Here is a 53,276-nt window from a genome sequence, read left to right as displayed (position 1 = left end):
CCGCGTAGCCAAAACCGTAAAAGGCGGCCGTATCTTCACTTTCACCGCGTTGACCGTGGTTGGTGATGGTAAAGGTCGCGTTGGCTTCGGCCGTGGCAAGTCGCGTGAAGTGCCTGCTGCGATCCAGAAGGCAATGGAAGCTGCTCGCCGCAACATGATCCAAGTTGATCTGAACGGCACCACTCTGCAGTACGCAATGAAGTCCGCTCACGGCGCTTCGAAGGTGTACATGCAGCCTGCTTCTGAAGGTACCGGTATCATCGCTGGCGGCGCTATGCGTGCTGTCCTCGAAGTTGCTGGTGTTCAGAACGTTCTGGCCAAGTGCTACGGCTCGACTAACCCAGTAAACGTGGTTCACGCCACTTTCAAGGGTTTGAAGGCAATGCAGTCCCCTGAATCCATTGCCGCCAAGCGTGGCAAAAGCGTCCAGGAGATCATCTGATCATGGCTACCGTTAAAGTAACGCTGATCAAAAGCATGACCGGCCGTATCCCTAACCACAAACTGTGCGTTAAGGGTCTGGGTCTGCGTCGCATCGGTCACACTGTAGAAGTCCAGGATACTCCCGAGAACCGCGGGATGATCAACAAGGCTTACTACATGTTGCGTGTCGAGGGTTAATCGATGAAACTCAATGATCTGAGTCCAGCGCCGGGTTCCCGTCGCGAAAAGCATCGTCCGGGCCGTGGTATCGGTAGTGGTTTGGGTAAGACTGGTGGCCGTGGTCACAAAGGTCAGACTTCCCGCTCCGGTGGCACCATTGCTCCAGGCTTTGAAGGCGGTCAACAGCCGCTGCATCGTCGCCTGCCGAAGTTCGGTTTCGTATCCCTGAAAGCCATGGATCGCGCAGAAGTGCGTCTGTCCGAGCTGGCTAAAGTGGAAGGCGACATCGTCACCGTGCAGTCCCTGAAAGATGCCAACGTGATTAACCAAAACGTACAGCGTGTGAAAATCATGCTGTCCGGCGAAGTTACTCGCGCTGTGACTATCAAGGGCATCGCAGCCACCAAAGGTGCGCGTGCGGCTATCGAAGCAGCTGGCGGCAAGTTCGAGGAATAAATGGCTAAGCAAGGTGCTCTCTCTGCGCTCGGCAAAGGCGGTATGTCTGAACTCTGGGCTCGTCTGCGTTTTCTGTTCTTGGCGATTATCGTCTACCGAATAGGCGCACACATCCCGGTTCCAGGTATCAACCCTGACCGACTCGCAGACCTGTTTCGACAGAATGAGGGGACCATTCTTAGCTTGTTCAACATGTTTTCCGGCGGCGCGCTGGAGCGGATGAGCATCTTTGCACTGGGGATCATGCCGTACATCTCGGCATCGATCATCATGCAGCTGATGACCGCCGTCAGCCCGCAGCTGGAGCAGTTGAAGAAGGAAGGTGAAGCTGGCCGTCGCAAGATCAGCCAGTACACCCGCTACGGCACTGTCGTCCTAGCTCTTGTTCAGGCCATCGGCATGTCCGTTGGTCTGGCGGGGCAGGGCGTTGCGTTCACTGGTGACTTTGGCTTCCATTTCGTCGCGGTATCCACTTTTGTGGCTGGTGCGATGTTCATGATGTGGCTGGGTGAGCAGATTACTGAGCGTGGTGTTGGCAACGGTATCTCGATGTTGATTTTCGCAGGTATCGTCGCCGGTCTTCCGAGAGCGATCGGGCAGTCTTTCGAGTCTGCGCGTCAGGGTGATATCAACATTTTTGCCCTGGTTGCCATCGGTTTGCTGGCAGTAGCGATTATCGGTTTTGTGGTGTTCATTGAGCGTGGCCAGCGTCGTATTGCTGTTCACTATGCCAAGCGTCAGCAGGGCCGCAAGGTGTTTGCTGCGCAGACTAGCCACTTGCCGCTGAAAGTGAATATGGCAGGCGTTATTCCTGCTATTTTCGCGAGCAGCATTTTGCTGTTCCCGGCTTCGTTGGGTGCCTGGTTCGGTCAGTCTGAAGGTATGGGCTGGTTGCAGGACATCTCGCAGTCGATCGCTCCTGGTCAGCCGTTGAATATTCTGCTGTTTAGTGCAGGGATTATTTTCTTCTGCTTCTTCTATACGGCGTTGATGTTCAATCCGAAAGACGTAGCGGAAAACCTGAAGAAGTCCGGTGCCTTTATTCCGGGCATCCGTCCAGGTGAGCAGTCTGCGCGCTACATTGATGGCGTTCTGACCCGCTTGACCATGTTCGGTGCTCTATATATGACGGCCGTCTGCCTGTTGCCCCAGTTCCTGGTGGTTGCAGCAAACGTTCCGTTCTACCTTGGCGGGACCTCGTTGCTGATCGTGGTCGTGGTTGTTATGGACTTTATGTCGCAAGTACAATCGCACCTCGTTTCGCACCAGTACGAATCCCTGATGAAGAAAGCCAACCTGAAGGGTTACGGCAGCGGCATGCTGCGCTGACCCATAAGGTTCGAGGAGTTGGTGATGAAAGTTCGTGCATCGGTGAAAAAGCTGTGCCGTAACTGCAAGATTATTCGCCGCGAAGGTGTTGTTCGAGTAATTTGCAGCGCGGAACCGCGTCACAAACAGCGCCAAGGCTGAGTGTGATTGTGCTTCAAGCCCAGCAGCTAGTGCGCTGCTGGGTTGATTATTTGTTATTACAGCGATATTATCTCGCGCCCTATTTCTTGGCTTCCGGGGCGTAGGTAGCTGTCAATTGGAGTCCCACTGAATGGCCCGTATTGCAGGCGTTAACATTCCAGATAACAAGCATACTGTTATCTCGCTGACCTACATCTATGGTGTTGGTCGCACGACTGCGCAGAAAATCTGTGCAGAGACTGGGGTCAACCCAGCCGCAAAGATCAAGGATCTGAGCGACGAGCAAATTGAACAGCTGCGTGGCGAAGTGGCGAAGTTCACCACTGAAGGTGACCTGCGTCGCGAAATCAACATGAAAATCAAACGCTTGATGGATCTGGGCTGCTACCGCGGTCTGCGCCATCGTCGTGGTCTGCCAGTACGCGGTCAGCGTACCAAGACCAACGCGCGTACTCGCAAAGGTCCGCGTAAGCCGATCCGCAAGTAATCGCACCAGCGAATCGACAGGAATTTAGTCATGGCAAAACCTGCTGCTCGTCCTCGTAAAAAGATTAAAAAGACAGTGGTTGATGGCATCGCCCACATCCACGCGTCTTTCAACAACACCATCGTGACCATCACCGACCGTCAAGGTAACGCTCTTTCCTGGGCAACCTCCGGTGGTTCGGGTTTCCGCGGTTCCCGCAAGTCCACCCCGTTCGCTGCTCAAGTAGCTGCTGAGCGTGCTGGTCAAGCTGCGCTGGAATATGGCCTGAAAAACCTCGACGTTAACGTCAAGGGCCCAGGTCCAGGTCGTGAATCCGCAGTCCGCGCTTTGAACGGCTGTGGCTACAAGATCGCCAGCATCACCGACGTGACGCCAATCCCGCATAACGGGTGCCGTCCGCCGAAGAAGCGCCGCGTGTAATCCAGGAGATTGTAAAGAATGGCTCGTTACATTGGTCCAAAATGCAAACTGGCTCGTCGCGAAGGCACCGATCTCTTCCTGAAGAGCGGCGTGCGCGCTATCGAATCCAAGTGCAACATCGAAGCAGCACCTGGTATCCACGGCCAGCGCCGCGGTCGCCAGTCCGACTACGGCACCCAGCTGCGTGAAAAGCAGAAGGTCCGTCGTATCTACGGCGTTCTCGAGCGTCAATTCAGCGGCTACTACAAAGAAGCTGCTGGCAAGAAAGGTGCAACCGGTGAAAACCTGCTGCAACTGCTCGAATGCCGTCTGGACAACGTTGTATACCGTATGGGCTTCGGTTCGACTCGTGCCGAATCCCGTCAGCTGGTATCGCACAAGTCGATCAGCGTAAACGGTCAGACCGTTAACGTTCCGTCCTACCAGGTTCGTGCTGGTGACGTGGTTGCTGTTCGCGAGAAAGCAAAAAACCAACTTCGCATTGTCCAAGCTCTCGATCTGTGTGCCCAACGTGGCCGCGTAGAATGGGTAGAAGTAGACACTGAGAAGAAGTCGGGCGTTTTCAAGAACGTTCCAGCTCGCAGTGATCTGTCCGCCGACATCAACGAAAGCCTGATTGTCGAGCTCTACTCCAAGTAAGGGCTAGAAAATAGGTGCATCCATGCAGATTTCGGTAAATGAGTTCCTGACACCCCGCCATATTGATGTGCAGGTTGTCAGTCCAACCCGCGCCAAGATCACCCTCGAGCCTCTCGAGCGTGGTTTTGGCCACACCCTGGGCAACGCGCTGCGCCGCATCCTGTTGTCCTCAATGCCCGGCTGTGCAGTAGTCGAGGCCGAGATTGACGGTGTGCTCCACGAGTACAGCGCCATCGAAGGTGTACAGGAAGACGTAATTGAAATCCTGTTGAACCTTAAAGGTCTGGCTATCAAGCTGCACGGCCGTGACGAAGTTACGCTGACCTTGTCGAAGAAGGGTTCGGGGGTGGTTACCGCTGCCGATATTCAGCTGGATCATGATGTCGAGATCGTTAACCCCGATCACGTAATCGCTAACCTGGCGTCTAACGGCGCCCTGAACATGAAGCTCGTAGTAGCTCGTGGTCGTGGTTATGAACCGGCAGACTCGCGTCAGAGCGATGAAGACGAAAGCCGCAGCATCGGTCGCTTGCAGCTCGACTCTTCGTTCAGCCCGGTTCGCCGCATCGCATACGTGGTGGAAAACGCCCGTGTCGAGCAGCGTACCAACCTGGACAAGCTGGTTATTGATCTGGAAACCAACGGTACTCTGGATCCTGAAGAGGCTATCCGTCGTGCTGCAACCATCCTGCAACAGCAGTTGGCTGCGTTCGTCGACCTCAAGGGTGACAGTGAGCCAGTGGTAATCGAGCAGGAAGACGAGATCGATCCGATCCTGCTTCGCCCGGTTGACGATCTGGAACTGACTGTACGTTCGGCTAACTGCCTTAAGGCGGAAAACATTTACTACATCGGCGACCTGATTCAGCGTACCGAAGTAGAACTGTTGAAGACTCCGAACCTTGGCAAGAAATCCTTGACCGAAATCAAGGACGTTCTGGCCTCCCGCGGTCTGTCCCTCGGCATGCGCCTCGACAACTGGCCGCCTGCAAGTCTTAAGAAGGACGACAAGGCGACTGCCTGATCGTCGTAATCACCGAACGTTGTGTTTGGTAAGGAATGAACCATGCGTCATCGTAAAAGTGGTCGTCACCTGAGCCGCACCAGCTCGCACCGCAAGGCCATGTTCCAAAACATGGCGGTGTCGCTGTTCGAGCACGAGCTGATCAAAACTACACTGCCGAAAGCTAAAGAACTGCGCCGCGTTGCTGAGCCGCTGATCACTTTGGCCAAGACAGACAGCCTGGCTAACCGCCGTCTGGCTTTCGACCGTACTCGTTCGAAAGCTATCGTTGGTAAGCTCTTCAACGACCTGGGCAAGCGTTACGCTACCCGTGAGGGTGGCTACCTGCGCATCCTCAAGTGCGGTTTCCGCGCTGGCGACAACGCGCCTATGGCGTACGTCGAGTTGGTTGATCGTGCTGTCGGCGGTGAAGCTGTATCCGCTGAGTAAGACGTCAAATACAAAGAACCGGGCCTAGTGCCCGGTTTTTTGTGTCTGCTGTATTAGAAATTTTCTATCGATAGTAATCATTTAATGCATTTGATGCTGTCATCTTGATGGTCGATACTCCTCGTCAGCCGATTAGCCGGCAGTTCCAAGACTGATAGAGGAAGATTGAGCATGAGCCAAAACAAAACGCTTACCACCGCAAGTGGCGCTCCAGTCGCCGATAACCAGAATTCCCGTTCTGCTGGCCCTCGTGGTCCGCTGCTGCTCGATGATTTTCATCTGATCGAGAAGCTGGCCCACTTCAACCGTGAAAACATTCCTGAGCGTCGCGTACACGCCAAGGGCTCGGGTGCTTACGGTACCTTCACCGTGACCCGTGACATCACCCAATACACTAGCGCCAAGCTTTTCGAGTCCGTAGGTAAGCAAACCCCTACCTTCCTGCGTTTCTCGACTGTGGGAGGCGAACGTGGTTCGGCCGATACCGAGCGCGACCCGCGCGGTTTTGCCCTGAAGTTCTATACCGAAGAAGGCAACTGGGACATCGTCGGCAACAACACGCCTGTGTTCTTCATTCGTGACCCGTTGAAGTTTCCCGACTTTATCCACACCCAGAAACGTCTGCCGCAGAGCAACCTGAAGAGCGGCCAGGCCATGTGGGACTTCTGGTCGCATTCTCCCGAGGCGCTGCACCAGGTCACCATCCTGTTCTCGGATCGCGGGATTCCGGACGGCTATCGTCATATGCACGGTTTCGGTAGCCACACCTACAGCCTGATCAACGCCAAGGGCGAGCGGCACTGGGTGAAATGGCACTACAAGACCAAGCAGGGCATCAAGAACCTGGCCCCGGCCGAGGCTGCTCGCCTGGCGGGTACCGATCCGGATTACGCCCAGCGTGACCTGTTCAACGCGATCGAGCGCGGCGACTTCCCGAAATGGAGCGTGTGCATTCAGATCATGACCGAAGCCGAAGCGGCCGCTCACTACGAGAACCCGTTCGACGTGACCAAGACCTGGTCGCAGAAAGAGTTTCCGCTGATCGAGGTCGGTGAGCTGGAGTTGAACCGCAACCCGCTGAACTACTTCGCTGAAGTCGAGCAGGCTGCCTTTGGTCCTAGCAACATGGTTCCAGGCGTCGGCCTGTCGCCGGACCGCATGCTGCAAGGCCGCGTATTCGCTTACGCCGACGCTCATCGCTATCGTGTTGGCACCAACCACCAGCAGCTGCCGGTCAACGCCCCGCGCAGCCCGGTGCACAGCTACCAGCGTGATGGCTCCATGGCCTTTGGCAGCAATGGTGGTGCAGCGCCGAACTACGAGCCGAACAGCTATGCCGACGCGCCTAAGCAGGCTCCTCGCTACGCGGAGCCGGCCCTGGCACTCAGCGGTGCGGCAGATCGTTACGATCACCGTGAGGACACCGACTACTACAGCCATGCAGGCGCTCTGTTCCGCCTGATGAATGATCAGCAGCAAACCCTGTTGATCAACAACATCGCCGGAGCGATGGTGGGGGTCAGTTCGGATGTGGTCCAGCGTCAGCTGCAGCATTTCTTCAAAGCCGACCCGGCTTATGGAGAAGGCATCGCAAAGGCGTTGGGCGTACAGCTTAACTAAGTCTAAACGAGAAGCAGAACCGCCCTCATTTGGGCGGTTTTTGCGTTTTTTCGGCTACTTTTCTCTGAAAATCTTCACTTTGTTAGCGTTTTTACAGTGACCTGCAAGTCAGCTTGGTTCAAAATACAGACTTTCAAGCAGGGAGATGTAGGGCGATGCAAGGTCACCCGGACGTAATCGATTACCTCAACACGCTGCTGACGGGCGAGCTGGCAGCACGTGACCAATATTTCATCCACTCGCGTATGTATGAAGACTGGGGCTTCAGCAAGCTCTACGAGCGCATCAATCACGAGATGGAAGAAGAGACTCAACACGCCGACGCATTGATGCGTCGCATCCTGATGCTCGAGGGCACGCCACGCATGCGCCCTGACGATCTGGATATCGGCACCACCGTGCCGGACATGTTCGCCGCCGACCTGCGCCTGGAGTACAAGGTCCGCGCTGCGCTGTGCAAGGGCATCGAGCTGTGCGAGAAGCACAAGGACTATGTCAGCCGCGACATCCTGCGGGTGCAGTTGGCCGATACCGAAGAAGACCACACCTACTGGCTGGAAAAGCAGTTGGGCCTGATCAAGTCGATCGGTCTGGAAAACTACCTGCAATCGCAGTTCTGATGCGTTAGTCATTCCCGGCAGCCAGCTGTAGGGTTCTGACAGACCAAAAAAGCCCCTGCCATTTCACAATGGCAGGGGCTTTCTCATTGGGCTCAGGCCCGGTCTCGGGTCAGCAGTGGCTTGAGGTAGTAGCCGGTGTGGGATTGCGGCATCTCCGCCAATTGTTCCGGTGTACCCACGGCAATGATCTGTCCGCCCTTGGAGCCGCCTTCCGGCCCCAGGTCCACCAGCCAGTCGGCGGTCTTGATCACGTCCAGGTTGTGCTCGATCACCACCACAGTGTTGCCGTGGTCACGCAGGCGATGCAGAACGTCCAGCAACTGCTGGATATCGGCGAAGTGCAGACCGGTGGTCGGTTCGTCAAGGATGTAGAGGGTCTTGCCGGTGTCGCGCTTGGACAGCTCGCGAGACAGCTTGACCCGCTGCGCTTCACCGCCGGACAAGGTCGTCGCTGACTGCCCCAGCTTGATATAGGACAGCCCCACGTCCATCAGCGTCTGCAGCTTGCGCGCCAGCGCTGGCACCGGGTCGAAGAACTCTCGCGCTTCCTCGATGGTCATTTCCAGGACCTCGTGGATGCTCTTGCCCTTGTATTTGATCTCAAGGGTTTCGCGGTTGTAGCGCTTGCTCTTGCACACATCGCACGGCACGTAGATGTCCGGCAGGAAGTGCATTTCCACCTTGATCAGGCCGTCGCCCTGGCAGGCTTCGCAGCGTCCACCCTTGACGTTGAAGGAGAAGCGGCCCGGGCCGTAGCCGCGCGAGCGCGATTCGGGAACCCCGGCAAACAGTTCGCGGATCGGCGTGAACAGCCCGGTGTAGGTCGCCGGGTTGGAGCGCGGTGTACGACCGATCGGGCTCTGATCGATATCCACCACCTTGTCCAAGTGCTGCAGGCCGTTGATGCTGTCGTGCGTGGCGGCTTCCAGCGTGGTCGCGCCGTTCAGCGCCGTGGCGCTGAGGGGGAACAGGGTGTTGTTGATCAGGGTCGACTTGCCCGAGCCGGAGACACCGGTCACGCAGGTCAGTAGGCCGATTGGGATCTCCAGGTCGACGTTGCGCAAGTTGTTGCCGCGGGCGCCCTTGAGGGACAGCGAAAGCTTCTTGTTGCGCGGCGTACGCTTGGCCGGCACAGCAATCTTCACCCGCCCGGAGAGGTACTTGCCGGTCAGCGAGTCGGGATGGGACATCACCTCGTCAGGTGTACCTTCGGCGACGATCTGCCCGCCATGCACGCCGGCGCCCGGGCCGATGTCTACCACATAGTCGGCCAGGCGAATGGCGTCCTCGTCGTGTTCGACCACGATCACCGTGTTGCCGATATCCCGCAGGTGTTTCAGGGTGCCGAGCAGGCGGTCGTTGTCGCGCTGGTGCAGGCCGATGGAGGGTTCGTCGAGGATGTACATGACACCCACCAGGCCAGCACCGATCTGGCTGGCCAGGCGAATCCGCTGGGCCTCGCCGCCGGACAGGGTGTCGGCGCTGCGATCCAGGGTCAGGTAGTCCAGGCCGACGTTGACCAGGAACTGCAGGCGCTCGCGGATCTCCTTGAGGATCTTGTCGGCGATCTCGCCACGGCGTCCGGTCAGCGACAAGGTGCCGAAGTAATCGGTGGCATCGCCGATCGGCAGGCTGGTGACGGCCGGCAAAGTCTTCTCGCCGACCCACACGTGGCGCGCTTCGCGACGCAGGCGGGTGCCGCGGCAGTCCGGGCACGGCTGGGTGCTGAGGAACTTGGCCAGCTCCTCGCGCACGGTGGCCGACTCGGTCTCACGGTAGCGACGCTCCAGGTTCGGCACTATGCCTTCGAACGGGTGGGAGCGTTTGACAATATCGCCACGATCGTTGAGGTACTTGAAGTCGACGTTCTGCGTGCCGCTGCCGTTGAGGATGACTTTCTGCTGGTCGGCCGGCAGCTGGTTGAACGGCACTTCCAGACTGAAGCCGTAATGCGACGCCAGCGAGCCGAGCATCTGGAAGTAATAGACGTTGCGCCTGTCCCAGCCGCGAATCGCCCCTTCGGCCAGGGTCAGCTCGCCATTGACCAGGCGCTTGATGTCGAAGAACTGCTTGACCCCCAGACCGTCGCAGGTCGGGCAGGCACCGGCCGGGTTATTGAAGGAGAACAGCTTGGGTTCCAGTTCGCTGATGGCGTGGCCACAGATCGGGCAGGCGAAGCGCGCGGAGAAGATGATTTCTTCGCCGGGTTCGTCGTCCATCGGCGCCACCAGGGCAATACCGTCGGCCAGCTTCAGCGCGGTCTCGAACGACTCGGCCAGGCGCTGCTGCAGGTCGGCACGGACCTTGAAGCGGTCGACCACCACATCGATCGAGTGCTTCTTCTGTTTATCCAGCTTCGGCAGCTCATCCAGCTCGTAGAGCTTGCCGTTGACCCGGGCGCGGACGAAGCCTTGGGCACGCAGTTCCTCGAAGACCGACAGGTGCTCGCCCTTGCGCTCGCGAATCACCGGCGCCAGCAGCATCAGCTTGCTGCCTTCCGGCTGGGCCAGCACCAGGTCGACCATCTGGCTGACGGTCTGGGCTTCCAGCGGGATGTCGTGATCCGGGCAGCGTGGCGTACCCACGCGTGCATACAGCAGGCGCAGGTAGTCGTAGATCTCGGTGATGGTGCCGACGGTGGAACGCGGGTTGTGCGAGGTGGATTTCTGTTCGATGGAAATCGCCGGCGACAAACCTTCGATGGTGTCGACGTCGGGTTTTTCCATCATCGACAGGAATTGCCGGGCATAGGCCGACAGCGACTCGACATAACGGCGCTGGCCTTCGGCGTACAACGTGTCGAACGCCAGAGACGATTTGCCGGATCCGGACAAGCCGGTGATGACGATCAGTTTGTCCCGTGGCAGGGTCAGGTCGATGTTCTTCAGGTTGTGGGTTCGGGCCCCACGAATCAGGATCTTGTCCAAAGTGGCCTCGCTCGGCGGGCGTCGAAAACGTAGGAGTATAAGGGCAAATACTGGATGGATGCACACTATCAAATGAGGTCTGTGCAGCCGTAGATGAAACCTGCGCGGCAAAGCGTCGCCATATACCCCGTCAATCGATCGGACTGGTAGAATCGCCGCCGGTTCACACGAGGTTTTTCCATGCATGATCCCCACAGCGAGCGCATGAGTGGCGCCGAGACCCGCGCGGCAAGCGGTCTGGCCCTGGTGTTCGCCTTCCGTATGCTTGGCATGTTCATGGTGTTGCCGGTCCTGGCGACCTATGGGATGGATCTGGCAGGAGCGACCCCGGCCCTGATCGGGTTGGCGATCGGCGCTTACGGCCTGACCCAGGCGATTTTCCAGATCCCGTTCGGGATCATTTCCGATCGTATCGGTCGTCGTCCGGTGATTTACCTGGGGTTGATCGTCTTTGCCCTGGGCAGTGTGCTGGCGGCCAACGCCGATTCGATCTGGGGCGTGATCGCCGGGCGCATCCTGCAGGGCGCCGGGGCGATTTCCGCAGCGGTCATGGCGCTGTTGTCGGACCTGACCCGCGAGCAGCACCGCACCAAGGCCATGGCCATGATCGGCATGACCATCGGCCTGTCCTTTGCCGTGGCCATGGTGGCCGGCCCGCTGCTGACCCGCGCTTTTGGTTTGTCCGGGCTGTTCTTCGCCACCGGCGGCATGGCGCTGCTGGGTATTTTCATCGTTGCCTTCATGGTGCCGCACTCGACCGGCCCGTTGCAGCACCGTGAGTCCGGGGTCGCGCGCCAGGCCCTGTTGCCGACGCTCAAGCATTCGGACCTGCTGCGCCTGGATCTTGGTATCTTCGTGTTGCACGCGATGCTGATGTCGAGCTTCGTCGCCTTGCCGCTGGCCCTGGTGGAAAAAGCCGGCCTGCCCAAGGAACAGCACTGGTGGGTCTACCTCACCGCGCTGTTGATCTCCTTCTTCGCCATGATCCCGTTCATCATCTACGGCGAGAAGAAACGCAAAATGAAACGAGTTCTGCTGGGCGCGGTCAGTACGCTGCTGCTCACCGAGCTATTCTTCTGGGAGTTCGGCGACAGCCTGCAGGCGCTGGTGATCGGCACGGTGGTGTTCTTCACCGCGTTCAACCTGCTGGAAGCTTCGCTGCCGTCGCTGATCAGCAAGGTTTCACCGGCCGGCGGCAAGGGCACGGCCATGGGGGTCTATTCCACCAGCCAGTTCCTCGGTTCGGCGCTGGGCGGCATTCTCGGCGGCTGGTTGTTCCAGCATGGCGGTTTGTCGGTTGTATTCCTGGGGTGTGCAGGACTTGCTGCCCTGTGGTTGGCCTTTGCTGTTACCATGCGCGAACCACCTTACGTGACGAGCCTGCGCTTGCCGTTATCGCCCGAAGCGATCCGCGAAGCCGGTCTGGTCGAGCGCCTGAAGGCCGTTGTTGGGGTAACAGATGCAGTGATGGTGGCCGAAGAAGCCGCCATTTACATCAAATTGGACACCGAATTATTGGATCGCGCGACCCTCGAGCAGCTGGTCAACCCAGCCCGATCGGCGTGCGAAGCCTAGGAGAACGTTATGGCCCGTGGGGTTAACAAAGTCATATTGGTCGGCACTTGCGGCCAGGATCCTGAAGTTCGCTACCTGCCTAACGGTAACGCCGTGACCAACCTGAGTCTGGCCACCAGCGAACAGTGGACCGACAAGCAGACCGGTCAGAAGGTCGAGAAGACCGAATGGCACCGTGTGTCGATGTTCGGCAAGGTCGCGGAAATCGCCGGCGAGTACCTGCGCAAAGGTTCGCAGGTCTACATCGAAGGCAAGCTGCAGACCCGCGAGTGGGAAAAAGACGGCATCAAGCGTTACACCACTGAAATCATCGTCGACATGCAGGGCACCATGCAGCTGCTGGGCGGCCGTCCACAGGGCGACCAGGGCCAGGGCATGGGCAACTCCGCGCCACGTCCACAGCAGTCGCGTCCACAGCCTTCGCAGGCGCCACAACGCGAATCGCGTCCAGCACCTCAGCAGTCCTCGCCGCAGCCGGCGCAGAACTTCGACGACAGCTTCGATGACGATATTCCGTTCTAAGAGAGCCCTCTCGGCAACGGCATGAAGAAAGCCCATAGCGTGCAAACGCTACGGGCTTTTTGCTTTCTATCTATTGCGAGTTCGCTGCTGGGGACGTTCAGTTGTTCCAGAGCCTCCAGCAAGGAGCGGCCCGACAGAATCAGCGGCTGCCCGCCAGAAACTCATCGGTGGACACCACGCTGGCGTAGGCAAACCCAAGGGACGATATGAACGCGGCGTGCACCTGGGCAGCCGGCACCACCACGCCGTTGAATTCGAGGTCGCGGGTGGCGCAGGCGTCATGGATCACCGTGACGTCGTAACCCAGGTCGGCGGCGGCGCGGGTGACGCCGTCGATGCACATATGGCTCATGCTGCCGACCACCACCAGTTGCTCGATACCCTGCTGGTCGAGAATGGTTTCGAGCTCGGTTTCGCGGAATGAGTTGACGAAATGCTTGAGCACCACCGGCTCGTCGGCCCGGTTGGTGACCTTGGCGTGCAGTTGCGCGCCGCTGGAGCCGGGGGTGAAGAACGGTGCGCTGTCGGAGGTGAATTCGTGGCGGATATGCACCACCTGCTGGCCGCTGTCACGGAAGGCCTGGATCAGCCGCGCGGCGTTGTCGGCGGCGGCTTCGACCCCGACCAGGGGCCACTTGCCGTTGGGGAAGTAGTCGTTCTGGATATCGACTACGATGAGCGCTTGCTTGGCCATGGGTGTTTCCTCTGAAGTAGTGGTTGGCTGTGGAGTCCAGTATTGGCTCCGGCAGGCCGGTCGAGGATTGGCCGCACCGACAATAGCAGGGGGAAAACTGACAATGGGTATGGAAAGCGCAGTCGCCGAACTGGGCGTGCTGATCTATCCCGGCGCACAGATGGCGGCGGTGCATGGCTTGACCGACCTGTTCGGGGTCGCCAACCGCATCGCCGCCGAACAATGCAGCGCGCAATTGCCGCTGTTGCGCATCAGCCACTGGCAGGCACAGGCCGACCAGGCGCCCGTGCGGGTGTACGACAGCCATCCTGGGGCTGACGGTCCGTTGCTGGCGGTGCTGATTCCACCTTCGGTAGCCGGTTTCTCCCAGGCGCAGGCACCGCTGGCGCTGACCCAATGGCTGCGCCAGCAACATGCCAAGGGCGCGACCCTGGGCGGGGTCTGTGTCGGCTCGATCCTGCTGGCCGAAAGTGGCCTGCTCGACGGCCGCAGCGCCACCACTCATTGGACCTCGGCGAAGCAGTTCGCCGAGCGCTACCCGAACATCCGTCTGAACGCCGACAAGCTGATCGTCGACGATGGCGACCTGATCACCACCGCCGGCCTGATGGCCTGGTCCGAACTGGGGTTGCGCATGGTCGACCGCCTGCTAGGCCCGAGCATCGCCAGCGGCACCGCGCGTTTCCTGGTGATCGAACACAGTGACAGCGCCAGCCAGTGCGGCAGCAACTTCGCGCCGATCCTCGGCCACGGCGATGCGGCGATCCTCAAGGTGCAGCACTGGCTGCAGGCCAATGGCGCGGTGGACGTTTCCCTTGCCATCATGGCGCAGCAGGCCGGGCTGGAGGAGCGCACCTTCCTGCGGCGCTTCCGGGCCGCCACCGGGCTCAAGCCCACCGAGTATTGCCAGCACCTGCGGGTGGGCAAGGCACGGGAAATGCTCGAATTCACCAACGGCACCATCGACCATATTGCCTGGACAGTCGGTTACCAGGACCCGGGGGCGTTCCGCGCCACCTTCAAGAAGATCACTGGGCTTGCGCCCAGCGAATATCGCGCGCGTTTCGGCGTGACGCCGCCAACACCGTTGGCGCGGGCGGAGCAGGACTGACCCCGCGGGTCGTGCAAGGTAAAACAGGCTCATTGCCAGCAGCTGTGCCACGGGCCGCTTATCCATGGGGGCATTGGCCCGCCCATACCCTGATCCAGTGTCGCAGCAGGCCTGTATCTCGATCCTGGTGGAGTGGGAGAGCGATTGGATAGGAGGACGGTGCACGGACTTTTGTCGCACTAGCCTCAACTGCCTTTGCGTGGCTTCTTCACGCGTAATGCCTTGGCCTTGGCTTCCACCAGCAGGTACATCAGCAACGCGATCAACAGCGGCAGGATGAAGTAGATCGCCCGGTAGGCGATCAACCCGGCCAGCAGGCTGCCGCGAGACACCTCATGTTGCAGCAGGGCGATAAACACCGCTTCCAGCACCCCGAGCCCCGCCGGAATATGGGTGATGACCCCGGCGATGCTGCTGATCAGCAACACCCCGAGCACCACCGGGTAATCGAGCTTGCTGGGCAGCAGGGTAAAGATCACCGCCGCCATCAGCGACCAGTTGAGCGCGCCCAGGGCCAGTTGCAACAGGGCCATGGGCAGCGAGGGCAGGTCGATCTCGACCCCGCGTATCGACCATTCGCGGCGTCGGGAAAACCGGCAGGCCGCCAGGTAAGCCACGCCCAGCGCCAGTAGCAGGACTCCCACGCCTTGCAAGGCATCGTTGCTGAGTTGCCAGCTGGGCGGCAGTTTCATCAGGCCGCTGGCGAACACCACGCCGGCCAGGGCCATGTAGCCGAACCAGTTGGTGGCCAGGCTCAGGCCGAGGATCTTGGCGATGTTGCCGGCGCTCACCCCGAGCCTGGAGTACAGCCGGTAGCGCATGGCGATCCCGCCGACCCAGGCGCTGAGGTTGAGGTTGAAGGCGTAGCTGATGAACCCCACCGGCAGGATCTGCCGCCAGCCGAGGTTCTGCCGGATGTAGGTGCGGCCGATCAGGTCGAAGCAGGCGTAGACCAGGAAGCTGGCCAGGGTCAGGCCCGCGGCGATGATCAGGGTGCGCACCTTGAAGTCGGCCAGGGTGCCGAGCACTTCGCTCCAGTCGATGCGCCGGGCCAGCAGGGTGAACAGCAGGATCAGCAGCAGGAAGAAGGCGGCGGTCAGTGGTTTCTTCAGGCGTTGCCAGCGCGACCGGGAGTGCGAGGCGGCGGGCGTCGAGCCATGGGCGTCAGTGCGGCTCATGACGCGAGTCCTGCCGGGTGTCGGCCTGGCCGAAGGGCTTCAATTGCGGCTTGTGCGCGGGCAGCCAGCCGGCCCAGGCCGGGAAATGACGCAGGACGTGGAACACCAGGAAACCCACGGTCAGGCGCCATAAGCGGCCACGCCCGGAGCCCTTGGCCGGCATGGCCTGGCAGTGGTCGCGGCTGAGCCGGTCGAGGCGCTCGAACAGGTCGCGATTGAACGCCCGGTCGCGGATCAGCACATTGGCTTCCAGGTTCAGCGACAGGCTCAGCGGGTCGAGATTGCTCGAGCCCACGGTGCTCCAGTCGTCGTCCACCAGCGCCACCTTACCGTGCAGCGGCCGCTCGCAATATTCGTAGATGGTCACGCCATCCTTGATCAGGTAGTCGTAGAGCATGCGTGCCGCCAGCCTGGCCACCAGCATGTCCGGTTCGCCTTGCAGGATCAGCCGCACCTCGACGCCACGGCGCGCGGCGTTGCGGATCTCGCGCAGCAGCCGATAGCCGGGGAAGAAGTAGGCATTGGCGATCACCACCCGCTGCCGGGCCCCGCGCAGCACCAGGCGATAGACCTCTTCGATATCGCTGCGGTGCTGGCGGTTGTCGCGATAGACCAGTCGTACCTGGCCGTCATGGTCGGTCAGGGCCAGCTCCGCGCGACGCTGCCGGCGGCGTTGCCACCAGTAGCGGGCGCGGGCCGGGCGGTCGCCTTGCAGCAGGGCGAAATGGTGGATATCCACCACCGCCGGCCCCTGGATCTCTACCGAGTAATCCTGTTTGGCCTGGGGACCGAAATCGGCCAGGTGATCGGCGGAGAAGTTGATCCCGCCGACAAAGGCGATGGCGCCGTCGACCACCACTATCTTGCGATGCAGGCGGCGGAACCAGTTGGTGCGCACCCCGAAAATCGGCTGCGCCGGATCGAATATCTGCAAGCGCACCCCGGCGTTGCTCATGGCGGCAAGGAACTCGGTGCTCAATTCGCCGCAACCGAAGCCGTCCAGGCTGACGGTGACCCGCACCCCGCGCTGTGCTGCCTCGATCAGGATGCGGTGCAGCTCATGGCCGACCTTGTCCTCGAAGAGGATGAAGGTCTCCAGCAGGATCTCGTTCTGCGCTTGGCGCAGGACTTCGAACACCCGGGGGAAATACGCCTCGCCATTTTCCAGCAGCACCACCCGGTTGTTGCTGTGCCAGCCGTATTCGAGGTCCATCCGTGGCGGTTCGTGGGCCAGTCCCGCATCGGGCAGGCTGTCCACCGTGGTTTTTTCCAAGGGCATGTCGTTCATAGCTCGACCTCGACCGACAGCGGTGCGTGATCGGAGAGATGGGACCAGGGATGGGTGTCCAGTACCTGGGGGCGGTGGACCTTCAGGTGACGCACGTAGATCCGGTCCAGCCGCAGCAGGGGCAGGCGCGCGGGGAAGCTGCGCGCCGGTTTGCCGTGCTGGCTGACAAAGGCCTCCCGCAAGCCGCTGGGCGCGAGCCGCGCATCGGCGCGTAGCCGCCAGTCGTTGAAGTCGCCGGCGACGATCAAGGGCGCGTCGGCGGGCAGCTCGGCGATCAGTTGCAGTAGCAGGTCCAGCTGTTGCTGGCGATGGCTTTCGCGCAACCCCAGATGCACGCAGATGGCATGCACTTCCAGGGCATCGCCGGGCAGGCGCAGCACGCAATGCAGCAGGCCGCGGCTCTCGTGCCCGGACAGGGAGATGTCGAGGTTGTCGTAGCGAATGATCTGGAATTTCGACAGCAGCGCATTGCCGTGGTCGCCCGCCGGGTACACCGCGTTGCGTCCATAGGCGAACTGCGGCCAGATGCTGTCGGCGAGGAACTCGTATTGCGGCATGCTCGGCCAGTTGTTGTAGCGCTGTGGATGCTGGTCGTGGGCGCCGTGAACCTCCTGCAGGAACACCACATCGGCTTCCACGCTGCGCACGGCTTCGCGCAGTTCGGGCAGGATGAAGCGCCGGTTCAGGGCGGTGAACCCCTTGTGGGTATTGACCGTCAGTGCGGTGAAGCGGCGCGCGGTGACAAGCTCCAGCGCGGACGGCGGGCTGTTGGCCGACTCGTCATGGCTCATGGCAGCACCCCTGGCGGGGCGGGTTCGCCGGGCGCTGTCGCCAGCGTCTTGTCGAGCCCGAAGCGTTGCAGCAACCGACGGGCGTCGAAGGGCGCGCGGACCTTGAGGTCATTGTCGAAATAGCAGAACACCTCTCGGCTCTTGCGCGCCCTGGGGGTGTGCCGGGCGTCGATCAGCCGGGCATCGGCGGGTTGCTTGCCGCTGTGCCAGGCCTCGATCCGGTCGCCCCAGCGCTTCAGGGCCTGGGGCGTGTAGCCGCTGGCGTACAGCTCCTTGTCACCATGCAACCGCAGGTAGACGAAATCGCCGGTCAGGTCCTCGCAACAGGGCCACTTGCCGGCGGTGTCGGCTACCACCAGCGCCACACCGTGCTGGCGCAGCAGGTGGGTGAATTCGGGCACGGCAAAGCTCTCATGACGGATTTCCACGGCATGGCGCATGGCCTTTTTGCCGTAGACCTTGGTGCTGGCCTGGCCGTTCAGGCGTGGTTCGTGCTGACGGGCGAGGGCGGCGGCCTGTTCGGTATCGGCAGGCAATTGCTGAAGAAAGGCGCCGAACAGCTCGGCGTCGAACTGGAAGCTCGGCGGAAACTGCCAGAGGATCGGTCCGAGCTTGCTCTTGAGCTCCAGCACCCCCGAGGCGAAGAAGTTGGCGATCGGCTGGTGCACATCCCGCAGCCGCAGGATATGGGTGATGTAGCGCGGCGCCTTGACGCTGAACACGAAGTCCTTGGGGGTATCGGCATACCAGTCGGCATAACGGTCGGGGGTCTGCAGCGCGTAGAACGAACCGTTGATTTCGATGCTGTTGACCGCGCGCGAAGCGAATTGCAGCTCGCGCTTGTGCGTCAGCCCCTCGGGGTAGAAGTCTCCGCGCCAGGGCTTGTAGCGCCAGCCGGAAATACCGATATGAATCGCCGCCATGTCCGCTCCCGTCTCAGGGGCTTCGAACCGCCTCTGTCTTTTGATGACTGCCCGGCTGACAGGAAAGTTTCGGTCTTCCTACGGACGGCACTTTCCATCCTGTAGGAGCGAGCTTGCTCGCGAGCAGCCGCCAAACCAGCCTCCGCGCTGGTTCAGGCCAACCGCTATCTACCACTCCCCAAGTAAACGCGACCCTTTACGACCGGACATAAAAAAACGCAGCCGGTCAGGGCTGCGTTTTTCTGGTTGGGCGCTGCTGGCGGGCTCAGTGCCCGACCACCATCCGTCTCGAACCCTCGGCCGGCTCGGCGTACACCGGGCCGAGGCGATCCAGGCGACCACTCCAGGCGGTCAGGGCCAGGGCGCCCAGCACCACCAGGCCACCTATCCAGGCGGTGTGGATCAGCCCCAGGTGGGCGACGATCAGGCCGCCACCCCAGGCGCCGCCGGCGATGCCGAGGTTGAAGGCCGCGATGTTCAGGCCCGAGGCCACGTCTACCGCTTGCGGAGTGTGGTGTTCGGCCTGGCGTACCACGTAGACCTGCAGGCCCGGTACGTTGCCGAAGGCCACGGCGCCCCACACCAGCACGGTGGCCAGTGCCAGCCACGGGTTGCCGGCGGTGAAGGTGAGCAGCAACAGCACGCCGGCCAGCAGGGCGAAGATGAGCTTCAAGGCGCTGATCGGGCCGCGCTTGTCCGCCAGCTTGCCGCCCCAGATGTTGCCCACGGCGACCGAGATCCCGTAGACCAGCAGCACCAGGCTGACGGTGCTGGCGCTGAAGCCGGAAATGTCCTGGAGAATCGGCGCGAGGAAGGTGAAGGCGATGAACGAGCCGCCGTAGCCCACCGCGGTCATGGCGTACACCAGCAACAGGCGTGGTTGTTTCAGCACTTGCAGTTGCTGCAGCAAGGACGCCGGTTTGCTGTGGGCGATGTTTTTCGGCACGTAGATCAGGCTGCCGATAAAGGCGATCACACCCAGGGCGGATACCGCGAGGAAGGTTTCGCGCCAGCCGAAATGCTGGCCGATAAAGGTCCCCAGCGGCACGCCGGTGACCAGGGCCACGGTCAGCCCGGTGAACATGATGGCAATCGCGCTGGCGGCTTTTTCCTTGGGCACCAGGCTGGTGGCGATGGTCGAGCCGATGGAGAAGAACACGCCGTGGGCCAGGCCGGTGACGATGCGCGCCAGGACCAGGGACTCATAGCTGGGCGCTTGCCAGGCCAGCAGGTTGCCGAGGGTGAACAGCACCATCAGCGACAGCAGCAACAGTTTGCGCGGGACCTTGCCGGTCAGCGCGGTGAGCACCGGCGCGCCGACGGCGACTCCCAGGGCGTACAGACTGACCAACAGCCCGGCGGACGGCAGGCTGACGCCGAGATCGGCGCCGATGGTAGGTAACAGGCCAACGATGACGAACTCGGTCGTCCCGATGGCGAAGGCGCTGAGGGTCAGCGCGAGCAAGGCAATGGGCATGGCTGCAACTCCAGTGGATTCGATAATGGAGCGCAGTGTCCGGATTCGACTCGTGCGGAAAAATGGCGGTTTCGGTATTTGATATTTGACCTGCGAGCAAATATCGAATGACGGCAGGCTTCTGCAGAAGCGAAGCTTGCTCGCGATAAGTCCGGCGCGATGTACCAGGCAGCCCGCGGCCCGATGTCAGTGGCGAATCAACCGGGTCCGCAACTCAAGGCTGGCCTGCGGCTCAAGCTCCAGCCAGAAATGCTGTTTGCCGGCGATCTCGGCGGCCGCGGGCAGGCCGTCGCGGTACACCAGCCGGTTGCCGGCCAAGGCCGGGACCTTCTGCCCAGGCAGCAGGGTGCCGGCGAGGTTCAGTGGGTCGACGCCACACACCGCGATCAGGCTGCCATCCAGCGGGCGTCGGCGAACTTCACGCAACAGGGCGATGGCCTCGGGCAGAGCGAATTGCTCGCCGGCCAGGCCGCTGACAAAACGCCCGCCGCGGATTTCGCCGCGGGCCTCCAGCCGATGGAAAGTGCGTAGCAGTTCGCGCCAGCTCGGCAGCCAGTCGGCCTCGCGCTCCAGCAGGCGCCAGAACACCACGCCATAACGCCGCAACAGGGTCATGGCGATGTGTTCCAGGGTGTCCGGCGGGATTGCCTGCGCATGGCTGCCGACGCTCTCCAACACCCGCGACGGGCGCCGCAGCAGGGCCCAACGCCCCGCATCGTCCATGCCGCCGACCAGGGCTCCGCGCCCGCGCCGGCTGCTGCGGGCCTGGCGCTTGCTGGCCGGGGTGATCAAGGCGCGCAGGCCGGCAAAGCTGTCGGCATTCACCAGCCCGGCGGCCACCAGTTCCTGCAGGGCGATTTCCAGTTCGGTGCGCAGAACATGGGCTTCGTGCTGTAACTCATCGAAGAACAAGGCGCCGTGCTGGCTCAGGGCTTCATGGACCTTTTGCGCCTTGGGCGACAGCTCGCTGCTGTCGGGCTGCGCGCCGAGCCCGCTCCACAGCGCGACCTGGCTGCGGGGCAGCAACACGATCGGCGTGTTGCGCAAGGTTGTACCAGCGGTTTTATGCGGCGCGCTGAGGCGGCTCCAGACCACCTTGCCGTTGCGGCACAGCTCATCCAGCCAGGTGGCGGAGTAATCCTTGACCCGCGCCGGCAGCAGGTCGCTGTCCCAGGCGCCGGCCGCGGCGGCATAGCCCTCGAACTGGACGACCGTCTGCGCCAGCATGGCGCTGCCCTGGCCCTGGGTGGCGCTGGACAGGTGCTGCCAGTCGAACAGAAAACGCATCAAGTCCTGCAGCGACACCGGTTCGATTTCCCGGCGCAGGCGTTTGACGGTGTAGCGATGAATCCGCGCCAGCAGATGCCGTTCGCACCATTCCTCCCGGGCTTCGCCGGGGCTGAAGCGGCCGCGCAGCACATAACCTTCACGCTCCAGTTTTGCCAGGGCCTGGGCGACCTCGTTGGCGCTCAGGCCCAGGGGCGTGGCGATGCTCTCCAGCGGCAAGGGGCCGAAGCCACTGAGTCGGGCTCGAATCACCTCCACCACCGCCTCATCCCGCTGCCATCGCTCATCGAAGCCGGGCGGAGCTTCCAGGACCGGTTGCAGCGGCGCCTGTGGATAAACCGCCCGCAGGCAGCCCAGGCGCTCGACGGCCAGCCACAGGGCCTGTTCGCCGCCGATCTGCAACCGGCCGGCGCGGCCGCTGTCCGCCAGGGCTTGCAGCCAGTCGGTCCACCGCGGGTTGGCCTGGGCCTCGTGTTCGCCGATGCAGGCCAGGCTCATCAGCGCTTCATGCATTTCATCCGGGTTGCCGGGGGCGGGCCAGGCCTCTTCGCGTACCGACTCGATGGCCTCGGCATCCAGGGCGCCAAGGTCGTCGCTGGATTCTGGGTCGCTCCAGCGGCGGCTGAGCACGGCCTGGGTCCGGCGTTCCTCCAAAGGTGCATCGTCAAGGAAGGTGTATGGCTTGGCGCTGAGAATTTCCGCGGCCAGGGGCGAGGGCGCCGGCAGGTCGCGGCTGATCAGGCGCAACTCGCCGCGTTCCATGCGCCGCAACAGCTTCAGCCAGCCCTCGCTGTCCATGGCTTCGTGCAGGCAGTCGTCCAGGGTCTGCTCCACTAGCGGGTGGTCGGGGATCTGCCGTTCGCCGGCGAGGTTCTCCAGGCAGGCGATCTGGTCGGGAAACACGCTGGCGATCAGGTCTTCGCTTTTCATCCGCTGGATCTGCGGCGCCACCTTGCGCCCGCCGACAAAGCGCGGCAGCGCCAGGGCCACCCCGGCGTTCCAGCGCCAGCGCACGCCGAATAGCGGCGCATCCAGCACGGCCTGGATCAGGATGTGTTCGGCGCTGTTGCTGTGCAGGTAACGCCAGACCTCGTCCAGCTCGAAACTGTGGCTGGTGGACAGCGACAGCACGATGGCGTCTTCGCTGGCGGCGGCCTGCAATTCGAAGTTGAAGGTGCGGCAGAAGCGCTTGCGCAGCGCCAGGCCCCAGGCGCGATTGATCCGGCTGCCGAACGGCGTGTGGATCACCAACTGGGTGCCGCCGGACTCATCGAAAAAACGCTCCATGATCAGCGTGTCCTGGGACGGCAGCGCGCCCAGGGCCTGGCGCGCGCGGGCCAGGTAGTCGACCAGTTGTTCGGCGCTGGCGGTGTCCAGGCCAAGGCTGTCGCCCAGCCAGTCGAGGGCCGGCTGCAATTGGCCGGGGGTGGCGCCGAGCAGTTCGTCGAGCCGGGCCAGCAGGCGCGCCACGGCAAACGACAGTTCGGCGCTGCGCCCGGGGGCTTCGCCGAGCCAGAACGGAATGGTCGGCGGTTGGCCGTGGGCGTCCTCGACCCGCACCCGGCCGGTTTCCACCCGCAGAATGCGGTACGAGGTGTTACCCAGCTGAAACACATCGCCGGCGATGCTTTCCACCGCGAAGTCTTCGTTGACGCTACCGATATTCAGCGCCTGGGGCTCTAGCAGCACGGCGTAGTCGGCGTTGTCGGGGATGGTGCCGCCGCTGGTCACCGCCGTCAGTTGGCTGCCCCGGCGGCCGCGCAGGCTGCGATTGACGGCATCGCGATGGAGATAGGCGCTGCGAATGCCCTGGCGACCGTTGTAGCCCTCGGCGAGCATGCGCAGCAGCGCCTGGAAATGCCCTTCGTCGAGGTCGCTGTAGGGCGAGGCGCGGCGGATCATTTCCAGCAGCGGCTGCTCCTGCCATTCCTGGTTGCTGACTTCGGCGACGATCTGCTGCGCCAGCACATCCAGCGGCGCCCTGGGGATCTGCAGGGTGTCGAGTTCGCCGCGGTGCACGCAGTCGAGCAGGGCGGCGCATTCGATCAGGTCGTCGCGGGTCAGGGCGAACAGCCGGCCCTTGGGCGTGCCGCCGACCTGGTGCCCGGAGCGCCCGACCCTTTGCAGGAAAGCCGAGATCGAGCGCGGCGAGCCGATCTGGCACACCAGGTCGACATCGCCGATATCGATGCCAAGCTCCAGCGAGGCGGTGGCGATCAGCACCTGCAGGTCGCCGCGCTTGAGGCGCTGTTCGGCGTCCAGGCGAAACTCCTTGGCCAGGCTGCCATGGTGGGCGGCCACCGCATCCTTGCCCAGACGCTCGCTCAGATGGCGACTCAGACGTTCCGCCAGACGCCGGGTGTTGACGAACACCAGGGTGGTACGGTGTTCCCGCGCCAGCTCGGCGATACGTTCGTAGACCAGCTCCCAGGCGTCGTTGGCCATGACCGCCGACAGCGGCACGGGCGGCACTTCGATGGCCAGGTCCCGGGGCCGGGCGTGGCCGATGTCGACGATCTCGCAGGGGCGTTCATGACCCACCAGAAAGCGCGATACCGCTTCGATGGGCTTCTGCGTGGCCGACAGGCCGATGCGCGTCAGCGGCTCGCCGCACAGCGCTTGCAGGCGCTCCAGGCTCAACGCCAGGTGGCTGCCGCGCTTGCTGGCGGCGATGGCGTGGATCTCGTCGACTATCACCGTGCGGGTGCTGGCGAGCATCTGCCGGCCAGAGCCTGAGCCCAGCAGCACATACAGCGATTCGGGGGTGGTCACCAGGATATGCGGCGCGCTCTTGCGCATGGCGCTGCGGTCTTTTTGCGGGGTGTCGCCGGTGCGCACCGCGGTGCTGATGCGCAATTGCGGCAGGCCCATGCGTTCGAGCTGTTGGGTAATCCCGGCCAGCGGGTCCTGCAGGTTGATCTGGATATCGTTGCTCAGGGCCTTGAGCGGCGAGACGTACACCACCAGGGTCTGATCCGGCAGCGTGCCGCCGTTTTCCAGGCCGCGATGAACCAGCTCGTCGATCACCGCGAGGAAGGCGGTCAGGGTCTTGCCCGAGCCGGTGGGCGCGGCGATCAGCGTCGAGCGGTGCTGGCGGATCAGCGGCCAGGCCCGGGCCTGGGCGACGGTCGCCGCGGGGAAGCAGCTGTTGAACCAGGCGCTGACCGCGGGGTGGAAACCCGGCAGGGCGTTGGCGGGGATCTGGGGAAGGTTCATGCACAACGTTATGCGACCGCCGGGGCGAAGTTGCAAGTCTGCCTTGTAGCCGCTGCCGCGGCCTGCAACCGGTTATGTAGCCCCGCAAACCCGTGAGTGCGGGACTCCAGGCAGCCCTGGCACGGGCAGCGCGTTCAATCGCCGCTGGCGCCAGCAGCTATAAAGAACGGTGTGGTTTGCCGCGTTGCACTTTCTCAGTGACGGTTGCGCCGGAAACCCGCAAAATGCAACGATTCTGAGCAATATTCATGGCCAAGCCCGCGGGGCTGGCCGATTCAAACCATCGTTCCGAACAGATTGGGCCTGCTGACTCTATGCGAATGCGCCTTATGTTACTGGGCGGCGGAAATGCCCTTGGGCAGGCGCTGATTCGCCTCGGTGCAGAGGAAGACATCGGTTTCCTCGCCCCCCGTCCGCCGCAAGACGGCTGGGATGCCGCGAGCCTGACGCAACTGCTCGACGACACCCGTCCGGATGCCTTGATCAACCTTGCCTACTACTTCGACTGGTTCCAGGCGGAGAGTGTCCCCGAGGCCCGTCTGGCCGGCCAGGAACGGGCGGTCGAGCGGCTTTCCGAGCTGTGTCAGCATCACAACATCATTCTTCTGCAGCCTTCCAGCTACCGCGTGTTCGACGGTTCGCGGGCCACCGCCTACAGCGAAAAAGACGAACCTGTACCGCTGGGCTTGCGTGGCCAGGCCTTGTGGCGGATCGAGCAGAATGTGCGCGCCACCTGCCCGCAGCATGTGCTGCTGCGTTTCGGCTGGCTGCTGGATGACAGCGCCGACGGCACCCTGGGGCGTTTCCTGGCGCGTGCCGAGCAACCTGAAGAACTGCTGCTGGCCGATGACCGCCGGGGCAACCCGACACCGGTGGACGACGCCGCCCGGGTGATCATCTCCGTGCTCAAGCAACTCGATTGCGCCGCGCCGCTGTGGGGCACTTACCACTACGCCGGCCATGAGGCGACCACGCCGCTGGCGCTGGGCCAGGCGATCCTCACCGAGGCCCGCAGCTTGCATCCGTTGGCCATCGAGGCGCCAACCGCCCAGGCTCACGCCGCCCGGCCGGACGCCGCCGAAGAACCGCAACACGCGGTGCTGGCCTGCAAAAAAATTCTGCACACCTTCGGGATCAAGCCACGTGCCTGGCGCGCGGCACTCCCGGCTCTACTGGATAGGTTTTATCGTCATGGCTGATGGCCCAATTCTGATCACCGGCGGTGCCGGTTTCATCGGTTCGCACCTGACCGACGCTTTGCTCGCCAAGGGCTACTCGGTGCGGATCCTCGACGATCTGTCCACTGGTAAACCAGGCAACCTGCCGCTGGATAACCCGCGGGTCGAACTGATCGAAGGCGATGTCGCCGATGCGGCCCTGGTGGCACAGGCCATGAGCGGTTGCCGTGCAGTGGCGCATCTGGCGGCGGTCGCTTCGGTGCAGGCATCGGTTGATGACCCGGTGCGTACCCACCAGAGCAACTTCATCGGCACCCTCAACGTCTGCGAAGCCATGCGCCAGGCCGGGGTCAAGCGTGTGCTGTTCGCCTCCAGCGCGGCGGTCTATGGCAACAACGGCGAGGGCGAGTCGATCGACGAAGACACGCCCAAGGCGCCACTGACGCCTTATGCGTCGGACAAGCTGGCCAGCGAGTACTACCTTGATTTCTATCGCCGCCAGCATGGCCTGGAGCCGGCGATCTTTCGCTTCTTCAACATCTTCGGGCCGCGCCAGGATCCGTCCTCGCCGTACTCCGGGGTCATCAGCATCTTTTGCGAGCGCGCGCAGAAAGGCCTGCCGATCACCGTATTCGGCGATGGCGAGCAGACCCGCGATTTCATGTATGTCGAAGACCTGGTGGACGTGCTGGTGCAGTCCCTGGAGATGCCGCAGCTGGAAGTCGGCGCGGTGAATATCGGCCTGAACCAGGCCACCACCCTCAAGCAATTGCTCGAGGCCCTGGGCGAGGTGGTGGGGCAGTTGCCTCCGATCAGCTACGGCCCGGCGCGTTCGGGGGACATTCGCCATTCGCGGGCGAACAACCAGCGCCTGTTGCAGCGCTTCAAGTTCCCCGAGCCGACTCCGATGAGCGTCGGGCTGGCACGTTTGCTGGGCCTCTGAGCTTTCCCCCAGCCATGAAAAAAGGCGCCTTTGCAGGCGCCTTTTTTTATCTGGCCGATTTAGAACTTGTAGCCCAGGCCGACCATGTAGACCCATGGATCGACGTCCACATCGACCTTGGCCCGGGTGCCGCCGGCGACTGCGTTGTTGTCCACGTAGGCGGTGGTGTCGATGTCGACGTAGCGCACCTGGGCGTTGATCATCACGTTGTCGGTCAGCATGTAGTCGGCACCGACCTGCCAGGCCAGGCCCCAGGAGTTCTTCGCCCGGAAATTGTCGAAACCGGCGGCGCTGGCGCGGCTGCCGACGTGCTCGTCATAGATCCAGGTGTAGTTGATACCGGCACCCACGTAAGGCTGGAAGGCAGCCTTGTGGTCGAACGGGTAGTAGACCAGGCTCAGGGTCGGCGGCAGGTGCTTGAGGGTGCCGAGCTTGCCGTTGGCGGCGTCCAGCGCGGTGCCCTTGAGCTTCACATCATGCTCGAACGGAGTGGCCGCGAGCAGTTCGATGCCGAGGTTGTTGGTCAGCATGTAGGCGAAGTTCAGGCCCAGTTGGGTGTCGCTGCTCATGGTCGCCTTGCCGCCGAGGTTGGCGCCGGCCAACGGGCCGCGGTCGACCTTGACGTCGCCGCTGTCGGCTTTCGGATTGACGGTGATGGCACCGGCGCGAACGATGATGTCGCCCGCTTCGTGGGCGTGGGCGATCGGGGCGGCGAGCGCGAGCGCGAACAGGGAGGCGCTGAGCAGGGACTTGTGCATGGGAGCTCCAAAGGACGATTCGAGTTGGCTAGGTCCAATGGTAAGGATCGTCAAGGAACAGGCTTTGACTCAGCTCAATGAAAACCGGATCAGCGTGGGAGCGAGGCGCTCGGGGGGCGCTCCGGGCGCTTTGGAATCGATCGCGAGCAAGCTCGCTCCTACATGAACAATGCAGTTCCCTGTAGGAGCGAGCTTGCTCGCGATGAGGTCATGTACGGCACTGCAGAACCGGTGGTTTCACTCCTGCAATTCGTACACGTAGATCTTCTGCGCCTCCATCTGGTAACCCGCGTCGGCGATTTCGCTGGTGGATGCCTTGACCTGCATCGGCCCTTCGATCCAGTACGGCTGATACAGCTCGTCGAGCTTCACGCCGACCTCGCTTTTCACGTGCACGATCTGGTTCGACGGCGGTGGCGGCACGTGGATGCAGGCGCCGAAATACGGCACCAGCAGAAACTCTGTAGTGCGGCCTTCCTCACTGACTTCCAGCGGCACTATGTAGCCGGGCAGGCGCACTGACAGGCCGTCCAGGCTCTGCACCACCGGGGCGTTGGGCATGTCCTGCTTGGCCGCCGGGGCGGACTCGGCGGCCAGGGCGTCGCCCATCTGCGACAGGTCGTGCAGCGGCTTCATGTTCGGCACTTCCGCCGGCGCGTCCGGCGGGATCATTTCCGACCAGGCCAGGTCCCGGGGTTCGGCGGCCCATAGCGGCAGGGCGACCAGCATCAACAGCGCAAGCAGGGCACGGGGCATGCCGGAGCTCCTCATAACCAGAGTTCCTCATAAACGGATGGACAGGCCATCGGCCAGCGATTGTCGGTAGGCGCGCCAGGCCGGCACGCTGCCCATCAGCAGGGCGGCGATCAGGATACCGCCGAGCAGCGTCCACTCATACTCGCTCGGCCAGGACAGCGGCAGGTACAGGCCGTAGGTCGACTGCACATAACCCTGGGCCAGGGCTATGCCCAGGTACAGCAGGCCCAGCCCGGCAAGCACGCCGAACAGCGCCAGGGCGAAGGCTTCCAGCACCAGCAAGGTCGCGATATGCCAGGGGCGGGCGCCGACCGAACGCAGGATCGCCATTTCCCGGCGGCGCTCGTTGAGGCTGGTGAGGATCGCCGTGAGCATGCCGATCAGTCCGGTCAGCACCACGAACAACGACACCACGAACAAGGCCTTTTCCGCAGTGCCCATCAGGCTCCACAGCTCCTGCAGGGCGACCCCGGGCAGGATCGCCAGCATCGGTTCGCCGCGGTATTCGTTGATCTCGCGCTGCACGGCGAAGGTGGCGATCTTGCTGTTCAGGCCGAGCATGAAGGCGGTGATCGCTTGCGGCGTCAGGTCCATGTTGCGCGCCTGGTCGGCGCTGATGCGGCCGTTGCCCTGGGCCGGCACGCCGTTGTGCCAGTCGATGTGGATCGCCTCCATGCCGCCGAGGCTGATGTGCAGCGTGCGGTCCACCGGGGTGCCGGTGCGCTTGAGGATGCCGACCACGGTGAAGGGTTTGTCGTCGTGTTTGACCAGGCTGATGGCCGCCACGCCGTGGGCCAGCACCAGTTTGTCGCCGAGCTTGTAATGCAGGGCCTCGGCGACTTCGGCGCCCAGCACCACTTCGAACGGATCGCTGGCGAACTCGCGGCCGCTGGCCAGTTGCAGGTTCTGCTGGTGGCCGTACTGGTAATGCTCGAAGTAGGCCTCGGTGGTACCCATCACCCGGTAGCCGCGATGGGAGTCACCGAGGGAAATCGGGATCGCCCATTTCACTTTCGGGCTATTGGCGAAGTGCTCGAAGCTGTCCCAGCGAATGTTGTTGGTGGCGTTGCCGATGCGGAACACTGAGTACAGCAGCAGGTTCACCGAACCGGAGCGGGCGCCGACGATCAGGTCGGTGCCGCTGATGGTGCTGGCGAAGCTGGCGCGGGCTTCGGTGCGCACCCGTTCGACCGCCAGCAGCAGGCAGACCGACAGGGCGATGGCGAAGGCGGTGAGGATCGCGGTGAAGCGGCGGTTAGCCAGGCTGGCCATGGCTAGACGGAACAGATACATCTCAGACCTCTGCGGGCGTGGCGGCGCGATTGAGTTCGGCCAGCGACAGGTTGCGATCGAACAGCGGCGCCAGGCTTTGGTCGTGGCTGACGAACAGCAGGCTGGCCCCGGCCTCGCGGCATTCGGCGAACAGCAGGCGGATAAAGGCTTCGCGGGCGTCGTAGTCCAGCGCCGAGGTGGGTTCGTCAGCGATCACCAGTTCCGGCTGGCCGATCAGCGCGCGGGCGGCGGCGACCCGTTGTTGCTGGCCGATGGACAGCGAGTCGGCGCGGCGGCCGAGCAGGCTGGGGTCTTTCAGCCCCAGGTGGGCGAGCAGGGTGGCCGCTGCCTGGTCGACACTGCCGTGGCGCTGTACGGCGCGGCCGGCGCGCAATTTGGAGAAGTGGCAGGGCAACTCGACATTCTCGCGCACCGAGAGAAACGGCAGCAGGTTGAACTGCTGGAAGATGTAGCCGGTGTGATCGACCCGGAAGCGGTCGCGGGCGCCGGCGGAGAGCTCGGTCAGTTCCTGGCCCAGCAGGCGGATGCTGCCGCGGTCGGGTTTCTGCACGCCACCGAGCAGGCCGAGCAGGGTGGTCTTGCCGCTGCCGCTGGGGCCCTTGAGGAATAGCGTTTCACCCGCTTCCAGGCGAAATGCCGGGATATCCAGCAACTGCGGATGGCCGGGCCAGCTGAAGCCCAGGTCGGACAGTTGGATCAGTGCTTGGGTCATGGGCATGGGGTCATGAGTGAGTGCTTATGTAGGAGCGAAGCTTGCTCGCGATGGCGGTTGTCCGGCTTGCATGATCCGTTGGCCGTAATATCGCCATCGCGAGCAAGCTTCGCTCCTACAGGATTGGGTGAGTCAGAACTTCAGGCTGGCGGCCTTGGAGGTCGCTTCCACGCCTTGCTGACCACTTGGCGAGATGAGTTGTACCTGAATTTTCTGGGTGGCGGGGAAGGTCTTGAACACCCCGGCCAGATCCAGGCTTTTCAGCGCGCCCGGCGTGGCACAAGTGAACTGGTAGTGCGCATGGATCTCGCTGTGCTCGTGGTGATGTTCGTGGCCGTCGGCATCCTTGGCTTTGTCATGGTCTTCGTCGTGATCCTCTGGCTTGTCGCCGAACAGCGGGCTTTCCAGTTCCTGCTGCGCCACCACGCAACCGGCGGCGGGCGGCAGGCTGAACAGCGCCAGGGGTTTTTCCAGCTGGGCCCGCACGGCGGCGACCTTGGCCTTGTCCGCGTCGGTGCTGGCAGCGTGCTCGAAACCCACCAGGTTCATCGCCGGGCTCTCCAGTTCCAGCTCCAGGGTCTGGCCGTCCAGCGCCGCGTTCAGGCGGGCCACGCCATGCTCGTGAGCGCCGAGGCTGCCGTGCTCATGGTCGTGGTCGTGTTTTTCGGCCGCATGAGCGATGGCCAGGGGCAACAGAGCGAACGGCAGGGCGAGCAGCAGACGACGCATGGCAAGTCTCCGGGAGCGAACATGAAAAAAATGTTATGTAATCTTATAACAAGAGTGGCGAGAGTTTGACCGCCTGCTTGGCGTTGCGCAAGACGCGTGGGAGCATGCTCGTCAGAAATATTCGGGAGCAGAGCGATGGTGCGGATTCGAGGAAGCATCGGCGAATGGCCGGTGGATTTGACCCTGGAACTGGACGAGGCCGACTGGGATCAGTTGAGTGCCCGGTTGGGGGCGCCGTTGCCGACGGCCAAGGCCGAAAGCGGCGCGCCTGTGGCCAAGCCGGTGAGCCAGGATGATGCGCTGTGGCAGATCGCCAGGGACTTGCTGCGCAAGGCCGGGCAATTGAGCGGCCCGGACCTGCTGGAGCAACTGGAAGGCCTGACCGGCAGCGCCGCAGCGGGCAAGCGCCTGTTGGTGCGCCTGCGCCATAGCGCACAGGTCAAGGTGGTGAGCGGCGGCGATACGCCGCTCTACAGCTGGATCGAGTAGGCGAGGGCTGGGCAGGTTCGCCCTGGGCGAGCCTGCTTGCGATTCAGCAGTGAATCAGTACAGCGCGGCGAACAGCTTGCGGCGGTAGGTGGTCACCAGTGGGTGATCGTTGCCCAACAGTTCGAACACTTGCAGCAAGGTCTTGTGCGGCAGGCCTTCGTTGTAGCCGCGGTTGCGGATGAACAGCTTGAGCAGGGCATCCAGTGCCGCGTCGTACTGCTGGCGCGCCAGTTGCTGGATGGCCAGCTGATACACCGCCTCGTCGTCCTGCGGGTTCTGCGCCAGGCGGCTTTTCAGGTCGGCGCTGTCCGGCAGGTCGGCGGCCTGCTTGAGAAAGGTGATCTGCGCCTTGGCCCCGGCCAGCGCGGCCTTGTGCTCATCGCCGGTGACCGCGTCGAGCACGGTCTGGGCTTCGCCCAATTCACCGCGTTCGGCCAGGCAGCGGGCGTAGAGGATCAGCGCCTTGGCGTTGCTGTTGTCTTCGCCCAGCAGCACTTTCAGCGTGGCTTCGGCCTCGGCGATGCGCCCTTCGGCGAACAGCGCTTCAGCCAGTTCCAGCGGGTCGGCGGCCTTGGGCGGCGGCATCTGCACATGGGGTTCGAGCATGGTGCGCACTGCGGACTCCGGTTGCGCCCCGGCAAAGCCGTCCACCGGCTGGCCGTCCTTGAACAGCACCACGGTCGGCAGGCTGCGAATGCCGAAGCGGGCGACGATGTCCTGCTCGATATCGCAGTTGACCTTGGCCAGCAGCAACTCGCCCTGATAGCTCTCGGCGATCTGTTGCAGCATCGGCATCAGCGCCTTGCAGGGCGCGCACCATTCGGCCCAGAAATCCACCAGCACCGGTTTGTGGAACGAGTTCTCGATCACCGACTGGTCGAAGTCGGCGGTGCTGGCGTCGAAAATGTACGGCGTGTCCTGACTCATGGGGGATCTCGAAGAAACGTGAATGGAGCCACTATAAGGCTTGGCGGGGGGCGGCTGAAAGCGGGCTATGGGGTGACCGCTAGATTGTTTCGCGGGCAAGCCTCGCTCCTGAAGGCGCCGCTTACTTTGTAGGAGCGAGGCTTGCCCGCGATCTGTCCTTCATCAATCGCGCTGCGCGTGATACAGGCTCACCTCGCGGAACTCCCAGGGCTCGGCCAGATCCGGCAGGGTCAGGGCGTGGAGCATTTCCAGGCGTCGGTACAGCGGATGCTGGAAGTCCTTGACCCGGGAGTCCGCCACCAGCGCCTGGCGTCCGCGGCTGAGAAACTGATCCAGCAGCGGCAGGTTGGCGCGGTCGTAGAGCACGTCGGCTACCAGGATCAGGTCGAAGCGGTCGTCTTCCGCGAAAAAGTCCGTGGAGTAACCCAGTACAACCCCGTTGAGCGCGGCATTCGCCCGGCAGGCGGCGATGGCCAGCGGGTCGAGGTCGCAGGCCACCACTTCCAGCGCGCCGGCTTTCAGTGCAGCGATACCGGCCACGCCGGAGCCGGCGCCGAAATCCAGTACCCGCTTGCCTTGCACCCACTGCGGCCGCTCGGCCAGATAGCGCGCCAGGGCCAGGCCGCTGGCCCAGCAGAAACTCCAGTACGGCGGTTCATGGAGAATTCGCTGGGTTTCTTCCGGGGTGAAGGCGCGGTCCATGTTGTCGGCATCGATCAACCACAGCTTCAGCTCGGTTTCCGGCAGTTCGCAGGCCACCAGTTGGGCATCGCCCAGCAGTTCGCTCAGGGCACGTTGCAGGTCGAGCGGTGGGGTCATGGTGCTTTGACGAATTGCAGCTGGCCCACGGCCTGGGTGGTCGGCTGAGTGATGAGTTGCGCCGGCAGGTGCAGGATCAACTGGCCGGACTGGCTGGCGCGGCCGCGCAGTTCGACGCGGGCGCCCACCGGGAAGACATCGGGGTTGAAGCGCAGGCGAAACGGCAGGACCTTGTTGTTGCCGATCAGGTTGCTGCTGGCCAGCAAACGTTGCGGCCGGCCGCGCTCGTCGATCACCAGCAGCGCCAGTTCCACTTCGGCACCCGCCGGGACACCCTGCAGGGTGCCGCTCAGTTCACGCTGGTAGGCCGGCAGGGGACCGAGGTCGATGGATTCCCGGGCTTTTTTCACACTCTGCTGGGGCGGCACGGTGGAGGCGACAGGTTTCGGGGCGTCGCTGCTGCAAGCCACCAGCAGGCTGAAAAGGCTGAGCAAAACGAGCGGTCGTAGTGGCATGCGAAGCTCCAACAAGGCGAAATTCCATGTGCAAAACATAATAGTCGGTCTGTATACCGTAAAGGCTATGGCTTGTCTTGCCAGTGGGATGCGCTACCATGGCCCTCCCTTTTTTTGTTGCCTGCCACCATGCACTGTCCCTTCTGCGGTGCCAACGACACCAAGGTCATCGACTCGCGTCTGGTCGCCGAAGGCGAACAGGTGCGCCGCCGGCGTGAATGCCTGGCCTGCGGTGAACGTTTCACCACTTTCGAAACCGCCGAACTGGTGTTGCCGCGCCTGATCAAGACTGACGGCAGCCGTCAGCCCTTCGACGAAGAAAAACTCCGCGCTGGCATGCAGCGTGCCCTGGAAAAACGCCCGGTCAGCGTCGAGCGCCTGGAAGCCGCGCTGGTGCACATCAAGCACAAGCTGCGCGCCACTGGCGAACGCGAGGTCAAATCCCTGGTCGTCGGCGAACTGGTGATGGCCGAGCTGCAAAAGCTCGATGAAGTGGCTTATATCCGCTTCGCCTCGGTCTACCGGCGCTTCCAGGATCTCAACGAATTCCGCGAAGAGATCGACCGTCTCGCCCGCGAGCCGGGCAAAGAATGAACATCTCCGGCGAACAGGCGGTGCTCGACGCCCACTACATGGCGCGAGCCTTGGAGCTGGCCGCAAAGGGCCGCTTCAGCACTCACCCCAATCCCCGGGTCGGTTGCGTGATCGTGCGCGACGGCCAGGTCGTCGGCGAAGGCTGGCATGTGCGGGCCGGCGAGCCCCATGCCGAAGTCCACGCCCTGCGTGCAGCCGGTGCCAACGCCCGCGGCGCCACCGCTTACGTGACTCTCGAACCCTGTAGCCATCACGGCCGTACGCCGCCGTGCGCCGATGCCTTGGTGGACGCCGGCGTGGCGCGGGTCGTGGCGGCGATGCAGGACCCCAATCCGGAAGTCGCCGGCCGTGGCCTGCAGCGCCTGGCCCAGGCCGGCATCGCCACCCACAGCGGGGTGATGGAGCAGGAAGCGCGGGCGCTCAACCGGGGTTTCCTCAAGCGCATGGAGCACGGTTTGCCGTTCGTGCGGGTCAAGCTGGCCATGAGCCTGGACGGCCGCACCGCCATGGCCAGCGGCGAAAGCCAGTGGATCACCGGCCCCGCCGCGCGTTCCGCGGTGCAGCGCCTGCGGGCCGAGGCCAGTGTGGTGCTGACCGGTGCCGACACAGTGCTGGCCGACAACGCCCGACTGACGGTGCGTGCCGAGGAGCTGGGGCTGGACGCGGAACAGACCGCCCTGGCCATGAGCCGTCCACCCTTGCGCGTATTGATCGACGGCCGCCTGCGGGTGCCGCTCGATGCGCCGTTCTTCAAGGCAGGGCCGGCGCTGGTCGCCACCTGCGCCGCGGTGGAGGAGCAGTACGCCAATGGTCCGGAATGCCTGATCGTGCCGGGTGCCGATGGCCAGGTGGACCTGCGTCGGCTGCTGAGCGAGTTGGCCGCCCGTGGCGTCAACGAGGTGCTGGTGGAAGCCGGCCCACGCTTGGCGGGTGCTTTTGCCCAGCAAGGTCTGGTGGACGAGTACCAGATCTTTGTCGCCGGCAAGTTCCTCGGCTCCTCGGCGCGACCGCTGCTCGACTGGCCGCTGGCGCAGATGCGCGAGGCGCCGCAGCTGAAAATCATTGAAATGCGCGCCGTAGGCGATGACTGGCGAGTCATTGCCATTCCTCTGCCAGCAGCGAGCGTATAATTTCGGGCCTTCGCCACGCGGCGACCCTGTTCTCGAGGAGGACTCCATGTTTACAGGCATCATCGAATCCATCGGCAGCATCCGTGCATTGACTCCCAAAGGCGGCGATGTGCGGGTGTATGTGGAAACCGGCAAGCTCGACCTGGGCGACGTGAAGCTGGGCGACAGCATCGCGGTGAACGGCGTCTGCCTGACCGCGGTGGAACTGCCGGGCGACGGCTTCTGGGCCGACGTCAGCCGCGAGACCCTGGATTGCACCGCTTTCCATCAATTGAAGGCCGGTAGCCGGGTCAACCTGGAAAAGGCCCTGACTCCGACCACCCGCCTGGGCGGCCATCTGGTCAGCGGCCACGTCGACGGTGTCGGCGAGGTGGTGGCCCGGGAAGAAAATGCCCGCGCCATCCAGTTCCGCATCCGCGCGCCCAAGGACCTGGCCAAGTACATCGCCCACAAGGGCTCGATCACCGTCGACGGCACCAGCCTGACGGTCAACGCGGTCAATGGCGCCGAGTTCGAACTGACCATCGTCCCGCACACGCTGGCCGAAACCATCATGGCCGACTACCGGCCGGGTCGGCAGGTCAACCTCGAAGTCGACCTGCTGGCGCGTTACCTGGAGCGCCTGCTGCTGGGCGACAAGGCCGCGGAGCCTTCGAGCGGCGGCATTACCGAAAGTTTTCTGGCCGCTAACGGCTACCTCAAATCCTGAACCTCAAATTTTGAAAGAAGGGGGGTGCCGCGTGGCGCTCAACAGCATCGAAGAACTGGTTGAAGACATCCGCCAAGGCAAGATGGTCATCCTCATGGATGACGAAGACCGCGAGAACGAAGGCGACCTGATCATGGCCGCCGAGTGCTGCAAGGCCGAGCACATCAACTTCATGGCCAAGCACGCCCGCGGCCTGATCTGCATGCCGATGAGTCGCGAGCGTTGCGAGCTGCTCAAGCTGCCTTTGATGGCGCCGCGCAACGGTTCCGGGTTCGGTACCAAGTTCACCGTGTCCATCGAGGCCACCACCGGCGTGACCACCGGCATCTCCGCCGCCGACCGCGCACGCACGGTGCAGGCGGCTGCCGCCAAGGACGCCAAGGCCGAAGACATCGTCAGCCCGGGCCACATCTTCCCGCTGATGGCCCAGCCGGGTGGCACCCTGGCCCGCGCCGGCCACACCGAAGCCGCCTGCGACCTGGCGCGCATGGCCGGTTTCGAGCCGAGCGGAGTGATCTGCGAAGTGATGAACGACGACGGCACCATGTCCCGTCGCGCCGAGCTGGAAGCCTTCGCCGCCGAACACAAGATCAAGATCGGCACCATCGCCGACCTGATTCACTACCGGATGATCCATGAACGTACCGTTCAGCGGATTGCCGAGCAGCCGCTGGACAGCGAACTGGGCCAGTTCAACTTGGTGACCTACCGTGATTCGGTGGAAGGCGACGTGCACATGGCGCTGACCCTGGGCAACATCTGCGCGGAAGAGCCGACCCTGGTTCGCGTGCACAACATGGACCCGCTGCGCGACCTGCTGATGGTCAAGCAGCCTGGCCGCTGGAGCCTGCGGGCCGCCATGGCCACGGTGGCCGAGGCGGGCAGCGGCGTGGTGCTGTTGCTGGGCCACCCGCTGGACGGCGACGTGCTGCTGGCGCATATCCGCGAAACGGCCGAACATCAGCCGGTGAAAAAACCGACCACCTACAGCATCGTCGGTGCCGGTTCGCAGATCCTGCGCGACCTGGGCGTGCGCAAAATGCGCCTGATGAGTGCGCCGATGAAATTTAATGCGATATCCGGTTTCGACCTGGAAGTTGTAGAATACGTGCCCTCCGAATAAAAGCCGGCTGTTTCGGGCTTGAAATTCGCGGTTCAAATATCACTAGTGAGCGCGTAGTGAACGCGCTCCGGCTCTTTAAGAGATTTGTCGAATGACCCTGAAGACCATCGAAGGTACCTTCATCGCCCCCAAAGGCCGCTATGCCCTGGTGGTCGGCCGTTTCAACAGCTTCGTCGTCGAAAGCCTGGTCAGCGGCGCCGTTGACGCCCTGGTTCGTCACGGCGTGAGCGAAAGCGACATCACCGTGATTCGTGCCCCTGGCGCCTTCGAGATCCCGCTGGTTGCGCAGAAAGTCGCGCAGAAGGGCGAGTTCGCGGCGATCATCGCCCTGGGCGCGGTCATTCGTGGCGGTACTCCGCACTTCGAATACGTGGCGGGCGAATGCACCAAGGGCCTGGCCCAGGTGTCCATGGAGTTCGGCGTACCGGTCGCCTTCGGCGTGCTGACCGTCGACTCGATCGAGCAAGCCATCGAACGTTCCGGCACCAAGGCCGGCAACAAAGGTGCTGAAGCTGCCTTGTCCGCTCTGGAAATGGTCAGCCTGCTGGCGCAGTTGGAGGCCAAGTGATTAGCGACGAAAGCGATCGTTTCAACCCGCGCGATCCGAAACCTGCGGACGCTGGCAAGCCATCCAAGAGCGCCAAGCGTCGCGAAGCCCGTCAGCTCGCGACCCAGGCGCTGTACCAATGGCACATGGCCAAGCACTCGCTGAACGAGATCGAAGCGCAGTTCCGGGTCGACAACGATTTCACCGACATCGACGGTGCTTACTTCCGTGAGATCCTGCACGGTGTTCCGGCCAACAAGAACGAGATCGACAACGCTCTCGCCCCTTGCCTGGACCTCACCATCGAAGAGCTGGACCCGGTCGAACTGGCGGTCCTGCGCCTGTCCACCTGGGAACTGCTCAAGCGCGTCGACGTGCCGTACCGCGTTGTGATCAACGAAGGTATCGAACTGGCCAAGGTCTTCGGTTCCACCGACGGCCACAAGTTCGTCAACGGCGTACTCGACAAGCTGGCCCCGCGTCTGCGTGAAGCTGAAGTGAAGGCATTCAAGCGCTGATCCGCGCTTGCAGCTGCCATGGGCGAGTTTGAGCTGATCCGTAACTTCTTCGCTGCCGCGCCTTGTGCGCAGGGCGGCGAGGGCGTTGCACTGGGGATTGGCGACGACTGCGCCTTGCTGGCTGTTGCCCCTGGCGAACAGCTGGCGATTTCCACCGACACCCTGGTGGCCGGTGTGCATTTCGCAGACCCCTGCGACCCTTTCCTGCTCGGCCAGCGCTCGCTGGCAGTGGCAGTCAGCGACCTGGCGGCCATGGGCGCCGCGCCCGTCGCCTTCACCCTTGCCCTGACCCTGCCGACAGTCGAAGCCGATTGGCTGCAAGCCTATGCCAATGGCCTGAGTGCCATGGCGCAGAGCTGTGGCGTGCGTCTGGTAGGCGGCGACACCACGCGCGGCCCGTTGACCCTGACCATGACCGTGTTCGGTCGCGTGCCCGCCGGCCAGGCCCTGACCCGCAGCGGTGCCCGTCCGGGCGATCTGCTGTGCGTCGGCGGCGAACTGGGCAATGGCGCCGGCGCCTTGCCCCTGGTGCTTGGGCAGCGCAGCGCCGATCCGGATATCGCCGGGCCCTTGCTGGCCCACTACTGGTCGCCGCAACCGCAACTGGCCCTGGGCCAGGCACTGCGCGGCAAGGCCAGTGCGGCCATGGATATCTCCGATGGCCTGCTGGCAGACTGCGGGCACATTGCTGCTGCTTCAGCTGTCGGTTTGCTGATCGAAAGTGAAAAACTGCCGATGTCCCGGGCGTTGTTGAGCTTTCTCGGTGAGAATGGCGCCCGCTCGGCGGCACTCAGCGGCGGCGACGACTACGTGCTGGTCTTCACCCTGCCCGAAGCCGAGCTGGCGCCGCTGCTCGCCGCCGGTTGGCCAGTGCATGTGCTGGGCCGGGTCGTGGCCGGGCAGGGTGTGGTGCTGCTGGATGCCGAGGGGCGGGACATCACCCCGAGCACTCGGGGCTATCAACATTTTCGGGAGACACCGTGACAGATCATCCCAAACAGGTTCCGGCAGAGTGCGTGCCACCTTCCGTCTGGCGTAATCCCTGGCATTTCCTGGCCTTCGGCTTCGGTTCGGGCACCTTGCCCAAGGCCCCGGGTACCTGGGGCTCGCTGGTGGCGCTGCCTTTCATCCCGCTGTGGCAGATGCTGCCGGACTGGGGCTACTGGCTGATGCTCGGCATCACCATGCTGTTCGGCTTCTGGCTGTGCGGCAAGGTGGCCGACGACCTGCGGGTGCACGACCATGAAGGCATCGTCTGGGACGAAATGGTCGGCATGTGGATCACCCTGTGGCTGGTGCCGGAAGGCTGGCAGTGGCTGCTGGCGGGCTTCCTGATGTTCCGCTTCTTCGACATTCTCAAGCCCTGGCCGATTCGCTGGATCGACCGGCATGTGCACGGCGGTATCGGGATCATGCTCGACGACGTACTGGCCGGGGTCTTCGCCTGGTTGGCGATGCAGGGGCTGGTGTGGTGCTTTGCCTGAGGAATCGGCCATGTCGGTCGCTCGCGCTCTGCTGGTAACGCTCTGTGTCTTGACCGCCAGTCTGGTCCGGGCCGCTGAGCCGGCGGCGCTGCCCGGGGAAATCCGGGTGGCCAGCGAGGAGTGGGACAGCTACACCCAGGCCGATGGCCAGGGTATGGCCTGGGATATCCTGCGCGAGATCTTCGAGACCCAGGGCGTGAAGCTCGACATGCGCAGCGTGCCCTACACCCGTTCAGTCGGACTGGTGCAGCGGCGTGAAGTCGATGCCCTGGTCGGCTCCTATCGGGACGAAACCGATGGAGCCCTGTATCCGCGCTGGAATTACGATACCGACCATATCTACAGCCTGGGCCTGGCGACGAATCCGCCGCCGACCCTGGCCACGCTCGGCAACTACCGCCTGGTCTGGGTACGTGGCTACCGCTACCAGGACTACTTGCCCAATATTCAGCGCTTCAATGAAATCCGCCGGCGCGTCGGCATCTTGCCGATGCTCCAGCAAGGCCGTGCCGACTTCTATATCGATGCCTTGACCGAAGTCGATTTTGTCCTGTCCCAGGCCGAGGACCGCGCGCAATTTCGGCGCACCCATCTGGCCGAGCTGCCGCTGTTCCTGGGTTTTGCCAACAATGAACGGGGCCGAGTGCTGCGCGCGCTGTTCGATCGGCGGATGGCCGAGCTGGTGAAGAACGGCCGTCTGCGGCCGATTTTCCAGCGCTGGAAGCAGCCCTATCCGTTCGATGCCGGACGTCCGCCTGACGACCGTTGATCTAACTTCTCGATCTTTATGCTCGATAATTCAGCCTAAGCGTCTGTCGGAAGCTGCTGTTACAATGCCGCCTCTGCGAATCTCCAGTCCCATACAGATCAGGAGCACAACGGTGCCCGTCGTTTTTGTTGCCGCTTCCAAGCTGCCCACCCCTTTTGCGCAATTCACCATGCACGGTTTTCTCGATGAAGCCACCGGCCGCGAGCACGTCGTGCTCAGCCTGGGTGATATTGCCGATGGCGCTCCGGTGCTCGGCCGGTTGCACTCCGAATGCCTGACCGGCGATGCCCTGTTCAGCCAGCGTTGCGACTGCGGTTCGCAACTGGAAGCCGCCCTGCAGGCGATCGCCCGCGAAGGTCGTGGCGTACTCCTGTACCTGCGTCAGGAAGGCCGTGGCATTGGCTTGCTCAACAAGATCCGCGCCTATGAGTTGCAGGACGGCGGCGCCGACACCGTGGAAGCCAACGAGCGCTTGGGTTTTGCCGCCGACCAGCGTGACTACGCCATGTGCCTGCCGATGCTCGAGCACCTGGGGGTGAAATCCCTGCGCCTGATGACCAACAACCCGCGCAAGGTCAAAGCCCTGACCGAGATGGGCATAGTCGTGGCCGAGCGCGTGCCGCTGCATACCGGCCACAACCCGCACAACAAACTCTACCTGGCCACCAAGGCCAGCAAGCTCGACCACATGATGGGTAACGAGCACCAGGGCGAGGTAGACCGGGCGTGACCCGCGCTCAGGTCCGGCGGCGCCTGGCCGTCAGCTGGTGGCAATACCTGGCGCTGGCGCTGCTGCCGCTGTTCGTGCTCAACCTGGTGTTTGGCCAGGGCGAGCCGCTGCTGCCGATCCTGGCGATGCCGTTGTTCATCGCCGGGGTGGCCTCGATGTTTGTCAGCCTGCGTTTCTTCGGCGGCTACAAGCGCGCGCTGATCGCCACCCATAAAGCCCTTGATACCCCTTTGGAGCCGTCGGCCTGGATCGAACTGGCAGCCTGCCGTCGCGCGGCGTTTCTGGCTGCAGCCCTGCCGGCCTGGATCGGCGCCCTGGCGGTGTTCGTCGGCCTGGAAGCGGTGCCGCTGATCCTGCTGGCGCTGTCCACCGCGGTGCTGTTCTACCTCTACCGCATCCCGCGTCAGCTCGGTTGATGCGCTGCTGGCTGGCAGTCCTGCTGCTGGCCTTCGCTGGCCCGGCGCTGGCTGTGGAGCGTGTGGTCAGCCTTGCGCCTTCGCTGTCGGAAATCGTCGTCGAGCTGGATTCCGCCGATCTGCTGGTCGGCGTGCTGGATGCTGGCGAGCGTCCCCCCCAATTGCAAAACCTGCCGTCGGTGGGCCGCTACGGCCAGCTGGATATGGAGCGGCTGCTCAGCCTCAAGCCGGACCTGCTCCTGCTCTGGCCCGGCAGCGTCGGCCCGGCCCAGCGCGAGCAGCTCAGCCGCTTGGGTATCCCGACCCTGGTGGCCGAACCCCACAGCCTTGACCAGCTCACCACCCAGATCGAAACCATCGCCGCCCGGCTCGGACGTCCACAACGCGGCCTGGCCCGTGCCAACGAGTTGCGACAGCAGCTGGCCAGCCTGCGTCAGCGCTATGCCCGCAGTGCGCCGATGGCGGTGTTTTATCAGGTCTGGGATCAGCCGCTGTACACCGTGGGCGGCGGGCAAATCATCAGTGATGCCTTGAGTGTGTGCGGCGCGCGCAACGTGTTTGCCGACCTGCCGCTGCCGGCGCCCCAGGTCAGCGTCGAGGCGGTGTTGCAGCGTAACCCTGAAGTGATCCTGGCCAGCACCCAGGCCCAGCTGGATGCCTGGAAAGCCTGGCCGCAGCTGAAGGCCGTGACCCAAGGCAGGTTGTTGCTGATCAGCGATAAAGGCCTGGAGCGGCCGAGCGGGCAGATGATCGCTGCGACGGCCAAGCTCTGTGAGCTGCTCAACCCCGAGTAGCCACGGCTAGAGCATCGCGGGCAAGGACTGGGCGTCCCCCCTGCTCCTACAGAAAAGCATGCAATCCCTGTGTAGGAGCGAGGCTTGCCCGCGATAGCGCCCTCACTGGCGCCACATGACTAAAGCTCCGGCGTCCAGGTCACCCCGAACATCCAGGCCCGGCCTTGCTCCCGATACCCGTACTGCGCGCCGTCATGGCTGTACAGCACCCGGCTGTAGGACTTGTCGAGCAGGTTGTCGACCTTCACTTCCAGCCGGACCTCGCGATTCAGCGCCCAGCTGCCGCGCAACCCCAGCAGGGCATAACCGCCGAGGCGTTGCTGGTTGGCCAGGTCGTCATAGCTGCTGCTCACCGCCTGCCAGCTGGCGCCGAGGCCCAGGCGGTCGAACTGCCGGTCCAGGTCCAGGCTCAGGGTGCGCCGGGCACGGCGGGCCAGGGTGTGGCCGGTGTCGCGATCGCGGGGATCGATGATTGCCAGCCCCAGATTGCTCTGCCAGCCGAACAGCTCCTGCCGCAGCGCCGCTTCGAAGCCGTTGATCCGTGCCGAGGCGACATTCTGCGGGCGCGAGTTGCTGCCGAAGATAATCGCGTCTTCCAGGTCGGTGCGGTACAGCGAGGTTTCCAGGCGAGTGGTTTCGTTCAGCTGGCTGCGCCATTGCAGCTCGTAGCTTTTCGAGGTCTCGGGCTTGAGGTCGGGGTTGCTGAAGTCGGGGTAGTACAGGTCGTTGAAGGTCGGGGCGCGGAAGCCTTCGCTGTAGGTCAGCAGGACATCGTTGTCTGCATTCAACGGCAGGGTGAAGGTGCCGCTCCAGCTGTTCTGGCCGCCGAACTGCTGGTTCTGGTCGCGGCGCAGGCCCAGCTCGGTGGAGAAACTGTCGGCCTTGAAGCGATGCTGGACAAAGGCCGCGCGGTTCCAGCGGCTGTCTTCGGCGAAGGCGGTGCTGCTGTTGACCCGGTCTTGGTACCAGTCGCCACCGACGATCAGGCTGTTGCGTTCGTCGAGGGTCAGGTCGTTCTGCCAGTTGACCGAGTCGCGGTAGGTGTTGAACACCGTGCGTTCGTCGCTGAGCTTGTCGAAGGTCTTCTCGCGGTTTTCGCTGTGGCCCAGTTCCAGGCGCGATTTCCAGGCCTCGTTGATACGCCCGTCGAAATAGCTGCTGAAGCTGCTGACCGCGAATTCGCTGTAGGGCTTCTGGGGGAGGCTCTCGAAGGCGCTGCCATTGAAATACGAACGCCCGAAGGGGTTGTCGAACTCGCTTTTGCCGCGGTTATCCAGCAGGTTCAGGCCGGCTTCCCAGTCGTCATTGAAGGCGTGGCTCAGGCTCAGGCTGAGGGACTGGTTGCGGTAGGCGTCATCATCGCGATCGCTAGCATAGGACTCATGGGTGCGATTGCTCCCGGCCGTGTCGTCGAGGCTGGCGCCCAGGCTGAAGCGGGTCTGCTGGTCGCCGCCGGACAGGCCTATGCTGCGCTCCCAGCTCTGGTGGCTGCCCACCCCCAGGTGCAGGCGGGGTTGCAGGCCCTGCTCGGCGCTGCGCCGGGTGAAGATCTGGATCACCCCGCCGATGGCGTCGCTGCCGTAAATCACCGAGCGCGAACCGCGCAGCACTTCCACCCGCTCGATCTGCTGGATATTCAGATGCTGCAGGTTGCTGTCGCCGGAGCTCGAACTGCCGATGCGCTGACCGTCCACCAGCACCAGGGTCTGGGCCGACGAAGTGCCGCGGATGTAGATCCCCGGCACGCTGCCCCGGCCGCCGCTCTGTGCCACCTGCACGCCAGGCACCCGTTGCAGCAGGTCGGTGACGCTGGAGGGTTGCAGGCGGTCGATATCGTCGCGGGTGAAGACGGTATTGGCGGCGCTGCTGTCGTTGCGTGCTTGCACCTGGCGGTTGGCGCTGATCAGCGTGTCCGGCAGCTTGAGGGCTTGTTCACGCTCGAGAGTATCGGCCAGCAGTTGGCCGATGGGCAGCAGGGCAAGGGGCAGGAGGAGGCGGGAAGCTTTCATCGACAATCCGTTGCGAATTGGTCAGGCGAGAAAAACGCTAGCCGCTGCCTCGAAAGCAACGCCCTTCGGGGCGATTGCAGTCTTTGGCAGCGGCTACAGGTTACAGGCCGAGCAGTTGCAGGCGTGCTTGTACGGCGGCTTCGATGCCGGCCTCGTCCAGGCCGCATTCGGCCAGCATTTGCGCCGGCTTGGCGTGTTCGACGTAGAGGTCCGGCAAGCCCAGGTGCAGGATCGGCTTGAGGATCGCCTCGCGCGCCAGGAACTCGCTGACCGCGCCGCCGGCGCCGCCCATGATGGCGTTCTCTTCGACGGTCACCAGCAGCTCGTGGCTGGCGGCGATCTCGCGTACCAGGGCTTCATCCAGCGGTTTGACGAAACGCATGTCGACCACAGTGGCATCCAGCTTGTCGGCGACTTTCAGCGCCTCGGCCAGTTGCACGCCGAATACCAGCAGGGCGACCTTGCTGCCCTGGCGGCGAACCACGCCCTTGCCGATCTCGATCGGCTGCAGGTCTTTTTCGATGGTGGCGTTTGGGCCGGTACCGCGTGGGTAACGCACGGCGGCCGGGCCGTTGTACAGATGGCCGGTGCTGAGCATCTTGCGCAGCTCGTTCTCGTCGCTCGGGGTCATCACCACCATGCCGGGGATGCAGCGCAGGAACGACAGGTCGAAGCTGCCGGCGTGGGTCGGGCCGTCTTCGCCCACCAGGCCGGCGCGGTCGATGGCGAACAGCACGTCGAGGTTCTGCACCGCTACGTCATGCACAAGCTGGTCGTAACCGCGCTGCAGGAAGGTCGAATAGATCGCCACCACCGGCTTGGCGCCTTCGCAGGCCATGCCGGCCGCCAGGGTCACGGCGTGCTGCTCGGCAATCGCCACGTCGAAGTAGCGCAGCGGGAAACGCTCGCTGAAGGCCACCAGGTCCGAGCCTTCCTTCATCGCCGGGGTAATACCCACCAAGCGCGGGTCGGCGGCGGCCATGTCGCACAGCCATTCGCCGAACACACCGGAGTACTTCGGCCCGCCGGCCTTTTTCGGCGCGGCGGCGGGGCTGTCCAGGGGATCGAGCTTGGTGATGGCGTGGTAGCCGATCGGGTCGACCTCCGCCGGGGCGAAACCTTTGCCCTTTTTGGTCACCACGTGCAGGAACTGCGGGCCCTTGAGGTCGCGCATGTTGCGCAGGGTGGCGATCAGGGTCGGCAGGTCGTGGCCATCGATCGGGCCGATGTAGTTCCAGCCCAGCTCTTCGAACAGGGTGCCGGGGACCAGCATGCCTTTTGCGTATTCTTCGGTGCGGCGGGCGATTTCCCAGGCGCCGGGCAGGCGCGACAGCACCTTCTTGCTGCCTTCGCGCATGCTGGCGTAGGTGCGGCTGGAGAGGATCTTGGCCAGGTAGTTGGACAGGCCGCCGACGTTGCGCGAGATCGACATGTCGTTGTCGTTGAGGATCACCAGCATGTTGGCGTCCACTTCCGGCGCGTGGTTCAGCGCCTCGAAGGCCATGCCCGCGGTCAGGGCGCCGTCGCCGATCACCGCGATCGCCTTGCGCTCGCTGTTCTGCAGGCGGGCGGCAATGGCCATGCCCAGCGCCGCGCTGATCGAGGTGCTGGAATGGCCGACGCCAAAGGTGTCGTACTCGCTCTCGGAACGTCGCGGGAAGGCGGCCAGGCCGTCCTTCTGGCGCAGGCTGGCCATGCGCTCGCGGCGACCGGTGAGGATCTTGTGCGGATAAGCCTGATGACCCACGTCCCACACCAGACGGTCGTCCGGCGTGTCGAAGACGTAATGCAGCGCGATGGTCAGCTCGATGACGCCCAGGCCGGCACCGAAATGCCCACCGGTCTGGCCGACCGTATAGAGCAATTCCAGGCGCAACTCATCGGCCAGGGTTTCCAGCTCGGCTTCGCCTAACCGGCGCAGGCCGTCCGGCGTGTTGGCACGGTCGAGCAGGGGCGTGGTCGGGCGCTTGCGGGGAATCTCATGAAACGTCGTGGGCATCAGGCGAATCGTTATAGGTATAAAAGAGGCGGCAGTTTACCTTATGCATCGCAAGCTGCCCACGCAGAGCGCGGAACTTGGCTGATATGCGGTCTGCCGCGCCGGGGTCGATCAACTGCGTCGTTCGACGATATAACGCGCCAGTTCCCGCAGGGGCTCGGCGGCCGCGTCAAAGGGTCGCAGTGCGTGCAGGGCCTGATCGCGCAGCTCCAGGGCATACGCCTTGGCCGCTTCCAGGCCGAGCAGGGCCGGGTAGGTCGGTTTGTCTCGGGCGATGTCGGCACCCTGGCGTTTGCCGAGGGTCGCGGTATCGCTTTCCACGTCGAGAATGTCGTCCTGCACCTGGAACGCCAGGCCGATGGCCTGGGCATAGGTCTGCAAGGACTTGAGCTCGTCTTTTTCGGCCCGGCCGCTGGCCAGGGCGCCAAGCTTGACGCTGGCCTCGATCAGCGCGCCGGTCTTGTGCCGGTGCATGTATTCCAGGGCTTTCTGGTCGAGCTTGAGACCGACCGAACCGAGGTCGATGGCCTGGCCGCCGACCATGCCCGCCGGGCCCGCCGCCAGCGCCAGGGCGCTGACCATCCGCAGGCGGATCTCGGCGCTCGAATCGCTCAGGCGCGGGTCGAGCAGGGCGCTGAAGGCCAGGCTCTGCAAACCGTCGCCGGCGAGAATCGCGCAGGCTTCATCGAAGGCTTTGTGGGTGGTCGGCTGGCCGCGACGCAGATCGTCGTCGTCCATCGCCGGCAAGTCGTCGTGCACCAGGGAATAGGCGTGGATCAGCTCCACCGCGCAGGCCGCGCCGTTGGCCTGTTCCGGCCGGGCACCGAGGGCTTCGCAGGCAGCGTAGGCCAACAGCGGGCGCACGCGCTTGCCGCCGTTCATCACGCTGTAGCGCATGGCCTCGTAAAGACGGGCCAGCTCCGGGCTTGGCGCGTGGAACAGGGTTTCCAGTGCAGCATTGACCCGGGCCTGGCTGCTGGCCTGATAGGCCGCGATCATTCTGGCTGTTCCGCGTCGAAGGGTTCTTCGGCCAGCTCGCCATCGCGCTCCAGCAGGATCTGCACCTTCTGCTCGGCCTGGGCCAGCGCCGCCTGGCAATCGCGGGTCAGGCCGATGCCTTGCTCGAAGGCGGTCAACGAGTCTTCCAGCGACAGCTCGCCGTTCTCCAGACGCTCGACCAGCGTTTGCAGGTCGGCGAGGGATTGTTCGAAATCTAAGGCAGCTTTTTTGCGGGCCATGGCGGCTATCCCGGTTGACGTTAAACCGGCGCGACACTAGCAGACATGGGGTTTTGGGGCAAATGAGCGGCGTTCGCCGAACGGATCTGGAGGGCGATTTTCTGCCCTGGGTCAGGGGCTCGTTGTGTGGGCCAGCCTTCTGTCGCCATTTCTTGCTTTGCGACAAGGAAAGTTGCGCGCACTTGCCTTGCAATGGCCCATCGTTGATTGGCAAGGAGAAGCTGCAATGAGTGTTTTTCGAAGTGTATTGGGGGCCTGTGTGCTGCTTGGCAGTTGTGCCAGCAGCTTGGTGCTGGCCAGTGGGGCCGAGGATCTGCAGCGGGTGAAGGTCGACCTGGTCGCGCCGCCGCTGGTTCATCCCCATGAGCAAGTGGTCAGCGGGCCGCCCAAGGTGGTGCAGTTCCGCATGAGTATCGAAGAGAAAAAAATGGTCATCGACGACCAGGGCACCACGCTGCAGGCCATGACCTTCAACGGGTCCATGCCCGGCCCGACCCTGGTGGTGCATGAGGGGGACTATGTGGAGCTGACGCTGGTCAATCCGGCGACCAACAGCATGCCCCACAACGTCGACTTTCACGCGGCCACTGGCGCCCTGGGCGGGGCGGGCCTGACCCAGGTGGTGCCGGGGCAGGAAGTGGTGCTGCGCTTCAAGGCCGACCGCAGCGGCACCTTTGTCTACCACTGCGCGCCGCAAGGCATGGTGCCGTGGCACGTGGTGTCGGGCATGAACGGCGCGCTGATGGTGTTGCCCCGTGACGGCCTGCGCGACCCGCAGGGCAAACCCCTGCATTACGACCGCGTCTACACCATCGGCGAATCCGACCTGTATATCCCCAAGGACAAGGACGGCCACTACAAGGACTACCCGAACCTGGCGTCCAGCTACCAGGACACCCGCGCGGTGATGCGCACCCTGACCCCGAGCCACGTGGTGTTCAACGGCCGGGTCGGCGCCCTGACCGGGGCCAACGCGCTGACCTCCAAGGTCGGGGAGAGCGTGCTGTTCATCCATTCCCAGGCCAACCGCGACAGCCGTCCGCACCTGATCGGCGGCCATGGCGACTGGGTCTGGACCACCGGCAAATTCGCCAACCCGCCGCAACGCAACATGGAAACCTGGTTTATCCCCGGCGGCTCCGCGGTCGCGGCGCTCTATACCTTCAAGCAGCCGGGTACCTACGTGTACCTCAGCCACAACCTGATCGAGGCCATGGAGCTGGGGGCCCTGGCCCAGATCAAGGTGGAGGGGCAGTGGGACGACGACCTGATGACCCAGGTGAAGGCGCCAGGGCCGATCGTCGAGAGCAAGTAACAGGAGGAAGGGCGGGGACATTGTTCATGTCTTGAACATTTCGGGAAAGTCCGTAATATCCCCGCCATGCTCATCGATCAAATCAAAGCGCTGGCCAGCGACATCCGCATGCAGATGCTTGAATGGCTGAAGGACCCGGAAGGCAACTTTCCGCCCCAGGGGCATGACGCGCCGAAAGAAATCGGCATCTGCATGACTCACCTGCAGCACAAGGCCGCGCTTTCGGCGTCCAGCACCTCCAGCCATCTGGCGATCCTGCAGCAGGCTGGCCTGGTCGAGGCCACACGTATCGGCAAGTGGACCTACTTTCGCCGTAACGAAGCCGCCATTGCGGCTTTTGCCGAGCAACTGAAGCGCGAACTCTGAGTTTTTTTACTTAAACATTTCGTTATTTTTCGAAATGAAAGGCAACCCAGGAGATCTGTCCATGAAAGCAATCTACGTACAAATCGGCGGTGGCTACGACAAAGTAGTGGTCGGCGAGGCTCCGGCAGCGGCGCCGCAAGCGGGCGAAATCACCGTGCGCCTGCGCGCCAGCTCCCTCAACTACCACGATTTCGCGGTGGTCAGCGGCATGTGGGGGCCGAGCGAATTGCGCATCCCGATGGCCGATGGCGCCGGTGAAGTGGTAGCCGTGGGCGAGGGTGTCAGTGAGTTCGCCGTCGGCGACTCAGTAGTCAGCACCTTCTTCCCCGAGTGGCTGGACGGCCGGCCCAATGTCGTCGGTTTTGCCACGGTGCCGGGCGACGGCCTGGATGGCTATGCCCGGGAAGTCGTTACCGCCCGTGCCACCTCCTTTACCCGTGCGCCCAAGGGCTGGAGCCACGCCGAAGCGGCGACCCTGACCACTGCCGGCCTGACCGCCTGGCGCGCGCTGGTGGACGACGGCCGGGTGACCGCCGGCGATACCGTACTGGTGCAAGGCACCGGCGGGGTGTCGATCTTCGCCCTGCAATTCGCCAAGATGCTCGGCGCCACCGTGATCGCCACCTCGTCCAGCGATGCCAAGCTGGAGCGTTTGAAAGCCCTCGGCGCCGATCACCTGATCAACTACCGGGAGGATCCGGCCTGGGGCGAAACCGTGCAGAAGCTCACCGCCGGCCGTGGCGTCGACCACGTGATCGAAGTGGGCGGCCCGGCCACTCTGGAGCAGTCGATGATCGCCGCCCGGGTTGGTGGCCATATCTCGGTGATCGGCATCCTGACCGGCGTGGCCGGCGAGTTCCCGATCGTCACCGCGCTGGTCAAGCAACTGCGCCTGCAAGGCGTGCTGGTGGGCAACCGCCGGCAGCAGCAGGACATGGTCCGCGCCATCGACGCCAACGGCATGCATCCGGTCCTCGACAAGCATTTCGCCCTGGATGCGATAGTCGATGCTTTCCGTTACCAGGAAAGCAACCAGCACTTCGGCAAGATCATTCTCGATATCTGATCCTGCCTGGCCGGCTGCCGCGGATCACTCACTCTGATCCGTGGTGGCCAGCACCTCGTTGATCTTCCAGCAGCCCTTGTCCTTGACCAGCAGCAGGTCGACGATCTGCGTGGTGTCCGGCGTATTGCCCAGGGTTACCGACTCACGCGCCGAGGTGCCTTGCACCTGCGGTTCGCTGACCTTGATCTGGGTCAGCCACTCATCCATGTAGTCCTGGGTCTTGAGGAAGTAGTCCTCTTCCAGCCCTTCTGGGCTGCTCATCTGCTTCTTGATCCGTTCGATCAGCGCTTGCGTGACGTACTGCTGCAGGTGCGGCAGGTCATCGGTGATCGGGTCTTTCTCGTTGCTGAAACTCTGCAGGTACCAGTTGTAGAAGGCTTCGGCCATCGGCTTGGGCGAGCTGGCGCAGTCGGCGAGGGCGAGGGGTTGATGGAAAGCCGCGGCGAGGAGCAGCAGGGGAAACAGCTTTCTCATGGGGCGTCCTTACAGGGAGATAGGGGACTTAAGGCATTGAGTAATTAAGACAGTAAGAAAGGCTTGGGTGTTCGATTTCACCACGCGATGGCGCGGACCGCTATCGGCCTGTGCGCTGGCAGTGCCTTGCAATACAAATACGCTTTCAAAAAGTGTAGTTCTTAAATTACAGTCGCGATATTGAACTGGCCAAACAGCTGGCCCGTCGTTGGAGCCGATCATGAACGAACCGCTTTTCGACTATGACCCCGCCACGGCCCTGCGCGACCCGCAGGCCATTGCCCTGTTCATGGCGGACGCCTTCGAGACCGGCAATGCCGGCTACATCGCCAAAGCCCTGGGCGTGGTGGCGCGGGCCAAGGGCATGACTGAACTGGCCCATGAAACCGGACTGTCCCGCGAGCAGCTGTATCGCTCGTTCAGTGGCAAGGGCAACCCGACCCTGAAGACCCTGCTGGCGGTGATGCGTGCCCTGGGGCTGGATATGACGGCGCGGGTGCATGTCAGGCCGTAGCGGCCTCAGCCCAGCTCTGGGGCCAAGAGTGTCTGCACCCGATTGCGCCCCTGGCCCTTGGCGCCATACAACGCCTCGTCCGCCTGGGACAGCAACCGGGAAAGGTCGTAGCCCGTCGCCTGGGTGGTCACCACGCCGATGCTCACGCTGAGCAACCCGGGTTCGAGCAGGGACAGTGTGGCGAAATCCTGGCGAATCCGCTCGGCTACCTGCACCGCCTGCGGCTCTCGGGTATTCATCAACAGGCAGGCAAACTCCTCACCACCGATTCGTGCGAACACATCCTGTTGACGCAGGTTTTCCAGGGAAACCTGGCTGAAGGCGACCAGCGCCTGATCGCCCATCTGATGGCCGAAGGCATCATTGAGCCGTTTGAAATGGTCCAGGTCGCACAGCAGCAACGCCACGGGTTCTTCCCGGTGCGCGCACTCGGCCAGCATCTGCTCGCCATGAACCATAAAGGCCCGGCGGTTACCCACGCCGGTCAAGGCATCGCTGAACGCCGCTGCCTTGAAGCGCAACTCGGCGCGCTCCTTGACCATCGCCAGCGTCACGTAGGCGATGCCGATCACATAGAGCATCGATTCGAACAGCATGAAGGAAAAAAACGGCATGCCCTGGCCAGTGCCCGAGAGTGCGTTATCGAAGGCCAGCCCACCGTCAGTAGCCGCCCGGACGATATAGAACGTGGTGTGCAGCAGGGTCAGGACCAGTGCCGGCAGATAGGCGACATCCAGTTGATGCCGGCTACGCCAGAACTCCAACGCCGTCAGCGTCCCATAACCGACCACCAGTAACGAATAGACCAACACCCGTGTCGCCATCGTTCCATAGAAGGCGGGCACCAGGCACAGCCCCAGCCACAGCACGGCCCCCGCCAGAATGCCCGGCACCGAAGGCGCCCGCCCGGCGAACAGGCGCATTGCCGTCCAGTTCAGCGCCGCGCTCAGCAACAGCAGCACATTGCCCAGCACCAGGGGCACAAAGTCCCCGCCCAGGTTGCGCAGGCTGTTGAGTAGCAGGCCGATCGCCGCCAGCAGCATCATGCCGCCCAGGTACGCCAGGGGCTGCTCGCGGGTTTCCCGGGACCAGGCATGAAAGCTCAACAGCCCCATCAGGCAGAAGATGAAGAGCGACACCACGAGCAGGGTGGGGATATGCAGCGCCATGTCCTTGGTTCTCGTTTTGCGTCATGCGGGGGATGCCCAAAGTCGTGGGCAGAGAGGGAGGCGCGGTAGGTGGGCCGCAGCCTGGGGATCAAGGCGCGGGATTGTAGCGATATCTTTTGGCCACTGTCTGGGTTCTTTGGATGGGGGAGACGAGGCAGTTGAGGTTTGTCCCGCCTCCCTCAGGCGATTGCGCTGGGCTTTTATCTTCCCGGCGGGGCTGCAACTGGCCGGTTGGCATCCAGCAGTGAATCCACCACGGCCCTGGCCATTTCCACCGAATGGATCATCGACCAGATCAGCCCGCGCTCCACGCCGCTGGCGCGCTCGCTGATTTCATCGCTGACCTGCACCGCGCAATCCAGTAGCAACGACACATGCACCAAGGCTTCTTCGGCGCTGACGCCGCGGCGGACGCTGAACAGCGAGTCATGGCCCACGGCTGTCGCGGCGGTGTCTTTCAGGGAGGCGAGAGCCGAGGGCTCGGCGTTGTTCGCCG

57 protein-coding genes (1 of these 57 running past the window's edge) are annotated in these 53,276 nt (G+C 63.3%); 34 read left to right on the top strand and 23 right to left on the bottom strand.

The genetic code is table 11. The annotated features are described in order from the left end of the window. From rpsE to bfr, 12 genes are all read left to right on the top strand, one after another. Positions 1-442 carry the 3' portion of a 30S ribosomal protein S5 gene (rpsE, locus tag J4D52_RS16920; RefSeq protein ID WP_007924184.1) on the top strand. It extends 59 nt beyond the left edge of the window, so 442 of the gene's 501 nt are visible here — the last part of the coding sequence; the start codon falls outside the window, past its left edge; it ends in the stop codon at positions 440-442. A gap of 2 nt (positions 443-444) precedes the next feature. Next, the gene (gene rpmD / locus J4D52_RS16915; protein WP_003176408.1) at positions 445-621 is read left to right on the top strand and encodes a 50S ribosomal protein L30; all 177 of its coding nucleotides are present in this window, start codon (positions 445-447) and stop codon (positions 619-621) included. A 3-nt stretch (positions 622-624) separates the two neighbouring features. Next, positions 625-1,059 (top strand): 50S ribosomal protein L15, encoded by a 435-nt coding sequence (rplO, locus tag J4D52_RS16910; RefSeq protein WP_007924183.1) that lies wholly within the window; start codon positions 625-627, stop codon positions 1,057-1,059. Then, positions 1,060-2,388 (top strand): preprotein translocase subunit SecY, encoded by a 1,329-nt coding sequence (gene secY, locus J4D52_RS16905; RefSeq protein ID WP_007924182.1) that lies wholly within the window; start codon positions 1,060-1,062, stop codon positions 2,386-2,388. 24 nt (positions 2,389-2,412) lie between these two features. Beyond that, on the top strand, positions 2,413-2,529 hold the full coding sequence (rpmJ, locus tag J4D52_RS16900; protein WP_002555468.1) for a 50S ribosomal protein L36: 117 nt from the start codon (positions 2,413-2,415) through the stop codon (positions 2,527-2,529). A gap of 130 nt (positions 2,530-2,659) precedes the next feature. Next, positions 2,660-3,016, top strand: a complete 357-nt coding sequence (gene rpsM, locus J4D52_RS16895) for a 30S ribosomal protein S13 (protein ID WP_009045849.1) — start codon at positions 2,660-2,662, stop codon at positions 3,014-3,016. A gap of 30 nt (positions 3,017-3,046) precedes the next feature. Beyond that, positions 3,047-3,436 carry a 30S ribosomal protein S11 gene (rpsK, locus tag J4D52_RS16890; protein WP_007924177.1) on the top strand — a complete coding sequence of 130 codons (390 nt, stop codon included), beginning with the start codon at positions 3,047-3,049 and terminating at the stop codon, positions 3,434-3,436. Positions 3,437-3,454: 18 nt separating this feature from the next. Further along, positions 3,455-4,075, top strand: a complete 621-nt coding sequence (gene rpsD / locus J4D52_RS16885; RefSeq protein WP_003176404.1) for a 30S ribosomal protein S4 — start codon at positions 3,455-3,457, stop codon at positions 4,073-4,075. A 22-nt stretch (positions 4,076-4,097) separates the two neighbouring features. After that, positions 4,098-5,099 carry a DNA-directed RNA polymerase subunit alpha gene (locus J4D52_RS16880; protein ID WP_007924176.1) on the top strand — a complete coding sequence of 334 codons (1,002 nt, stop codon included), beginning with the start codon at positions 4,098-4,100 and terminating at the stop codon, positions 5,097-5,099. Positions 5,100-5,141: 42 nt separating this feature from the next. Continuing rightward, complete coding sequence (rplQ, locus tag J4D52_RS16875; RefSeq protein ID WP_007924175.1) at positions 5,142-5,528, top strand: 50S ribosomal protein L17; 387 nt, start codon at positions 5,142-5,144, stop codon at positions 5,526-5,528. Between the two features lie 171 nt (positions 5,529-5,699). Further along, the gene (locus J4D52_RS16870) at positions 5,700-7,148 is read left to right on the top strand and encodes a catalase (protein WP_025807825.1); all 1,449 of its coding nucleotides are present in this window, start codon (positions 5,700-5,702) and stop codon (positions 7,146-7,148) included. A gap of 155 nt (positions 7,149-7,303) precedes the next feature. Further along, positions 7,304-7,768, top strand: coding sequence for a bacterioferritin (gene bfr / locus J4D52_RS16865; RefSeq protein WP_007924173.1), 465 nt, complete (start codon positions 7,304-7,306; stop codon positions 7,766-7,768). 92 nt (positions 7,769-7,860) lie between these two features. On the opposite strand, the gene uvrA is transcribed toward bfr, so the two are convergent. Beyond that, positions 7,861-10,695: an excinuclease ABC subunit UvrA gene (gene uvrA / locus J4D52_RS16860; protein WP_025807824.1), complete on the bottom strand. Its 2,835-nt coding sequence runs from the start codon at positions 10,693-10,695 to the stop codon at positions 7,861-7,863. Positions 10,696-10,875: 180 nt separating this feature from the next. Here uvrA and J4D52_RS16855 point away from each other — a divergent pair, with 180 nt between their 5' ends. Beyond that, positions 10,876-12,270 carry an MFS transporter gene (locus tag J4D52_RS16855; protein WP_025807823.1) on the top strand — a complete coding sequence of 465 codons (1,395 nt, stop codon included), beginning with the start codon at positions 10,876-10,878 and terminating at the stop codon, positions 12,268-12,270. Positions 12,271-12,279: 9 nt separating this feature from the next. Then, entirely contained in the window at positions 12,280-12,792 is a 513-nt protein-coding gene (locus tag J4D52_RS16850; RefSeq protein ID WP_009045846.1) for a single-stranded DNA-binding protein, read from the top strand. A 139-nt stretch (positions 12,793-12,931) separates the two neighbouring features. Here the strand turns inward: J4D52_RS16850 and J4D52_RS16845 are convergent, their stop codons facing one another. Continuing rightward, the gene (locus J4D52_RS16845; protein ID WP_102677173.1) at positions 12,932-13,486 is read right to left on the bottom strand and encodes a cysteine hydrolase family protein; all 555 of its coding nucleotides are present in this window, start codon (positions 13,484-13,486) and stop codon (positions 12,932-12,934) included. Positions 13,487-13,589: 103 nt separating this feature from the next. On the opposite strand from J4D52_RS16845, the gene J4D52_RS16840 reads away from it, so the two are divergent. Continuing rightward, the gene (locus tag J4D52_RS16840) at positions 13,590-14,597 is read left to right on the top strand and encodes a GlxA family transcriptional regulator (protein ID WP_102677172.1); all 1,008 of its coding nucleotides are present in this window, start codon (positions 13,590-13,592) and stop codon (positions 14,595-14,597) included. 185 nt (positions 14,598-14,782) lie between these two features. Here the strand turns inward: J4D52_RS16840 and J4D52_RS16835 are convergent, their stop codons facing one another. The 6 genes from J4D52_RS16835 to J4D52_RS16810 all read right to left on the bottom strand — a co-directional run bounded on the left by J4D52_RS16835 (position 14,783) and on the right by J4D52_RS16810 (position 24,757). Then, a complete protein-coding gene (locus J4D52_RS16835; protein WP_102677171.1) occupies positions 14,783-15,775 on the bottom strand; it encodes a lysylphosphatidylglycerol synthase domain-containing protein in 993 nt (330 codons plus the stop codon). Then, positions 15,762-17,063, bottom strand: a complete 1,302-nt coding sequence (gene clsB, locus J4D52_RS16830) for a cardiolipin synthase ClsB (RefSeq protein WP_102677170.1) — start codon at positions 17,061-17,063, stop codon at positions 15,762-15,764. The genes J4D52_RS16835 and clsB overlap by 14 nt, the downstream gene beginning before the upstream one ends. Then, a complete protein-coding gene (locus tag J4D52_RS16825) occupies positions 17,060-17,854 on the bottom strand; it encodes an endonuclease/exonuclease/phosphatase family protein (protein WP_102677169.1) in 795 nt (264 codons plus the stop codon). Before J4D52_RS16825 ends, clsB begins: the two co-directional genes overlap by 4 nt. Further along, entirely contained in the window at positions 17,851-18,777 is a 927-nt protein-coding gene (locus J4D52_RS16820; protein ID WP_102677168.1) for a DUF72 domain-containing protein, read from the bottom strand. The genes J4D52_RS16825 and J4D52_RS16820 overlap by 4 nt, the downstream gene beginning before the upstream one ends. Positions 18,778-19,042: 265 nt before the next feature. Then, positions 19,043-20,254, bottom strand: a complete 1,212-nt coding sequence (locus J4D52_RS16815; protein ID WP_063433176.1) for an MFS transporter — start codon at positions 20,252-20,254, stop codon at positions 19,043-19,045. Positions 20,255-20,440: 186 nt separating this feature from the next. Beyond that, on the bottom strand, positions 20,441-24,757 hold the full coding sequence (locus J4D52_RS16810) for a DEAD/DEAH box helicase (protein ID WP_102677167.1): 4,317 nt from the start codon (positions 24,755-24,757) through the stop codon (positions 20,441-20,443). Between the two features lie 314 nt (positions 24,758-25,071). Here J4D52_RS16810 and J4D52_RS16805 point away from each other — a divergent pair, with 314 nt between their 5' ends. After that, the gene (locus tag J4D52_RS16805) at positions 25,072-25,956 is read left to right on the top strand and encodes a sugar nucleotide-binding protein (protein WP_036998133.1); all 885 of its coding nucleotides are present in this window, start codon (positions 25,072-25,074) and stop codon (positions 25,954-25,956) included. After that, positions 25,949-26,878, top strand: coding sequence for an NAD-dependent epimerase/dehydratase family protein (locus J4D52_RS16800; protein ID WP_025807813.1), 930 nt, complete (start codon positions 25,949-25,951; stop codon positions 26,876-26,878). Before J4D52_RS16805 ends, J4D52_RS16800 begins: the two co-directional genes overlap by 8 nt. 59 nt (positions 26,879-26,937) lie before the next feature. Here J4D52_RS16800 and J4D52_RS16795 read toward each other — a convergent pair whose 3' ends face one another. From J4D52_RS16795 to J4D52_RS16775, 5 genes are all read right to left on the bottom strand, one after another. Continuing rightward, a complete protein-coding gene (locus J4D52_RS16795) occupies positions 26,938-27,636 on the bottom strand; it encodes an OmpW family protein (protein ID WP_025807812.1) in 699 nt (232 codons plus the stop codon). A gap of 237 nt (positions 27,637-27,873) precedes the next feature. Then, positions 27,874-28,392 (bottom strand): DUF3299 domain-containing protein, encoded by a 519-nt coding sequence (locus tag J4D52_RS16790; RefSeq protein ID WP_025807811.1) that lies wholly within the window; start codon positions 28,390-28,392, stop codon positions 27,874-27,876. Between the two features lie 27 nt (positions 28,393-28,419). Beyond that, positions 28,420-29,685: an ABC transporter permease gene (locus J4D52_RS16785; protein WP_025807809.1), complete on the bottom strand. Its 1,266-nt coding sequence runs from the start codon at positions 29,683-29,685 to the stop codon at positions 28,420-28,422. Between the two features lies 1 nt (position 29,686). Continuing rightward, entirely contained in the window at positions 29,687-30,397 is a 711-nt protein-coding gene (locus J4D52_RS16780) for an ABC transporter ATP-binding protein (protein WP_063433174.1), read from the bottom strand. Positions 30,398-30,529: 132 nt separating this feature from the next. Further along, positions 30,530-31,126, bottom strand: coding sequence for a DUF2796 domain-containing protein (locus J4D52_RS16775; protein ID WP_102677166.1), 597 nt, complete (start codon positions 31,124-31,126; stop codon positions 30,530-30,532). 135 nt (positions 31,127-31,261) lie between these two features. Between J4D52_RS16775 and J4D52_RS16770 the strand changes: the two genes are divergently transcribed. Next, positions 31,262-31,615 (top strand): hypothetical protein, encoded by a 354-nt coding sequence (locus tag J4D52_RS16770; RefSeq protein ID WP_063433172.1) that lies wholly within the window; start codon positions 31,262-31,264, stop codon positions 31,613-31,615. A gap of 54 nt (positions 31,616-31,669) precedes the next feature. Here J4D52_RS16770 and trxA read toward each other — a convergent pair whose 3' ends face one another. The 3 genes from trxA to J4D52_RS16755 all read right to left on the bottom strand — a co-directional run bounded on the left by trxA (position 31,670) and on the right by J4D52_RS16755 (position 33,816). After that, entirely contained in the window at positions 31,670-32,542 is an 873-nt protein-coding gene (gene trxA, locus J4D52_RS16765; RefSeq protein ID WP_016702662.1) for a thioredoxin, read from the bottom strand. A 162-nt stretch (positions 32,543-32,704) separates the two neighbouring features. Further along, positions 32,705-33,361: a methyltransferase gene (locus J4D52_RS16760; protein WP_102677165.1), complete on the bottom strand. Its 657-nt coding sequence runs from the start codon at positions 33,359-33,361 to the stop codon at positions 32,705-32,707. After that, positions 33,358-33,816 (bottom strand): hypothetical protein, encoded by a 459-nt coding sequence (locus J4D52_RS16755; RefSeq protein WP_025807798.1) that lies wholly within the window; start codon positions 33,814-33,816, stop codon positions 33,358-33,360. Before J4D52_RS16755 ends, J4D52_RS16760 begins: the two co-directional genes overlap by 4 nt. 129 nt (positions 33,817-33,945) lie before the next feature. Between J4D52_RS16755 and nrdR the strand changes: the two genes are divergently transcribed. From nrdR to J4D52_RS16695, 12 genes are all read left to right on the top strand, one after another. Next, on the top strand, positions 33,946-34,410 hold the full coding sequence (nrdR, locus tag J4D52_RS16750) for a transcriptional regulator NrdR (RefSeq protein ID WP_007924133.1): 465 nt from the start codon (positions 33,946-33,948) through the stop codon (positions 34,408-34,410). Then, positions 34,407-35,540 (top strand): bifunctional diaminohydroxyphosphoribosylaminopyrimidine deaminase/5-amino-6-(5-phosphoribosylamino)uracil reductase RibD, encoded by a 1,134-nt coding sequence (gene ribD / locus J4D52_RS16745; RefSeq protein WP_102677164.1) that lies wholly within the window; start codon positions 34,407-34,409, stop codon positions 35,538-35,540. Before nrdR ends, ribD begins: the two co-directional genes overlap by 4 nt. A gap of 46 nt (positions 35,541-35,586) precedes the next feature. Then, positions 35,587-36,249, top strand: coding sequence for a riboflavin synthase (locus J4D52_RS16740; protein ID WP_007924128.1), 663 nt, complete (start codon positions 35,587-35,589; stop codon positions 36,247-36,249). A 31-nt stretch (positions 36,250-36,280) separates the two neighbouring features. Further along, positions 36,281-37,372, top strand: coding sequence for a bifunctional 3,4-dihydroxy-2-butanone-4-phosphate synthase/GTP cyclohydrolase II (ribBA, locus tag J4D52_RS16735; protein ID WP_063433169.1), 1,092 nt, complete (start codon positions 36,281-36,283; stop codon positions 37,370-37,372). Positions 37,373-37,463: 91 nt separating this feature from the next. Then, positions 37,464-37,940 carry a 6,7-dimethyl-8-ribityllumazine synthase gene (ribE, locus tag J4D52_RS16730; RefSeq protein WP_007924117.1) on the top strand — a complete coding sequence of 159 codons (477 nt, stop codon included), beginning with the start codon at positions 37,464-37,466 and terminating at the stop codon, positions 37,938-37,940. After that, positions 37,937-38,437 carry a transcription antitermination factor NusB gene (gene nusB, locus J4D52_RS16725; RefSeq protein ID WP_009051090.1) on the top strand — a complete coding sequence of 167 codons (501 nt, stop codon included), beginning with the start codon at positions 37,937-37,939 and terminating at the stop codon, positions 38,435-38,437. The genes ribE and nusB overlap by 4 nt, the downstream gene beginning before the upstream one ends. Positions 38,438-38,455: 18 nt before the next feature. Continuing rightward, entirely contained in the window at positions 38,456-39,421 is a 966-nt protein-coding gene (gene thiL, locus J4D52_RS16720) for a thiamine-phosphate kinase (protein ID WP_102677163.1), read from the top strand. Beyond that, the gene (locus J4D52_RS16715) at positions 39,418-39,921 is read left to right on the top strand and encodes a phosphatidylglycerophosphatase A (RefSeq protein WP_038575438.1); all 504 of its coding nucleotides are present in this window, start codon (positions 39,418-39,420) and stop codon (positions 39,919-39,921) included. Before thiL ends, J4D52_RS16715 begins: the two co-directional genes overlap by 4 nt. A gap of 10 nt (positions 39,922-39,931) precedes the next feature. After that, on the top strand, positions 39,932-40,690 hold the full coding sequence (locus J4D52_RS16710; RefSeq protein WP_063433167.1) for an ABC transporter substrate-binding protein: 759 nt from the start codon (positions 39,932-39,934) through the stop codon (positions 40,688-40,690). 112 nt (positions 40,691-40,802) lie between these two features. Next, on the top strand, positions 40,803-41,420 hold the full coding sequence (gene ribA / locus J4D52_RS16705; protein ID WP_007924108.1) for a GTP cyclohydrolase II: 618 nt from the start codon (positions 40,803-40,805) through the stop codon (positions 41,418-41,420). After that, on the top strand, positions 41,417-41,836 hold the full coding sequence (locus tag J4D52_RS16700; protein WP_102677162.1) for an MFS transporter: 420 nt from the start codon (positions 41,417-41,419) through the stop codon (positions 41,834-41,836). Before ribA ends, J4D52_RS16700 begins: the two co-directional genes overlap by 4 nt. Continuing rightward, the gene (locus J4D52_RS16695; protein ID WP_102677161.1) at positions 41,836-42,630 is read left to right on the top strand and encodes a cobalamin-binding protein; all 795 of its coding nucleotides are present in this window, start codon (positions 41,836-41,838) and stop codon (positions 42,628-42,630) included. Before J4D52_RS16700 ends, J4D52_RS16695 begins: the two co-directional genes overlap by 1 nt. 119 nt (positions 42,631-42,749) lie before the next feature. On the opposite strand, the gene J4D52_RS16690 is transcribed toward J4D52_RS16695, so the two are convergent. The 4 genes from J4D52_RS16690 to J4D52_RS16675 all read right to left on the bottom strand — a co-directional run bounded on the left by J4D52_RS16690 (position 42,750) and on the right by J4D52_RS16675 (position 47,876). After that, positions 42,750-44,639 (bottom strand): TonB-dependent receptor domain-containing protein, encoded by a 1,890-nt coding sequence (locus J4D52_RS16690; RefSeq protein WP_102677160.1) that lies wholly within the window; start codon positions 44,637-44,639, stop codon positions 42,750-42,752. 100 nt (positions 44,640-44,739) lie between these two features. Next, positions 44,740-46,638, bottom strand: coding sequence for a 1-deoxy-D-xylulose-5-phosphate synthase (gene dxs, locus J4D52_RS16685; RefSeq protein ID WP_053281104.1), 1,899 nt, complete (start codon positions 46,636-46,638; stop codon positions 44,740-44,742). Positions 46,639-46,749: 111 nt separating this feature from the next. After that, complete coding sequence (ispA, locus tag J4D52_RS16680) at positions 46,750-47,637, bottom strand: (2E,6E)-farnesyl diphosphate synthase (RefSeq protein ID WP_097305270.1); 888 nt, start codon at positions 47,635-47,637, stop codon at positions 46,750-46,752. Beyond that, entirely contained in the window at positions 47,634-47,876 is a 243-nt protein-coding gene (locus J4D52_RS16675) for an exodeoxyribonuclease VII small subunit (RefSeq protein ID WP_007924102.1), read from the bottom strand. Before J4D52_RS16675 ends, ispA begins: the two co-directional genes overlap by 4 nt. Positions 47,877-48,102: 226 nt before the next feature. Between J4D52_RS16675 and nirK the strand changes: the two genes are divergently transcribed. The 3 genes from nirK (at position 48,103) to J4D52_RS16660 (ending at position 50,623) form a co-directional block, all read left to right on the top strand. Continuing rightward, positions 48,103-49,191 (top strand): copper-containing nitrite reductase, encoded by a 1,089-nt coding sequence (gene nirK / locus J4D52_RS16670; protein WP_025807778.1) that lies wholly within the window; start codon positions 48,103-48,105, stop codon positions 49,189-49,191. A gap of 66 nt (positions 49,192-49,257) precedes the next feature. Beyond that, positions 49,258-49,557 carry a helix-turn-helix transcriptional regulator gene (locus J4D52_RS16665; RefSeq protein ID WP_007924100.1) on the top strand — a complete coding sequence of 100 codons (300 nt, stop codon included), beginning with the start codon at positions 49,258-49,260 and terminating at the stop codon, positions 49,555-49,557. 55 nt (positions 49,558-49,612) lie between these two features. After that, positions 49,613-50,623, top strand: a complete 1,011-nt coding sequence (locus J4D52_RS16660; protein WP_173678551.1) for an NAD(P)-dependent alcohol dehydrogenase — start codon at positions 49,613-49,615, stop codon at positions 50,621-50,623. A 24-nt stretch (positions 50,624-50,647) separates the two neighbouring features. On the opposite strand, the gene J4D52_RS16655 is transcribed toward J4D52_RS16660, so the two are convergent. Beyond that, the gene (locus J4D52_RS16655) at positions 50,648-51,097 is read right to left on the bottom strand and encodes a DUF3828 domain-containing protein (RefSeq protein WP_097305266.1); all 450 of its coding nucleotides are present in this window, start codon (positions 51,095-51,097) and stop codon (positions 50,648-50,650) included. A 220-nt stretch (positions 51,098-51,317) separates the two neighbouring features. Between J4D52_RS16655 and J4D52_RS16650 the strand changes: the two genes are divergently transcribed. Then, positions 51,318-51,611 (top strand): addiction module antidote protein, encoded by a 294-nt coding sequence (locus tag J4D52_RS16650; RefSeq protein WP_102677158.1) that lies wholly within the window; start codon positions 51,318-51,320, stop codon positions 51,609-51,611. Positions 51,612-51,616: 5 nt separating this feature from the next. Here J4D52_RS16650 and J4D52_RS16645 read toward each other — a convergent pair whose 3' ends face one another. Then, positions 51,617-52,780, bottom strand: coding sequence for a diguanylate cyclase (locus tag J4D52_RS16645; RefSeq protein WP_025807768.1), 1,164 nt, complete (start codon positions 52,778-52,780; stop codon positions 51,617-51,619). A gap of 200 nt (positions 52,781-52,980) precedes the next feature. After that, positions 52,981-53,276, bottom strand: a 296-nt coding sequence (locus J4D52_RS16640) for a DUF6124 family protein (RefSeq protein WP_207272142.1), incomplete at its 5' end; no start/stop codon positions are given.

It is taken from the genome of Pseudomonas sp. GW460-12-10-14-TSB1, assembly GCF_017349775.1.
In the GTDB taxonomy this organism is placed as follows: domain Bacteria; phylum Pseudomonadota; class Gammaproteobacteria; order Pseudomonadales; family Pseudomonadaceae; genus Aquipseudomonas; species Aquipseudomonas piscium.
Note: the sequence above shows the minus strand (reverse complement) of the source record. Positions and strands in the feature narration are given on the sequence as shown.

Excerpts from the sequence above, each read along its gene's own strand:
- rpmD (WP_003176408.1), top strand. The coding sequence starts at position 445 with ATGGCTACCGTTAAAGTAACGCTGATCAAAAGCATGACCGGCCGTATC.
- rplO (WP_007924183.1), top strand. The coding sequence starts at position 625 with ATGAAACTCAATGATCTGAGTCCAGCGCCGGGTTCCCGTCGCGAAAAG.
- secY (WP_007924182.1), top strand. The coding sequence starts at position 1,060 with ATGGCTAAGCAAGGTGCTCTCTCTGCGCTCGGCAAAGGCGGTATGTCT.
- rpmJ (WP_002555468.1), top strand. The coding sequence starts at position 2,413 with ATGAAAGTTCGTGCATCGGTGAAAAAGCTGTGCCGTAACTGCAAGATT.
- rpsM (WP_009045849.1), top strand. The coding sequence starts at position 2,660 with ATGGCCCGTATTGCAGGCGTTAACATTCCAGATAACAAGCATACTGTT.
- rpsK (WP_007924177.1), top strand. The coding sequence starts at position 3,047 with ATGGCAAAACCTGCTGCTCGTCCTCGTAAAAAGATTAAAAAGACAGTG.
- rpsD (WP_003176404.1), top strand. The coding sequence starts at position 3,455 with ATGGCTCGTTACATTGGTCCAAAATGCAAACTGGCTCGTCGCGAAGGC.
- J4D52_RS16880 (WP_007924176.1), top strand. The coding sequence starts at position 4,098 with ATGCAGATTTCGGTAAATGAGTTCCTGACACCCCGCCATATTGATGTG.
- rplQ (WP_007924175.1), top strand. The coding sequence starts at position 5,142 with ATGCGTCATCGTAAAAGTGGTCGTCACCTGAGCCGCACCAGCTCGCAC.
- J4D52_RS16870 (WP_025807825.1), top strand. The coding sequence starts at position 5,700 with ATGAGCCAAAACAAAACGCTTACCACCGCAAGTGGCGCTCCAGTCGCC.
- bfr (WP_007924173.1), top strand. The coding sequence starts at position 7,304 with ATGCAAGGTCACCCGGACGTAATCGATTACCTCAACACGCTGCTGACG.
- J4D52_RS16855 (WP_025807823.1), top strand. The coding sequence starts at position 10,876 with ATGCATGATCCCCACAGCGAGCGCATGAGTGGCGCCGAGACCCGCGCG.
- J4D52_RS16850 (WP_009045846.1), top strand. The coding sequence starts at position 12,280 with ATGGCCCGTGGGGTTAACAAAGTCATATTGGTCGGCACTTGCGGCCAG.
- J4D52_RS16845 (WP_102677173.1), bottom strand. The coding sequence starts at position 13,486 with ATGGCCAAGCAAGCGCTCATCGTAGTCGATATCCAGAACGACTACTTC.
- J4D52_RS16840 (WP_102677172.1), top strand. The coding sequence starts at position 13,590 with ATGGGTATGGAAAGCGCAGTCGCCGAACTGGGCGTGCTGATCTATCCC.
- J4D52_RS16835 (WP_102677171.1), bottom strand. The coding sequence starts at position 15,775 with ATGAGCCGCACTGACGCCCATGGCTCGACGCCCGCCGCCTCGCACTCC.
- clsB (WP_102677170.1), bottom strand. The coding sequence starts at position 17,063 with ATGAACGACATGCCCTTGGAAAAAACCACGGTGGACAGCCTGCCCGAT.
- J4D52_RS16825 (WP_102677169.1), bottom strand. The coding sequence starts at position 17,854 with ATGAGCCATGACGAGTCGGCCAACAGCCCGCCGTCCGCGCTGGAGCTT.
- J4D52_RS16820 (WP_102677168.1), bottom strand. The coding sequence starts at position 18,777 with ATGGCGGCGATTCATATCGGTATTTCCGGCTGGCGCTACAAGCCCTGG.
- J4D52_RS16815 (WP_063433176.1), bottom strand. The coding sequence starts at position 20,254 with ATGCCCATTGCCTTGCTCGCGCTGACCCTCAGCGCCTTCGCCATCGGG.
- J4D52_RS16810 (WP_102677167.1), bottom strand. The coding sequence starts at position 24,757 with ATGAACCTTCCCCAGATCCCCGCCAACGCCCTGCCGGGTTTCCACCCC.
- J4D52_RS16805 (WP_036998133.1), top strand. The coding sequence starts at position 25,072 with ATGCGAATGCGCCTTATGTTACTGGGCGGCGGAAATGCCCTTGGGCAG.
- J4D52_RS16800 (WP_025807813.1), top strand. The coding sequence starts at position 25,949 with ATGGCTGATGGCCCAATTCTGATCACCGGCGGTGCCGGTTTCATCGGT.
- J4D52_RS16795 (WP_025807812.1), bottom strand. The coding sequence starts at position 27,636 with ATGCACAAGTCCCTGCTCAGCGCCTCCCTGTTCGCGCTCGCGCTCGCC.
- J4D52_RS16790 (WP_025807811.1), bottom strand. The coding sequence starts at position 28,392 with ATGCCCCGTGCCCTGCTTGCGCTGTTGATGCTGGTCGCCCTGCCGCTA.
- J4D52_RS16785 (WP_025807809.1), bottom strand. The coding sequence starts at position 29,685 with ATGTATCTGTTCCGTCTAGCCATGGCCAGCCTGGCTAACCGCCGCTTC.
- J4D52_RS16780 (WP_063433174.1), bottom strand. The coding sequence starts at position 30,397 with ATGACCCAAGCACTGATCCAACTGTCCGACCTGGGCTTCAGCTGGCCC.
- J4D52_RS16775 (WP_102677166.1), bottom strand. The coding sequence starts at position 31,126 with ATGCGTCGTCTGCTGCTCGCCCTGCCGTTCGCTCTGTTGCCCCTGGCC.
- J4D52_RS16770 (WP_063433172.1), top strand. The coding sequence starts at position 31,262 with ATGGTGCGGATTCGAGGAAGCATCGGCGAATGGCCGGTGGATTTGACC.
- trxA (WP_016702662.1), bottom strand. The coding sequence starts at position 32,542 with ATGAGTCAGGACACGCCGTACATTTTCGACGCCAGCACCGCCGACTTC.
- J4D52_RS16760 (WP_102677165.1), bottom strand. The coding sequence starts at position 33,361 with ATGACCCCACCGCTCGACCTGCAACGTGCCCTGAGCGAACTGCTGGGC.
- J4D52_RS16755 (WP_025807798.1), bottom strand. The coding sequence starts at position 33,816 with ATGCCACTACGACCGCTCGTTTTGCTCAGCCTTTTCAGCCTGCTGGTG.
- nrdR (WP_007924133.1), top strand. The coding sequence starts at position 33,946 with ATGCACTGTCCCTTCTGCGGTGCCAACGACACCAAGGTCATCGACTCG.
- ribD (WP_102677164.1), top strand. The coding sequence starts at position 34,407 with ATGAACATCTCCGGCGAACAGGCGGTGCTCGACGCCCACTACATGGCG.
- J4D52_RS16740 (WP_007924128.1), top strand. The coding sequence starts at position 35,587 with ATGTTTACAGGCATCATCGAATCCATCGGCAGCATCCGTGCATTGACT.
- ribE (WP_007924117.1), top strand. The coding sequence starts at position 37,464 with ATGACCCTGAAGACCATCGAAGGTACCTTCATCGCCCCCAAAGGCCGC.
- thiL (WP_102677163.1), top strand. The coding sequence starts at position 38,456 with ATGGGCGAGTTTGAGCTGATCCGTAACTTCTTCGCTGCCGCGCCTTGT.
- J4D52_RS16710 (WP_063433167.1), top strand. The coding sequence starts at position 39,932 with ATGTCGGTCGCTCGCGCTCTGCTGGTAACGCTCTGTGTCTTGACCGCC.
- J4D52_RS16695 (WP_102677161.1), top strand. The coding sequence starts at position 41,836 with ATGCGCTGCTGGCTGGCAGTCCTGCTGCTGGCCTTCGCTGGCCCGGCG.
- J4D52_RS16690 (WP_102677160.1), bottom strand. The coding sequence starts at position 44,639 with ATGAAAGCTTCCCGCCTCCTCCTGCCCCTTGCCCTGCTGCCCATCGGC.
- dxs (WP_053281104.1), bottom strand. The coding sequence starts at position 46,638 with ATGCCCACGACGTTTCATGAGATTCCCCGCAAGCGCCCGACCACGCCC.
- ispA (WP_097305270.1), bottom strand. The coding sequence starts at position 47,637 with ATGATCGCGGCCTATCAGGCCAGCAGCCAGGCCCGGGTCAATGCTGCA.
- J4D52_RS16675 (WP_007924102.1), bottom strand. The coding sequence starts at position 47,876 with ATGGCCCGCAAAAAAGCTGCCTTAGATTTCGAACAATCCCTCGCCGAC.
- nirK (WP_025807778.1), top strand. The coding sequence starts at position 48,103 with ATGAGTGTTTTTCGAAGTGTATTGGGGGCCTGTGTGCTGCTTGGCAGT.
- J4D52_RS16665 (WP_007924100.1), top strand. The coding sequence starts at position 49,258 with ATGCTCATCGATCAAATCAAAGCGCTGGCCAGCGACATCCGCATGCAG.
- J4D52_RS16655 (WP_097305266.1), bottom strand. The coding sequence starts at position 51,097 with ATGAGAAAGCTGTTTCCCCTGCTGCTCCTCGCCGCGGCTTTCCATCAA.
- J4D52_RS16650 (WP_102677158.1), top strand. The coding sequence starts at position 51,318 with ATGAACGAACCGCTTTTCGACTATGACCCCGCCACGGCCCTGCGCGAC.
- J4D52_RS16645 (WP_025807768.1), bottom strand. The coding sequence starts at position 52,780 with ATGGCGCTGCATATCCCCACCCTGCTCGTGGTGTCGCTCTTCATCTTC.